The 42,045-nt window shown below is 36.0% G+C and carries 42 protein-coding genes, 1 tRNA gene and 2 riboswitches (1 of these 45 running past the window's edge); of the genes, 32 read left to right on the top strand and 11 right to left on the bottom strand.

What is annotated here, in order from left to right:
- Positions 1–17: 17 nt before the first annotated feature.
- The 8 genes from VK90_RS17265 (at position 18) to VK90_RS17230 (ending at position 8,096) form a co-directional block, all read left to right on the top strand.
- The gene (locus VK90_RS17265) at positions 18–650 is read left to right on the top strand and encodes a helix-turn-helix transcriptional regulator (RefSeq protein WP_000583755.1); all 633 of its coding nucleotides are present in this window, start codon (positions 18–20) and stop codon (positions 648–650) included.
- Positions 651–679: 29 nt separating this feature from the next.
- Positions 680–1,492 (top strand): pyruvate, water dikinase regulatory protein, encoded by an 813-nt coding sequence (locus VK90_RS17260; protein ID WP_048374211.1) that lies wholly within the window; start codon positions 680–682, stop codon positions 1,490–1,492.
- Between the two features lie 391 nt (positions 1,493–1,883).
- Positions 1,884–2,150 carry a DUF188 domain-containing protein gene (locus tag VK90_RS17255; RefSeq protein WP_231595871.1) on the top strand — a complete coding sequence of 89 codons (267 nt, stop codon included), beginning with the start codon at positions 1,884–1,886 and terminating at the stop codon, positions 2,148–2,150.
- A gap of 227 nt (positions 2,151–2,377) precedes the next feature.
- The gene (gene dnaG / locus VK90_RS17250; protein WP_048374210.1) at positions 2,378–4,174 is read left to right on the top strand and encodes a DNA primase; all 1,797 of its coding nucleotides are present in this window, start codon (positions 2,378–2,380) and stop codon (positions 4,172–4,174) included.
- Between the two features lie 59 nt (positions 4,175–4,233).
- Positions 4,234–5,361: an RNA polymerase sigma factor RpoD gene (rpoD, locus tag VK90_RS17245; RefSeq protein ID WP_000764062.1), complete on the top strand. Its 1,128-nt coding sequence runs from the start codon at positions 4,234–4,236 to the stop codon at positions 5,359–5,361.
- Positions 5,362–5,746: 385 nt separating this feature from the next.
- Positions 5,747–6,103: a cytochrome c550 gene (gene cccA, locus VK90_RS17240; protein ID WP_048374209.1), complete on the top strand. Its 357-nt coding sequence runs from the start codon at positions 5,747–5,749 to the stop codon at positions 6,101–6,103.
- Between the two features lie 167 nt (positions 6,104–6,270).
- Positions 6,271–6,978, top strand: a complete 708-nt coding sequence (locus VK90_RS17235; RefSeq protein ID WP_048374208.1) for a tRNA (adenine(22)-N(1))-methyltransferase — start codon at positions 6,271–6,273, stop codon at positions 6,976–6,978.
- A complete protein-coding gene (locus tag VK90_RS17230) occupies positions 6,975–8,096 on the top strand; it encodes a Nif3-like dinuclear metal center hexameric protein (RefSeq protein ID WP_048374207.1) in 1,122 nt (373 codons plus the stop codon). Before VK90_RS17235 ends, VK90_RS17230 begins: the two co-directional genes overlap by 4 nt.
- A 41-nt stretch (positions 8,097–8,137) precedes the next feature.
- Here VK90_RS17230 and VK90_RS17225 read toward each other — a convergent pair whose 3' ends face one another.
- The gene (locus VK90_RS17225; protein WP_025147417.1) at positions 8,138–9,088 is read right to left on the bottom strand and encodes a 4-hydroxy-3-methylbut-2-enyl diphosphate reductase; all 951 of its coding nucleotides are present in this window, start codon (positions 9,086–9,088) and stop codon (positions 8,138–8,140) included.
- 89 nt (positions 9,089–9,177) lie between these two features.
- Complete coding sequence (gene vrrA, locus VK90_RS17220; protein ID WP_048374206.1) at positions 9,178–9,873, bottom strand: VrrA/YqfQ family protein; 696 nt, start codon at positions 9,871–9,873, stop codon at positions 9,178–9,180.
- A gap of 186 nt (positions 9,874–10,059) precedes the next feature.
- On the opposite strand from vrrA, the gene VK90_RS17215 reads away from it, so the two are divergent.
- Both VK90_RS17215 and VK90_RS17210 read left to right on the top strand, forming a co-directional pair.
- The gene (locus tag VK90_RS17215) at positions 10,060–11,370 is read left to right on the top strand and encodes a DEAD/DEAH box helicase (RefSeq protein ID WP_048374205.1); all 1,311 of its coding nucleotides are present in this window, start codon (positions 10,060–10,062) and stop codon (positions 11,368–11,370) included.
- Between the two features lie 251 nt (positions 11,371–11,621).
- Positions 11,622–12,518 carry a deoxyribonuclease IV gene (locus VK90_RS17210; protein WP_048374204.1) on the top strand — a complete coding sequence of 299 codons (897 nt, stop codon included), beginning with the start codon at positions 11,622–11,624 and terminating at the stop codon, positions 12,516–12,518.
- 19 nt (positions 12,519–12,537) lie between these two features.
- On the opposite strand, the gene VK90_RS17205 is transcribed toward VK90_RS17210, so the two are convergent.
- Positions 12,538–12,792: a DUF2624 domain-containing protein gene (locus VK90_RS17205; protein ID WP_048374203.1), complete on the bottom strand. Its 255-nt coding sequence runs from the start codon at positions 12,790–12,792 to the stop codon at positions 12,538–12,540.
- A gap of 150 nt (positions 12,793–12,942) precedes the next feature.
- Between VK90_RS17205 and VK90_RS17200 the strand changes: the two genes are divergently transcribed.
- The 4 genes from VK90_RS17200 to VK90_RS17185 all read left to right on the top strand — a co-directional run bounded on the left by VK90_RS17200 (position 12,943) and on the right by VK90_RS17185 (position 16,026).
- A complete protein-coding gene (locus tag VK90_RS17200; protein ID WP_002173487.1) occupies positions 12,943–13,821 on the top strand; it encodes a YitT family protein in 879 nt (292 codons plus the stop codon).
- Positions 13,822–14,001: 180 nt separating this feature from the next.
- Positions 14,002–14,766, top strand: a complete 765-nt coding sequence (locus tag VK90_RS17195) for a metal ABC transporter ATP-binding protein (RefSeq protein ID WP_048374202.1) — start codon at positions 14,002–14,004, stop codon at positions 14,764–14,766.
- A complete protein-coding gene (locus VK90_RS17190; RefSeq protein ID WP_048374201.1) occupies positions 14,766–15,599 on the top strand; it encodes a metal ABC transporter permease in 834 nt (277 codons plus the stop codon). Before VK90_RS17195 ends, VK90_RS17190 begins: the two co-directional genes overlap by 1 nt.
- Positions 15,600–15,612: 13 nt before the next feature.
- On the top strand, positions 15,613–16,026 hold the full coding sequence (locus tag VK90_RS17185; RefSeq protein WP_025147421.1) for a Fur family transcriptional regulator: 414 nt from the start codon (positions 15,613–15,615) through the stop codon (positions 16,024–16,026).
- 86 nt (positions 16,027–16,112) lie between these two features.
- Here the strand turns inward: VK90_RS17185 and ispG are convergent, their stop codons facing one another.
- From ispG to yqgB, 3 genes are all read right to left on the bottom strand, one after another.
- The gene (ispG, locus tag VK90_RS17180; RefSeq protein ID WP_162861751.1) at positions 16,113–17,216 is read right to left on the bottom strand and encodes a flavodoxin-dependent (E)-4-hydroxy-3-methylbut-2-enyl-diphosphate synthase; all 1,104 of its coding nucleotides are present in this window, start codon (positions 17,214–17,216) and stop codon (positions 16,113–16,115) included.
- 165 nt (positions 17,217–17,381) lie between these two features.
- Positions 17,382–17,747 (bottom strand): hypothetical protein, encoded by a 366-nt coding sequence (locus VK90_RS17175; protein ID WP_002173482.1) that lies wholly within the window; start codon positions 17,745–17,747, stop codon positions 17,382–17,384.
- Between the two features lie 66 nt (positions 17,748–17,813).
- The gene (gene yqgB / locus VK90_RS17170) at positions 17,814–18,581 is read right to left on the bottom strand and encodes a protein YqgB (protein WP_002173481.1); all 768 of its coding nucleotides are present in this window, start codon (positions 18,579–18,581) and stop codon (positions 17,814–17,816) included.
- Between the two features lie 240 nt (positions 18,582–18,821).
- Here yqgB and VK90_RS17165 point away from each other — a divergent pair.
- From VK90_RS17165 to glcK, 14 genes are all read left to right on the top strand, one after another.
- A tRNA-Ile gene (locus tag VK90_RS17165) sits at positions 18,822–18,895 on the top strand.
- Between the two features lie 224 nt (positions 18,896–19,119).
- Positions 19,120–19,731 (top strand): superoxide dismutase [Mn], encoded by a 612-nt coding sequence (gene sodA / locus VK90_RS17160; RefSeq protein ID WP_002173480.1) that lies wholly within the window; start codon positions 19,120–19,122, stop codon positions 19,729–19,731.
- Between the two features lie 121 nt (positions 19,732–19,852).
- A complete protein-coding gene (locus tag VK90_RS17155) occupies positions 19,853–21,130 on the top strand; it encodes an MFS transporter (protein ID WP_002173479.1) in 1,278 nt (425 codons plus the stop codon).
- Between the two features lie 109 nt (positions 21,131–21,239).
- Positions 21,240–23,366, top strand: a complete 2,127-nt coding sequence (locus VK90_RS17150) for a peptidoglycan D,D-transpeptidase FtsI family protein (RefSeq protein WP_048374200.1) — start codon at positions 21,240–21,242, stop codon at positions 23,364–23,366.
- A 439-nt stretch (positions 23,367–23,805) separates the two neighbouring features.
- Positions 23,806–24,723, top strand: coding sequence for a PstS family phosphate ABC transporter substrate-binding protein (locus VK90_RS17145; RefSeq protein WP_048374199.1), 918 nt, complete (start codon positions 23,806–23,808; stop codon positions 24,721–24,723).
- A gap of 27 nt (positions 24,724–24,750) precedes the next feature.
- Entirely contained in the window at positions 24,751–25,701 is a 951-nt protein-coding gene (gene pstC / locus VK90_RS17140) for a phosphate ABC transporter permease subunit PstC (protein WP_048374198.1), read from the top strand.
- A 1-nt stretch (position 25,702) separates the two neighbouring features.
- On the top strand, positions 25,703–26,569 hold the full coding sequence (gene pstA / locus VK90_RS17135) for a phosphate ABC transporter permease PstA (RefSeq protein ID WP_048374197.1): 867 nt from the start codon (positions 25,703–25,705) through the stop codon (positions 26,567–26,569).
- Positions 26,570–26,597: 28 nt separating this feature from the next.
- Positions 26,598–27,413: a phosphate ABC transporter ATP-binding protein gene (pstB, locus tag VK90_RS17130; protein WP_025147430.1), complete on the top strand. Its 816-nt coding sequence runs from the start codon at positions 26,598–26,600 to the stop codon at positions 27,411–27,413.
- Positions 27,414–27,583: 170 nt separating this feature from the next.
- Positions 27,584–28,240, top strand: a complete 657-nt coding sequence (gene phoU / locus VK90_RS17125; protein WP_025147431.1) for a phosphate signaling complex protein PhoU — start codon at positions 27,584–27,586, stop codon at positions 28,238–28,240.
- 364 nt (positions 28,241–28,604) lie between these two features.
- Positions 28,605–30,959, top strand: a complete 2,355-nt coding sequence (locus VK90_RS17120; protein ID WP_048374196.1) for a sugar phosphate nucleotidyltransferase — start codon at positions 28,605–28,607, stop codon at positions 30,957–30,959.
- A gap of 70 nt (positions 30,960–31,029) precedes the next feature.
- Entirely contained in the window at positions 31,030–31,179 is a 150-nt protein-coding gene (gene rpmG / locus VK90_RS17115) for a 50S ribosomal protein L33 (protein ID WP_001265616.1), read from the top strand.
- A 107-nt stretch (positions 31,180–31,286) separates the two neighbouring features.
- Positions 31,287–31,865, top strand: coding sequence for a 5-formyltetrahydrofolate cyclo-ligase (locus VK90_RS17110; protein ID WP_048374195.1), 579 nt, complete (start codon positions 31,287–31,289; stop codon positions 31,863–31,865).
- Positions 31,866–31,968: 103 nt separating this feature from the next.
- Entirely contained in the window at positions 31,969–32,169 is a 201-nt protein-coding gene (locus VK90_RS17105; RefSeq protein WP_002173470.1) for a YqgQ family protein, read from the top strand.
- A 19-nt stretch (positions 32,170–32,188) separates the two neighbouring features.
- A complete protein-coding gene (glcK, locus tag VK90_RS17100; RefSeq protein ID WP_002173469.1) occupies positions 32,189–33,172 on the top strand; it encodes a glucokinase in 984 nt (327 codons plus the stop codon).
- 81 nt (positions 33,173–33,253) lie between these two features.
- Here the strand turns inward: glcK and VK90_RS28830 are convergent, their stop codons facing one another.
- Entirely contained in the window at positions 33,254–33,427 is a 174-nt protein-coding gene (locus tag VK90_RS28830; RefSeq protein ID WP_025147434.1) for a DUF2759 domain-containing protein, read from the bottom strand.
- Between the two features lie 169 nt (positions 33,428–33,596).
- Between VK90_RS28830 and VK90_RS17090 the strand changes: the two genes are divergently transcribed.
- Together VK90_RS17090 and VK90_RS17085 are read left to right on the top strand one after the other, a co-directional pair.
- A complete protein-coding gene (locus tag VK90_RS17090; RefSeq protein WP_048374194.1) occupies positions 33,597–34,226 on the top strand; it encodes an MBL fold metallo-hydrolase in 630 nt (209 codons plus the stop codon).
- A 9-nt stretch (positions 34,227–34,235) separates the two neighbouring features.
- Complete coding sequence (locus VK90_RS17085) at positions 34,236–35,348, top strand: class I SAM-dependent methyltransferase (protein ID WP_048374193.1); 1,113 nt, start codon at positions 34,236–34,238, stop codon at positions 35,346–35,348.
- 145 nt (positions 35,349–35,493) lie between these two features.
- On the opposite strand, the gene VK90_RS17080 is transcribed toward VK90_RS17085, so the two are convergent.
- The 4 genes from VK90_RS17080 to metI form a co-directional block, all read right to left on the bottom strand.
- Positions 35,494–35,784, bottom strand: coding sequence for an ArsR/SmtB family transcription factor (locus tag VK90_RS17080; RefSeq protein WP_000894375.1), 291 nt, complete (start codon positions 35,782–35,784; stop codon positions 35,494–35,496).
- Positions 35,785–36,217: 433 nt separating this feature from the next.
- Positions 36,218–36,730 (bottom strand): cysteine hydrolase family protein, encoded by a 513-nt coding sequence (locus tag VK90_RS17075; RefSeq protein WP_002173465.1) that lies wholly within the window; start codon positions 36,728–36,730, stop codon positions 36,218–36,220.
- 334 nt (positions 36,731–37,064) lie between these two features.
- Entirely contained in the window at positions 37,065–38,228 is a 1,164-nt protein-coding gene (gene metC, locus VK90_RS17070) for a cystathionine beta-lyase (protein WP_002173464.1), read from the bottom strand.
- On the bottom strand, positions 38,225–39,337 hold the full coding sequence (gene metI / locus VK90_RS17065) for a cystathionine gamma-synthase/O-acetylhomoserine thiolyase (protein WP_048374192.1): 1,113 nt from the start codon (positions 39,335–39,337) through the stop codon (positions 38,225–38,227). The genes metC and metI overlap by 4 nt, the downstream gene beginning before the upstream one ends.
- Positions 39,338–39,431: 94 nt before the next feature.
- Positions 39,432–39,545: riboswitch (SAM riboswitch) on the bottom strand.
- A gap of 204 nt (positions 39,546–39,749) precedes the next feature.
- Positions 39,750–39,859: riboswitch (SAM riboswitch) on the top strand.
- A 70-nt stretch (positions 39,860–39,929) separates the two neighbouring features.
- Here metI and VK90_RS17060 point away from each other — a divergent pair.
- A complete protein-coding gene (locus tag VK90_RS17060) occupies positions 39,930–41,771 on the top strand; it encodes a bifunctional homocysteine S-methyltransferase/methylenetetrahydrofolate reductase (protein ID WP_048374191.1) in 1,842 nt (613 codons plus the stop codon).
- On the top strand, positions 41,771–42,045 hold the beginning of the coding sequence (gene metH, locus VK90_RS17055) for a methionine synthase (protein WP_048374190.1). The gene runs 3,124 nt beyond the window's last position; only the first 275 of its 3,399 coding nucleotides appear in the window; its start codon is at positions 41,771–41,773; the stop codon falls past the right edge of the window. The genes VK90_RS17060 and metH overlap by 1 nt, the downstream gene beginning before the upstream one ends.

Here is a 42,045-nt window from a genome sequence, read left to right as displayed (position 1 = left end):
CTTAATCATACGAGGTGGTGATTATCATAGAGCTGAATAAACGGCAAGAACATATCATTCAGATTGTAAAAGATCACGGTCCTATTACAGGGGAGTCAATTGCTGCGCAATTGGGTTTAACACGTGCAACGCTAAGACCAGACTTAGCAATTTTAACGATGGCTGGTTATTTAGAAGCGCGTCCACGCGTAGGTTATTTTTATACGGGTAAAACTGGGGGACAGCTATTATCTGAAGCTGTTAAGAAAATTAAAGTACAAGATTATCAATCTAGACCGGCTGTAATTGATAAAAATGTATCAGTATACGATGCAATCTGTACTATGTTTCTAGAGGATGTTGGTACATTATTTGTTGTAGATCAATCTACTTTATTAGTTGGCGTTGTATCTCGTAAAGATTTATTGCGAGCTAGCTTAGGAAAGCAGGATTTAACCTCTCTTCCGGTTAATATTATCATGACAAGGATGCCAAACATTGCGATGTGTCGCAGGGAGGATTCTTTATATGATATTGCGATGGAATTAATAGAAAGACAGATTGATGCGATGCCAGTTGTAAAGGATACGAAACAAGGTCTAGAAGTGATTGGACGAATTACAAAAACAAATATTACGCGTGCGTTTGTCAATTTAGTAAATAACGAATAAGTGTAATTTGTTTAAAGTGAGGTAATGTAATGGATAATAAAATCGTATATGTCGTATCTGACTCTGTAGGAGAAACGGCTGATTTGGTTGTTAGAGCGGCAATGGGGCAGTTCCCATTCGCTCCTGATATTAGACGTGTACCGTATGTAGAAGATACAGGGACATTAAAAGAAGTGATCTCGATTGCCAAGAGCAATCAAGCGCTTATTTGTTTTACGTTAGTAAAGCCTGATATGCGTCAATATTTATTGACAGAAGCGGCAAAAGAAGGAGTAGAGGCATACGATATTATCGGACCTCTTATCGATCAAATTGAAGAAATTACAGGGCAAGTACCAAGGTATGAGCCAGGTGTCGTTCGGAGATTAGATGAAGAGTACTTTAAAAAAATTGAAGCGATTGAATTTGCAGTTAAGTATGATGATGGCAGAGATGCACGTGGTATTTTAAAAGCTGATATCGTGTTGATTGGAATTTCACGTACATCAAAAACACCACTTTCACAATATTTAGCACATAACAAACGTTTGAAAGTTGCTAATGTACCACTTGTACCGGAAGTGGATCCGCCTGAGGAATTATATCAAGTGGCAAAAGAGAAATGTTTCGGTTTGAAAATTACACCGGATAAGTTAAATCATATTCGAAAAGAACGATTAAAATCACTTGGATTAAGTGATGGAGCAACATATGCAAATATTAATCGTATTAAAGAAGAAATCATTCATTTTGAGAATGTAGTGAGTAAAATAAATTGTCAAGTGATAGATGTATCAAATAAGGCGATTGAGGAAACGGCAAATATTATTGTGAATGCAGTGCAAAACCAAAAAATGTTTTAGCACATTTACCAAAGGTGAATGTGCTTTTTTCGCTCGTGAGAAGTAGGTAGAGGAAAATGCGAAATAGATTATGAACTTTCGGCTTAGTAATAGAATATAGCGGAATGGTTATACTTATATTCTTCCGTTTTTTAATTATGCTAAAGGAACGATTTTGTTATCTTTAAATGTAAGATGAAAATTAAAGGGATATGTAGCGTAGTTGAAGAAAATATATTATAATAAAAAATTGTGATAAAAACCTATATTTTACGTTTAGACTTTAATTTTTCAGAATAAACTAGGGATAGGATTTGCGAAAAAGACATGTAATTACGTTAAATCGACAAAATCTAAACAAGAAAACGCACATTATGGAAGGATTCACAGAAGGGATGTAGAATACAGAAATATGCAAAACATCAGTAAGATATTAGTTGATGCAGATGCATGTCCCGTGAAGGATGAAATTGTGCAAGTTGGAACAAAAAATTTATGTCGAAATTTTGTTTGTCGCATCGCATGCTCATCGTTCAAGAAAACAGCAAGGAATTGGGTCTATGTAGATTCTGAGCAAGATGAAGTTGATTTATATATTTATCAACATGCAAAAGTTACAGGTCTCGTGATCACACAGAATGTGGGTCTTGCTAGTCTTCTTGTGGAAAATGGAGTATAGGTATTGTCTCCAAGAGGTACATTTGTAACAGATGAGCAAATGGATACAATTTTATATAATAGGTATGTATCTGCGAAGTTACGCAGGCGGGGCTTATACGAAAGGCCCAAAATCATTTGCACAACGTGATCGACAGCACTTTCTAATAAATTTAGAAAAATATTGTCGAATTATAAAGGAATCTTTTAATTTATATCGAATACAAAATACGACACGGAGATGGAGTTATGGGGAACAGAATTCCCGAAGAAGTTGTTGAACAGATTCGGACATCATCCGATATTGTAGAAGTTATTGGTGAGTATGTTCAACTTAGAAAGCAGGGGCGTAACTATTTCGGCCTTTGTCCATTTCATGGTGAGAATTCACCTTCATTCTCTGTTTCATCTGATAAGCAAATCTTTCATTGCTTCGGATGTGGAGAAGGTGGAAATGTATTTTCCTTTCTCATGAAAATGGAAGGACTTGCTTTCACCGAGGCTGTTCAAAAGCTTGGTGAAAGAAATGGAATTGCAATTGCAGAATATACATCAGGGCAAGGACAACAAGAAGACATATCTGATGACACTGTCATCATGCAACAGGCTCATGAGCTTTTGAAAAAGTATTATCATCATTTATTAGTAAATACAGAAGAGGGAAATGAAGCACTTTCGTATTTATTAAAACGTGGTATTACAAAAGAGATGATAGAGAAATTTGAAATTGGTTATGCATCACCAGCTTGGGATGCAGCAACGAAAATTTTACAAAAAAGAGGTTTGTCGCTATCTAGTATGGAACAAGCTGGCCTTCTTGTAAGAAGTGAGAAGGATGGCAGTCATTATGACCGCTTCCGAGGAAGGGTTATGTTTCCGATATATACTTTACAAGGTAAGGTGATAGCGTTTAGTGGAAGGGCACTAGGAGATGATACTCCGAAATATTTAAATAGCCCTGAAACACCGATTTTTCACAAAAGTAAGCTGTTGTATAATTTCCACCAAGCAAGGCCGTTTATTAGAAAACGTGGGCAGGTTGTCCTATTTGAAGGTTATGCCGATGTGCTAGCCGCGGTAAAAAGTGGCGTGGAAGAAGCTGTTGCGACAATGGGAACGGCTTTAACTGAAGAACAAGCGAAACTTCTGCGACGTAACGTTGAAACTGTTGTTCTTTGCTATGATGGTGATAAAGCAGGGCGAGAAGCGACGATGAAAGCAGGGCAATTATTATTGCAAGTCGGTTGCCAAGTGAAAGTTACACCATTGCCAGATAAGCTTGACCCTGATGAATATGTGCAACAATATGGAACAACGGCTTTTGAAAATCTTGTGAAATCAAGTATAAGTTTTGTTGGTTTCAAAATAAATTATTTGCGTTTAGGGAAAAATTTGCAAGATGAGTCTGGCAAAGAAGAATATGTGAAAAGTGTTTTAAAAGAGTTATCATTGTTACAGGATGCGATGCAGGCCGAGTCATATTTAAAGTCATTATCGCAAGAATTTTCGTATTCAATGGAAACACTTTTGAATCAATTGCACCAATATCGCAAAGAACAAAAGGTACAGCAAAAACAAATAAAGCAGGTCTCTAAGCCATCTCAAATTGTTCAAACTAAACCGAAATTAACAGGTTTTGAAAGAGCAGAAAGAGAAATCATTTACCATATGTTGCAAAGTGCAGAAGTGGCAGTGCGTATGGAATCTCATATAGAAGATTTTTATACAGAAGAACATAAAGGGATTTTATATGAACTATACGCATATTATGAAAAGGGAAATGAACCTTCAGTCGGAACATTTTTAAGTTGGCTCTCTGATGAAAAGTTGAAAAATATTATCACTGATATTTCGACGGATGAATTTATTAATCCAGAGTACACAGAAGAAGCGTTACAAGGCCATTTGGAGGCGCTCAGACGTCATAAGGAAAAACTTGAAAAGATGGAAATTATCTTTAAAGTAAAACAAATGGAAAAAACAGATCCTGTAGAGGCTGCTAAATATTATGTAGCATATTTACAAAATCAAAAAGCAAGAAAATAGCTTTTTCGATAAAATTTTAGTATAATGAATGTTTGTATCTCGCGTAAGGAGGGGAACAGATGGCTGACAAACCAGCTCGTTCTAAACAAATTGAAACTGAAATGACCCTTGAGCAAGTGAAAGAACAACTCACTGAGCTCGGAAAAAAACGTGGCGTTCTTACATATGAAGAGATTGCAGAACGCATGAATGGATTTGAAATTGAATCCGATCAAATGGATGAATATTATGAATATTTAGGTGAACAAGGAATTGACTTAGTTGGTGACAATGACAACGACGAAGGTCCTAATAATCGCCAAATTACAAAAACGGAAGAAGAATTCGACCTCAATGATTTAAGTGTGCCACCAGGTGTGAAAATCAATGATCCTGTTCGTATGTACTTAAAAGAAATTGGTCGCGTTGACTTACTATCCGCTGAAGAAGAAATTCGACTTGCGACACGTATTGAAGAAGGCGATGAAGAAGCAAAACGCCGTCTTGCGGAAGCAAACTTACGTCTTGTAGTAAGTATTGCAAAGCGCTATGTGGGCCGCGGTATGCTTTTCTTAGACTTAATCCAAGAAGGAAATATGGGTCTAATTAAAGCGGTTGAAAAGTTCGATTATCGTAAAGGGTTTAAATTTAGTACGTATGCAACTTGGTGGATTCGCCAAGCTATTACACGTGCGATTGCAGACCAAGCGCGAACAATTCGTATTCCAGTTCATATGGTTGAAACAATTAATAAGTTAATTCGTGTACAACGTCAATTGTTACAAGATTTAGGACGCGAACCATCTCCTGAAGAGATTGGTGAAGAAATGGATCTTGCTCCAGAAAAAGTACGCGAAATCTTAAAAATTGCACAGGAGCCAGTTTCTCTTGAAACACCAATTGGTGAAGAAGACGACTCCCATTTAGGTGACTTTATTGAAGACCAAGAAGCAACATCGCCTGCGGACCATGCAGCGTATGAATTGCTAAAAGAACAATTAGAAGATGTGCTAGATACACTAACAGATCGTGAAGAAAATGTTCTACGTCTTCGTTTTGGTTTAGATGATGGACGAACTCGTACGCTTGAAGAAGTTGGGAAAGTATTCGGCGTAACGAGAGAACGTATTCGTCAAATTGAAGCAAAAGCACTTCGCAAATTAAGACATCCGAGCCGTAGTAAACGTCTTAAGGATTTCTTAGAATAGGTTATTTTTAAGTTTACTTCACGATTGTGAAGTAAACTTTTTTATTTTGTTAATTTTTGTTAAAATTTAGCTATCAGCAACGATTACAATTTCTTGTAATTTATTTTACAGAATTGTCTTTTGATTTGCAAATGCTCATTTTTCGATTTTTCGATTAATTTTGTTTATTCTATACAAAAAAATATGTAGAAAAGTGAAAAATATGATGAGAAACGTTAATATTTATCGAAATAATATGCGATATAAAAGTGAAAATCAATAAACTGAATTTATGGAATATTTTTAACAAGTAATAGTTTACTCTTTTCTGATAGAGCGTTTTCAAGTACAATGGAAATGACTGAATCATCTAACTATTTAGGGGTATAGAGGGGGGAGAAGAGATATGAAACGTAATCCGCTGATTCCGTTCGCTCTTATTGCAGCATTAGGTATTATCGTTATGTTTGTATTTTCATTTCAAGGGCTACATAAATCTAAAGAGTTAGCTGATGCAAAAAATGGCGGGAAACCAGCACAAACAGTATCAAATCCAGAGGATATTGTGAAGCAAAGCTGTACGAGCTGTCATGGTGATCAGTTACAAGGAGCAGTAGGACCTAATTTACAAAAAATTGGTGGGAAACTTTCGAAAGATGAAATTAAAGAAATTCTTTCAAAAGGAAAAGGGAATATGCCACCAAATGTAGTTCCAGCTGATCAAGCAGCTAAAGTAGCTGATTGGTTATCGAAGAAAAAATAAAGTTTCGTATTACAAGCCTTTTGCTTTTGTGCAAAAGGCTTGTTTTTCTATACTTTCTAAAATACGATTAGTAATAGAGAATTGAAGTGTTGTTATGGACTTGCAACAACTACTATAAATTCATTATCATGGAGACAGACTGACAAGAGAAGGAGTAATGGAAATACATGAATGAAGTAAAGCTTTCAAAACGATTAGAAGAAGTTGTGCGGGAGATTCCAGTAGGATCTACAGTAGCTGATATTGGGTCGGATCATGCGTATTTACCGTGTTATACAATTATAAATAATATTGCTACAAAAGCAGTTGCAGGAGAGGTTGTAGATGGACCATTTCGCTCTGCACAAGCAACTGTAGCTGAAAGTGGCTTGCAAGATAAAGTAGATGTTCGTAAAGGTAATGGGTTAGCTGTAATTACACCAGGAGAAGTAGATGTTATTACGATTGCTGGTATGGGTGGAGCGTTAATTCGTGACATTTTAGAAAGTGGTAAAGAAAAATTAAAAGGTGTAACGCGTTTAATCTTACAGCCTAATATTGCTGCACACCATATTCGTGAATGGTTTATTGAGAATGGCTGGGAGCTTATCCATGAAAAAATCGTAAAAGAAGACGGGAAAATTTATGAGATTTTAGTCGGAGAGCGAGGAGATATCGCAGTACCTTACTCTGAAAATAAACAAGCTGAATTATTTATGGGCCCATTTTTAATAAAAGAAAAAAGTGAGGCTTTTGTTGAAAAGTGGGAAGGAGAATTGAAAAACTTCCAAAATATTTTAAAGCAGTTAGAGCGTGCAGCAGAGTCTGAAGAGACAAAAGTGAAGCGTGCAGAAGTAGAAGCGAAAATGAAAATGATAGGGGAGGTTTTATCATGAGTAAAATTCCGAATGGCCATGAAATTATTTCTTTATTTGAAGGTATGTATCCGAAGCATTTAGCGATGGAAGGGGATAAGATTGGCTTACAGATTGGAGCGCTTAATAAACCTGTTCAGCACGTATTAATAGCGTTAGATGTAACGGAGGAAGTTGTGGACGAGGCGATTCAATTAGGAGCGAATGTCATTATTGCACATCACCCTCTAATTTTTAATCCGTTAAAAGCGATTCATACAGATAAGGCGTACGGAAGAATTATTGAAACGTGTATTAAAAATGATATTGCAGTTTATGCGGCCCATACAAATGTAGACATTGCTACAGGCGGGGTAAATGATTTACTTGCTGATGCATTAGGGTTACAAAATACAGAAGTATTAGTTCCGACATACGCAGAAGAAATGAAAAAAATTGCTGTATTTGTTCCAGTAACTCATGCAGAAGAGGTGCGCAAAGCTCTTGGAGATGCGGGTGCTGGTCATATCGGTAATTATAGCCACTGTACGTTCGGTAGTGAAGGGGTAGGTACGTTTATCCCTCGAGAAGGGACAAATCCTTATATCGGGGAAACTGGGCAGTTAGAGCGTGTGGACGAGGTGCGTATCGAAACGATTATTCCAGCTTCACTACAAAGAAAAATTATTAAAGCGATGTTGGTAGCTCATCCATATGAAGAAGTGGCATATGATATATATCCGCTGGATAATAAAGGTGAAACATTAGGTCTTGGTAAAATAGGATATTTACAAGAAGAAATGACACTTGGGCAGTTTGCTGAACACGTGAAACAATCATTACATGTGAAGGGTGCAAGAGTTGTTGGGAAGTTAGAAGATAAAGTGCGTAAAGTTGCTGTGCTTGGTGGTGACGGTAATAAATACATAAACCAAGCGAAATTTAAAGGGGCAGATGTATATGTAACGGGTGATATGTATTATCATGTTGCTCACGATGCGATGATGCTCGGTTTAAATATAGTTGACCCAGGACATAATGTTGAAAAAGTAATGAAGCAAGGCGTACAAAAACAATTGCAAAACAAAGTAGATGAAAAGAAATTTAATGTGCAAATTCATGCTTCGCAGTTACATACGGATCCGTTCACATTTGTATAAAAATAACGAAAACCGTTGCTCATGTAGGCAACGGTTTTTTATTATTGCTGTTTTTTTACTTTTACACGTGGCAAAATCTTTTGAAGTGGTACATTTCGAGTTCTGTCCCATGTAGCTGGATTCATTGGGTCATATTGCTCTAAGAAAGCTATAACCTCTTTCGTAATTGGCGTTGGAGTAGAAGCGCCTGCTGTAACTGCGACGTTTTCGATACCTTGTAGCCATTCTAATTGAATTTCACTTACATCTGCAACACGGTATGCTTTCGTACCAGCAATTTCTTGTGATACTTGAGCTAAACGGTTGGAGTTGTTACTTTTCGGATCACCGACAACAATTGTTAAATCCGCAACATCAGCTTGTTTAGCGACAGCTTCTTGGCGAACTTGAGTTGCTAAACAAATTTCCTTATGGAATTCTGCTGTTGGGAATTTTTTTTGGATGTCCTCCATTAAATGTTGAACATCCCATTGACTCATTGTTGTTTGATTCGTAACTAAAATTTTATCCGTTGGGATTTCTAATGTTCTTAAATCATCAGCTCTTTCGATAAGATGAACGATATCAGGTGCAATACCAACTGCGCCTTCTGGTTCTGGATGGTTTTTTTTGCCGATATAAATGACATGATATCCTTCAGCTTTCTTTGCTTCAATAAGGTCATGTGTTTTTGTAACGTCTGGACAAGTTGCGTCGATTGTCGTTAAACCTTTTTCTTTTGCACGTTGTTTAACTTCTGGAGAAACACCGTGTGCAGTAAAAATAACAGTACCAGAATCGATTTTATCTAAAATCTCTAATCGACTTGGGCCGTCTAATGTAATGATGCCATCCTCTTCGAAAGCATCTGTTACATGCTTATTGTGAACAATCATACCTAAAATATAAATGGGTCTCGGTAATGATTTATCTAATGCGGCGTTACGTGCAATAACCATCGCGTCAACAACACCGTAGCAATAACCACGAGGGGAAATTTTAACAATCTTCATGTGAGTAATCCTCTCCTTCTAAACAAGGGATACTTTTGTGCATAGTCCATTACATTATAAAGGAGGAGTGGATAGAAAACAAAGGATTGTTACACATATAGTTTTGGTTTTGTTGCTATTTGTTGAACAGGCTCTTCTGGTAATTCTTTTTCTATTATTGGCTCAATCACAATTTTTTTTCTTTTTCTCTTTTTTGGTGGAGGAGGTGGAGTGGCTACTACAACTTCTTCAGGCTGGTCTTCAGCTTGTTTTTCTTCCGTGCCTTTTCCAGAGGTGAGGATTTTAACAATGCTTGGTAGACTACGCATAATTGGACCGTATTGCTCGACGACAGGTCCTACTGATTGAACAACTTGGGATACTTTTTCGATATTATTTATCATATTAGTTGGATTCGAAATTAGATTTGAAAAAAAGCTTCCGATGCCGCTGCTAGATGTCGCCGCAGCTGTAGTTGTTGCAGCACCGCGCGTTTCATTTGATTCATACATTTGAGGTGGTATCATTTGTTGAGGATGTTGCTGCATATATGGTGGATATTGCTGTGAGTATTGTTGTTGGTATTGCTGCGGCGGTTGCTGGTGCATCATCGGTGGTCCTTCCATTTGCCGATAGGGAGGGACCATTTGCATGAAAGGCTCCGTAGGATCGTGTTTTTTAAAGAGTTTAGCAAGAAAACTTTTCTTTTTTTGTGCCATCGGTGGTAGTTGCGGAATTGGGTATGGTGTATAAGGATGTTGTCGTTGATTAGGGTGCATTTGTCCTATAGGGGATTGTGGATACATATGAGAAATCCTCCTTTCTTCAGTTAGGTATATACACATACAATATGCAGTGGAAGGAAAGAAGGTTAGTTTTTATGATGAAAACCTAAACTAAAGAAAAGATGGATTTTACTTGTAGATTTCGATATAATGTAGACTTGACTGATTTGTGCGCGCAGTAGAAATTTTAGAAAGAAGGTGTAACTTATGACACAACAAACTTTTACACAGTATGATTTTAAACCATTTTTAATAGATGCAGTTCGTGAACTACGCTTTTCAGAGCCGACAGGAATTCAACAGAAAATTTTCCCGGTTGTGAAAAAAGGTGTGAGTGTAATTGGACAATCCCAAACAGGTTCTGGGAAAACACATGCATACTTACTTCCTACATTAAACAGAATTGATGCAAGTCGTGAAGAAGTACAACTTGTTATTACAGCGCCTACTCGTGAGTTAGCACAACAAATTTACGAAGAAATCGTGAAATTAACAAAGTTCTGTACAGAAGAGCAAATGATTACAGCACGTTGTTTAATTGGTGGAACTGATAAGCAACGATCAATTGAAAAGTTGAAAAAACAACCTCATATTGTAGTTGGAACGCCAGGACGTATTAAAGACTTAGTAGAAGAAAAGGCGCTATTTGTTCATAAAGCAAATACTATTATTGTCGATGAAGCAGACCTAATGCTTGATATGGGATTCATTCAAGATGTAGATAAAATTGCGGCACGTATGCCTAAAAACTTGCAAATGCTAGTTTTCTCTGCAACGATTCCTCAAAAATTAAAACCGTTTTTGAAGAAATATATGGAGAATCCAGAACATATTCATATTAATCCGAAGCAAGTTGCAGCAGGAAATATTGAGCATTACCTTGTGCCTTCAAGACACCGTAATAAAATTGAATTAGTGAAAAATATGCTACTTCAATTTAAGCCGTATTTAGCAATTGTTTTCACTAATACGAAGAAAATGGCAGACCAAGTTGCTGATGGATTAACAGAGCGTGGCTTAAAGGTTGGACGAATTCACGGAGATTTATCACCGCGTGATCGTAAAAAAATGATGAAACAAATTCGTGATCTTGAATTCCAATATATTGTTGCGACTGATTTAGCAGCACGTGGTATCGATATTGAAGGGATTAGTCATGTTATTAACTATGAGCTTCCATCAGATTTAGATTTCTTCGTTCACCGCGTTGGAAGAACAGCACGTGCAGGTTATTCAGGTATTGCAGTGACGATTTATGATCCAGCAAATGAAGAAGCGTTAGATAGTTTAGAAAAACAACGTCATATCGAGTTTAAGCATGTAGATTTACGCGGAGATGAGTGGGCGGATTTAGGTGAACGTCGTCGTCGTAAGAGTCGTAAAAAACCAAGTGATGGACTGGATGTTATGGCAACGAAAGTTGTTAAAAAGCCGAAAAAAGTAAAACCAAACTATAAACGAAAACTTGCAACAGAACGTGAAAAAGTTAAGAAAAAATATAGCAATAAAAAAAGATAAGGGATTTCCCTTATTTTTTTTTATCTCGCTACTTGTGAGATAACCGATTGATGCGGGCTAATAATTAGTGAGGGATTAGAAACAACGTTGACTAAAGTTTCACTTTATCCGTTTAATTTCAGTGTAGAGTGCGGACTGTTTAAATAGTCATTTTAATTTGTGTAGTGCCTTTTTTATGAACAAACAATTCACTACATATTTCTACAAATTATGCTATCATTATATCTATTGTATATTGAAGAGGTGATTGTATGTTAAAGATTGGATCTCATGTTTCAATGAGTGGTAAGAAGATGTTATTAGCAGCAAGTGAAGAGGCTGTTTCATACGGTGCAACAACGTTTATGATTTATACAGGTGCACCACAAAATACGCGAAGAAAACCAATTGAAGAATTGAATATAGAAGCAGGAAGAAAACATATGGAACTGAACGGTATTGAAGAAATTATCGTCCACGCTCCGTATATTATTAATGTTGGGAATACGACGAAACCTGAGACGTTTCAATTAGGTGTTGACTTCCTTCGTATGGAAATTGAAAGAACGGCAGCATTAGGTGTGGCGAGACAAATTGTTCTTCACCCAGGAGCTCACGTTGGTGCAGGAGCAGAGGCTGGTATTCAACAAATTATTAAAGGGCTTAATGAAGTAATAACGCCAGAACAAACGGTTAATATTGCGCTAGAAACGATGGCAGGAAAAGGAACAGAATGCGGTCGTAGCTTTGAAGAAATTGCGAAAATTATTGATGGCGTAAAATATAATGAAAAGTTATCTGTATGTTTTGATACGTGTCATACGCACGATGCAGGTTATGATATTGTCAATGATTTTGACGGTGTGTTAAACGACTTTGATAAGATTGTTGGGATAGATCGTTTACAAGTACTTCATATTAACGATAGCAAAAATGTCCGCGGAGCTGGAAAAGACCGTCATGAGAATATTGGTTTTGGTCATATTGGCTATAAGGCATTGCATCACATTGTGCATCACCCGCAACTAAAGCACGTACCAAAAATTCTTGAAACACCGTATGTAGGTGAAGATAAAAAAGATAAGAAGCCACCATATAAATTAGAAATCGAAATGCTGAAAAATGGTACTTTTGATGAAGGACTTCTTGAAAAAATTAAAGCGCAATAAGGAGGGGGTTTTCCCCTCCTTATTTTAATAGTTGTTGAAATAAAGTATTTACTTGTTGGGCAGTGGCAGGAGAGGTTACTTTTGCGATTTGTTTTAAGAGCTCTAGTCGCTCGGTATTATCGTAAATGTTAATATTTTTCCCTTTCATAAGTAAAACGATTCTATCAGCTTGTGCAGTTGTAATTGAAACTTCGTATTCTTTACTATATTTCAATAACTCTTTTGTAGAAATATGATTTAATTTTTTGTTCACAATTTGTTTAATGAGATTCATCGTGTTGTCCTCCTTCACCGTTCTTCTATCGAAATATATGTACGCATAGCTTGTATATATTCGTCTAAAGGTGCATTTTTTCCATGGGGAAAAGAAGCGTATGTTATAATATAAGAACAAAACTATAGAGAAAGAGTATAAGGAGGACTTATGGAAAAAAAGCAACATCGGAAAGAAAGTGTTATTCATCTCGTATATCGTTTAGTTATGATTGTCTTTGGGGCAGCATGTGCGGCGGTAGCGATTGAACTATTTTTAATGCCAAATAAAATTATTGATGGTGGAATTATTGGTATTTCTCTTATATTAGATTATCTTACTCCTAATATTTGGTGGTTAAGTTTTTCTACTTTAGTTGTTATCCTCAACATTCCGTTTATGTACTCCGGATATAAGCAAATTGGAAAAACATTCATGTTATCCTCAGCATTTGGGATTGTAGCTTTAGCATTTATTGAATCAACGTTGCATGCTGTTCCGCCATTTACAACAGAGCCAATTTTAGCAACAGTTTTTGGCGGTCTTATTTTAGGTCTTGGTGTAGGACTTGTTATTCGTCATGGTGGATCGTTAGACGGGACAGAGATTATGGGGATTCTATTAACGAAGAAATTACCGTTTTCTGTTGGTGAATTCGTAATGTTTGTGAACTTATTCATTTTTGCATGGGCAGCATTTGTGTTTGGTGTTGAACAAGCAATGTATTCTGTTATGACGTACTATATCGCATTTAAAACAATTGATACGGTAATCCAAGGATTGGACGAAACGAAAGCAGTTTTAATAGTATCGGATCAATATGAGGAAGTATCAAATGCAATTTTACACCGCCTTGGTCGTGGAACAACAAAACTTGTTGCTAAAGGTGGTTATACAGATAAAGAAAAAGAAGTTATTTATGCAGTTGTAACGCGTCTTGAAGTGACAAAGTTAAAATCAATTGTGCACGAAATTGATGAAAATGCATTTGTTACTATTATGAGCACGCAAGAGACAAATGGTGGTAAGTTTAAATCGGCAATTCATTAAAAAATGATTTGTAATATCTTTTAAAAGCAGAGAAAATTTCTCTGCTTTTTGTTATAATAATAAGGTTTCTGGAAATAAAGAATATATTTTGGGCAGATTGGTTTACAACTATAATAAGCTGTACTATAATTCAAATAGAGATAAATCGGAATCATTCTGAATTAAAATAGGTGAGATGCTATGAATAATATATTGGAAATAGAAGGGCTAACGTTTCGATATGAAGATCGAAACGTGTTAGAAGATATTAATTTGCAAGTTCCGAAGGGAGCTTTTTTAGGTTTAGTTGGACCGAATGGTTCAGGGAAATCGACTTTACTTAAATGTTTATTGGGTGTTTTAAAGCCGAAGCAAGGAAATATTCGATTGTTTGGCATTGATAGTAAAAAATTCAAAGAGTGGAATAAAGTTGGTTATGTATCTCAAAAGGCAAACAGCTTTAACTCAGGTTTCCCGGCAACTGTTTTTGAGGTTGTTTCAATGGGACTTGTTTCGAAAAAAGGTCTTTTTCGCTTTTTTACGAAAGACGATAAGGAGAAAGTAGAAAAAGCAATTGCTGATGTAGGTATGAGCGAGTTTCAAGGACGTAATATTGGAGAACTTTCTGGTGGGCAACAACAACGTGTATTTATTGCTCGTGCACTTGTAAGTGATCCAGAATTGCTTATTTTGGACGAGCCTACTGTTGGGATCGATGTGAAAAATGTGGAAAGTTTCTATGAGATACTAGAGGACTTAAACAAAAGATTAGGAATCACGTTAATTCTTGTTACTCATGATATGGGAGCTGTTACTGAAAAAGTAACACATGTTGCATGCTTAAACCAACATTTGCATTTCCATGGGAATGTAGAGAAATTCCGAGAGTTAGAAGATGCAGAAATGTCGATTTTATATGGACATCATGTTCATCGCTTAGAACATGAGCATCACGGGAGGATATAATGATACAGGATTTTTTACAATATGATTTTTTACGTAATTCTTTATACGCGGGTATTTTAATAGGGCTTGTCGCACCGCTTATCGGCGTGTTCGTTGTGATTCGCCGCATGTCGCTTATTGCGGATGCATTAAGTCATGTGACATTATCAGGAATTGCAGCAAGTTTATTACTTGAAAAGACAATCTTTACTGGTGGGTTTTTAAACCCTCTATATATGGGAATGTTTTTTTCAATCGGTGGAGCATTGCTAATTGAAAAATTACGTACTGTATATAAACATTATCAAGAGTTAGCAATTCCCATTATACTTTCAGCTGGGATGGGGATTGGAGTTATCTTCATTTCACTTGCTAATGGATTCAATACGGATTTATTTAGTTATTTATTTGGTAGTGTAAGTGCTGTAACAAGCACGGATTTAATTATTATTGGTATAGTAGCAATTGTTGTTATTGCAACGATTGTTTTATTATACAAAGAGTTGTTTTTACTATCATTTGATGAGGAATACGCTGTATCAACCGGTTTGAGTGCAAAGTGGATTCACTTTATCTTCATTATATTAGTTGCTCTTGTAATTGCCGTATCAATGCGTGTTGTAGGTGTTCTTCTCGTATCATCATTAATGACGTTACCAGTTGCAGCAAGTATTCGTATTGCTAAAGGATTTAAACAAACAATTTTCTTTTCCATTTTATTTGGTGAAATTGCAGTAATTGGTGGAATGTTTGCTTCGTATCAACTTGATCTAGCACCAGGTGGTACAATTGTTATGATAGCAGTTCTTATTTTAATCGGTGCGATTTTATGGAAGAAGAAAAAAACTGCATAAAGTAGGGATAGGTATGAATCTAACAGAAGCTTTACGCCTAATGAAAGAAAAAGGATACAAACATACGGGGAAAAGGGAAGAGATGCTAAGATTATTCGCGGCGCATAATCGTTATTTAACTGCGAAAGATGTTTTAGAACATATGAAGGATGATTATCCAGGGCTTAGTTTTGATACGATTTATCGTAACTTAACGGTTTTTGCTGAAATTGGTGTTTTAGAACAAACGGAATTAAGTGGTGAAAAACATTTTCGTTTTACATGCTCTATTATGGAACATCATCACCATTTCATTTGTTTAGATTGTGGTGGTACGAAAGAAATTACTTCCTGCCCAATGGATTTTATGAATAAAGATTTTAAAGGTTATGAGGTAACAGGGCATAAGTTTGAAATATATGGTCGTTGTCCAAAATGTGCAAAATGAGAGACTCGTCGGTTATATAACTGACGAGTTTTTGATTTAAATGTAAAAAGAAGGTTGCTCACAAAAATTGTGGACAACCTTCTTTTTTATTGTTCTTGTGTTTCTTTTTCTTTATCTCGTTCGGCAGCCATTTCAGCAGCGATTACATCGATTTCTTTTTTCAGTTCTTCTACCATTGTTTCTTCTGGTACTTTACGAACGACTTGCCCTTTACGGAATAATAAACCTTCTCCGCGTGCACCTGCAATACCGATATCAGCTTCACGAGCTTCACCAGGACCGTTTACAGCGCAGCCAAGTACTGCAACCTTAATTGGAACTTGAAGTGTAGAGATGTATTCTTCTACTTCATTAGCGATGCTAATTAAATCAATCTCAATACGACCACAAGTTGGACAAGAAATAAGTGTTGCGGCATTAGATGCAAGACCGAATGACTTTAATAGTTCACGAGCAACTTTTACCTCTTCCACTGGATCAGCACTTAATGAGATACGAAGTGTATTTCCGATACCTTTACTTAAAATTGCTCCAAGACCAGCGGCGCTTTTTACAGTTCCAGCAAACAATGTTCCTGATTCTGTAATACCTAAATGTAATGGATAATCAAAAGCACGAGCAGCTTTTTCGTATGCTTCAATTGCTAAGTTAACATCAGAGGCTTTCATTGATACGATAATATCGTGGAAATCTAAGTCCTCTAAAATTTTAATATGGTGCAGTGCACTCTCAACCATACCGTCAGCAGTTGGGTATCCATATTTCTCTAAAATGTGACGTTCTAATGAACCAGCATTTACACCGATACGGATTGGAATACCGCGCTCTTTCGCAGCGTTTACAACAGCTTCTACTTTATGGCGACGTCCAATGTTACCTGGATTGATACGTACTTTATCAATGCCGCCTTCGATTGCTTTTAAAGCAAGGCGATAATCAAAATGAATATCAGCAACAAGTGGAATGTTGATTTGTTTTTTAATATCAGCAATAGCATTTGCTGCGCGTTCGTCTGGAACAGCAACACGGACGACTTGACAGCCAGCTTCTTCTAAACGTTTAATTTCAGCAACTGTAGCCTCAACATCATGTGTTTTTGTTGTCGTCATACTTTGTATAATTAATTCATTGTTACCGCCAATTGTTAAATTACCGACTTTAACTGGACGTGTTTTTGTACGATGAGTCATTTCATTCACGAATAGATCGCTCTCCTTATAAAAGAAGTTTCTTATTTTAGTCCCTTACATCAATGATAGTATGTGTGAGAAAGGGCTATAGAAACCAAAGTACTCGGTTTCACTTTTACTATTGTATCAGCGCCTTTATATAATTGACAAGGATTAAGTGATTACTTATTGATATAAGGGGAATTTATAAGACTTTCCAACTTGAATTTTTGTGGCAGATGTATTTTTATTTAATTGTTTAAAATCATCAATTACCTTTTCAATAGAAGGAATTTTTTTCTTATTAATTGCTTCTGTAATAGAAAGAACCGTATCACCAGTTTTTACTTCAATTGCTTTATACGCTGCATCTGCTTCTTTTTCTGTTTCTTTCTCTTTATTTTGTTTTGTATCTGTATTTTCTTTATTTATTGTTTGGGCAGCAGTTGTTTTTTTGTATGAACTTAACATCGGTAAAGTACCGATTTTTATATCGTAATAAAATATATAACCGAGAACAAGCACGAATAAGAGTATACCTAATCTCTTCATATCCTTCACTCCTTTGCTAGGAATATATGCTTGTCCAAAAAAAAAATGCCTATTTAGGCATTTTTTTTATAATTCTTGTTTTTCTTTCGGTTTTGGAACTTCTTTAATCGTTAAGTATAGAACGATTAAAACAACTGCAATGTAAATAAACGTTGCACCAGGTACGTTTATTTTGAATAAATCCATAATCATAAAGAAGATTGTTGGAATTGTGTAGCTGTAAGCAGTTAATGTCCAAACTTGTTTATAAGATAATTTGCGCTGACCACTCATGGCAGAACCGATGAAGGCAAGTAACGTAACTCCTACAAAGGTAATAAATAATTGGAACAAATACAGTAAAAACCCAATAACGAATAATAAGATTGGATAAATACTGTCAAATAAAGAAATGAAATCTTGTAAATCTTTCTTCTCAAGAGATGCACCTAATAAGTCATTATAGGAGTATGTTTGTGTTTGGCCATTTCCCATGGAGACTACTTTATCTTTTAAAACAAATAAACCTGTTTTATTTTGATATTTTTCTAGGTCTGTTGAATTTGGATCAAATACGAAAAGTGCATTTCCATCTTCTTTTTCGATAGGTTGATCGATATCAGCTTTGAGCTCACCATTTTCAATTTTAAAATCAGGTAAATCTTTTTCGATTACTTGATTTACCATGTTAACGCCATCTTGAATAACGCTACCGTACAAGAAAGTTCTTGGAATAGTAGTGATTAGGCAAAGGAGCATAATATACAAAATGGTTTTACCGATTTTTTGAAATCGGAAAAGCGCCATATCTTTAGGCGAATATACGCTTTTTGCTATTTGGGTAAATATGGACATAGATTCACTTCCTTTATGTATGTATAAAATCATTGTAACGTACGAATCTAGAGAAGCTCAAGATATATTATATTTACATATAGTAGAGAGGACTAAATTTCTTCTTATTAATTTTCTACTTTTGAAGAAGAAAAATGCAATTGACACTTTTCTTTTGTATATGGTAAATTTATCTTACATTTCTCAAACAAAATATCCGATAGGAATTTAGTTGTTTTTCAATGTCATATACATAATTGTGGACCCTTAGCTCAGCTGGTTAGAGCAGACGGCTCATAACCGTCCGGTCGTAGGTTCGAGTCCTACAGGGTCCATATCCATTTCACATGTTTATTATGTCAGCAGGAAGCTTCCTTGTAGAAGGGAGCTTTTTTTACGGAATATATGAGCATTTTAATTGAAAAGAAGTGGGAATTTTGCTACTTTAATGATAGCAAGACAAAGCGATTTAGTTGTTTGCACCCTATGGCAATTAGGGTAGAATGAAGTTGTATGTCACATATGTAGTGACAATACATAAACCGGGAGGAATATAACAATGGCAAAACACGAATTACCAAATTTACCTTATGCGTATGATGCTTTAGAACCTCACTTTGATAAAGAAACAATGAACATCCATCATACAAAACATCACAACACGTATATTACAAACTTAAACGCTGCTTTAGAAGGTCATGCAGAATTAGCTGACAAAAGCGTTGAAGAATTAGTTGCAAACTTAAACGAAGTACCAGAAGCAATCCGTACAGCAGTACGTAACAATGGTGGCGGACATGCTAACCACACATTCTTCTGGACAATCCTATCTCCAAACGGTGGCGGACAACCAGTAGGCGAACTTGCAACTGCGATTGAAGCGAAATTCGGTAGCTTCGATGCATTCAAAGAAGAATTCGCAAAAGCTGGCGCAACTCGCTTCGGTTCTGGTTGGGCATGGTTAGTAGTAAACAATGGTGAGCTAGAAGTAACAAGCACTCCAAACCAAGATTCTCCTCTAACTGAAGGTAAAACTCCAGTTATCGGTTTAGATGTTTGGGAGCATGCATACTACTTAAATTACCAAAACCGTCGTCCTGACTACATCGGTGCATTCTGGAACGTTGTAGATTGGAACGCTGCTGAAAAACTTTACCAAGAAGCAAAATAATTAAAGTTAATACAGATAGAAAAAAGCTAGGAGTTTTCTCCTAGCTTTTTTCTATGCTCTCTTTTTACATAATTGGGCTTGTCTTTGGAAGACTAGAACATGAAGTAAAGGAGAGTTGTGTATGAAGTGGAAACATGTAATTGGTGATGTTGAAGTGAATCGAGATTTAGTATTATTGCTCGTTATAGGAGGTTTATACACGCTCGCAATTTCTTTATCGAATACGTTTGTAAACATTTATTTATGGAAGCAAACACAAAATTATGTGAATCTGGGCTTGTATAATTTGGCCAGCGTTGTATTGCAACCTCTAACATTTCTTGTGGGCGGGAAATTAGCGAAGCGTATTGATCGCTCGATTTTATTGCGAATAGGCGTAGGCACGTTAGCTGTTTTTTTTATCGTTGTTTTAGTAGCGGGAAAAAGTGCATCTCACTATATTTTACTAATGGGAGCCCTTTTAGGAGTTGGTTACGGTTTTTATTGGCTCGCTTTTAACTTGTTGACATTTGAGATTACAGAACCAGAAACAAGAGATTTTTTTAACGGTTTTCTCGGACTTCTTACATCTTTCTCTGGAATGATTGGGCCGATAGCAGCAGGATATACAATTTCACGTATGGAAAAATGGAGTGGTTATACTGTCGTTTTCTTCCTCTCGTTAATGCTATTTGCGATTGCAGTCGTTCTAAGCTTTTTTTTATCAAAGAGGGAATGTGAAGGGCGCTATGAAATTGTGCAAGTATTGAAAGAGCGGCAAGTTGATAAAAACTGGGGAGGAATTACACGCGCTCACTTCTTCCAAGGTTTGAGAGAAGGAACGTTTATTTTCGTTATTTCGGTATACGTCTATTTAGCATCTGGTAGTGAGTTCGCATTAGGGAAATATAGTTTAGTTAATTCAGCTGTATCATTTGTATGCTATTATTTAGTCGCCCGTATGTTAAAGAAAGAATGGCGAAAAAAAGCAATTTTAATTGGGGGCATTATTTTATATGCGGTTGTATTTTTAGTTATTTTCAATGTTACATACACGAAATTACTTATTTATGCAGCATGTATCGCGATTGCATATCCTATTTTACTCGTTCCGTACGGATCCATGACATACGATGTAATTGGTAGAGCAAAACAGGCGAGAGAATGGCGTGTAGAATATGTAGTTGTCAGGGAATTATGGTTAAATGCCGGAAGAATTTGTTCCATTTTAAGTTTTTTATGTGCTGTAATATTCTTTCCTCCTGAAAAAAGTTTACCGTTCTTACTATGTATTTTAGGAGCTGGACATTTTCTTATTTATTTTGCGGTTAAAAATGTCAAATATGATGAGGGAAATGCGGATAAAACAAGTGTTGTAGCGCAAGGAGCCACGCAGAATCAAACTGAACCAGAAGGTTAACTTCTCGCTTGTTTTATGCTAGAATAGAAAAAGATGTAAGACAGCAGTGAGGACACCTGTATGAAGGTGTCCCTTTCACATTACATAGCTGTTGGTAGAGGGGGTTTGTATGAGCAAGAAACAGAAGCAAACAAAGAAAAAGACCCACGTTCCTTTTCGATTAAACGTGTTGTTTTTTTGCGTGTTTTTAATGTTCTCCGCGGTTATTGTAAGGCTTGGATACGTACAAATTGTTCGTGGTGAGGAATATAAAAATGAAGTTGAGAAAAAAGAAAATTCAACGATTAGTAATCCTGTACCGCGCGGGAAAATATTTGATCGTAATGGACAACCTGTCGTAGATAATGAGCCTATTCGTACCATTACATTTACAAAAATGAAGGGATCAACTGCACCGGATCGCTTAGAAACGGCGAAAAAGTTAGCAGATTTAATTGAAGTCCCAACAGATAAGTTAACAGATCGCGATAAAAAAGATTACTGGCTTTCTTTACATAAAAAAGAAGCAGAGGGAAAAATCACAAAAAAAGATCGTGAAGAGTTAAAAGCGAATAAAATTGACGATAAAGAATTTGATGAGCGTCAACGAAATCGTGTGACAGAAGAAGAGATTAATCAATTATCAGCAAAAGATTTAGAAATACTTGCAATTAAAAGTAAGATGGAAAGCGGATATGCAATGACGCCGCAAATCGTTAAAAAAGGTGCAACAGAAGAAGAGTACGCGATTATTAGTGAGAATTTAGCGAAGCTACCAGGTGTAGATACAAATGTTGACTGGGAGCGAAAATATAAGTATGATGATATGTTCCGAAGTGTACTTGGTGGTGTAACTTCTTCTGATGAGGGGTTACCGAGAGAGAGATTAGATTACTATCTTGTTCGCGATTATAATCGTAACGATCGCGTAGGAAAAAGTTACCTTGAGCAACAGTACGAAGATAGCTTACACGGTACAAAATCCGAAGTGAAAAATGTTACAGATAAAGACGGTAATATTTTAGAAACTATTAATGTGTCACAAGGACAACGAGGTAATGACCTCAATTTAACAATTGATATGGAATTACAGAAGCGTGTAGAAGAGATTATTACGAAAAACTTAATGAAATTTAAAGGGAGCGAACCCCTTTTAGACCGTGCATTCGTTGTAATGATGAATCCAAAAAATGGTGAAGTTTTATCTATGGCGGGGAAACAATTAGTGAATGAAGGCGGCGAAACGAAAGTAAATGACTTTGCGTTAGGTACCATGACAAGTACTTATCCGATGGGTTCAACTGTAAAAGGTGCAACATTACTTACTGGATATCAAACTGGTGCGATTCAGCCAGGGGCAGTACAATTAGATGAACCAATTAAATTAAAAGGTACACCTACGAAGTCATCTTGGAAAACGATGGGGTATATTAATGACCTTACAGCGTTAAAAATGTCTTCTAACGTTTATATGTTTAAAACAGCGATGAATATCGCTGGGGTTCCATATGTGCGAGGCGGTACGTTAGATATTCCGCAAAGCGCATTCGATACTATGCGTTACTATTTTGGTCAGTTTGGACTTGGTGTAAAAACAGGCATTGATTTACCAAATGAAACTGCTGGTCAAATAGGTAAAGGAAATCAACCAGGTTTCTTATTAGATTTAGCAATTGGACAGTATGATGCGTATACACCGCTCCAATTAGCGCAATATATTTCGACGATTGCCAATGGTGGATATCGTATGCAACCGCAAGTTGTAAAGGAAATTCGTCAGCCATCGGCGAAGCCAGAGGAAATTGGAAAAGTTGTTCAATCCATGGAACCGAAAGTGTTAAATCGTGTTGATATGCCTGAATCGCAAATTAAACGTGTTCAAGAAGGATTTAGACAAGTGTTTAACGATTCAGGTGGTACAGCTACAAAATACTTTACAGGTGCACCATATAAGGCAGCTGGGAAAACGGGTACCGCTCAAACTGTATATGGCGGAGATAAAGAGATTGGTAGAAAAGCAAACGGTGAGCGTGTTGAAACCTATAACTTAACATTAGTAGGTTATGCGCCACTTGAAGACCCGGAAGTAGCATTCTCTGTTGTTGTGCCGTGGGTACATGATGATAAAACAGGAATTAATGGATATATTGGTCGTGAAATAATGGACGCTTACTTTGATTTGAAAAAACAAGCATTAACTGGTGAAGCTCCAAAAGATGAAAAAGAGAAAAAAAATAATACGCAAGGTGATGAATAAAAAAGTTGTAAAAAAAGCACACTATCTGAAAAGATAGTGTGCTTTTTTTTATGCTTTATGCATATGGTTTAGTAAATGTGGACAAGCATAAAGTGTTAAAAAACAGCACATAGTTTCAAAAATAACAAGATGAATGCGTACATTCGTGTATTGTCCTGCGTGATAGGAAGATAACAGTTTTATCCCACAAAAGCCCGATTGGTGAGGGCTAATAATCAGTAGGGGATGGAAGGCCCACACTGATTAAAGTTTCACTTTATGGATGATTAGAAAAGCTTCTGCACCTAAATCACAAAACTTTAGATCAAATTTGTATGTATAGTAATTTTTGTGGAACTTTACAAAACTTTTACAAACAATTAAAACCGAATTAATAGTTTAGCAGTATTCTTATATCTGTAATCCTGTTATTTCCGGTTACTTCTAGGAGGAAGAACACGTGAAATGGATGAGCGTTTCGATTAAAGTTTTGACATTATCGACATGTTTCCTTTGTTGTAGCATGTCTACTGCATTTGCTTCAAATGAAATGGGAGAAGTGAGAGTTGATGGATCCTCAACGGTTTTTCCTATTATAGAGGCAGTAGCAGAGGAATATACAAAGGTTCATCCAAACGTGAAAATTTCTATTAGTATTTCTGGGACAGGAGGAGGATTTAATCGTTTCAGTAAAGGAGAAGTAGATATAAACAATGCTTCGAGAGTGATGAAACAGGTAGAAGAAAATGCGATGAAGAAAAACGCTATTCAGTTTACACCGTTTGAGGTTGCTTACGATGGTCTTACGATTGTTGTAAATCGTCAAAATACGTGGGTAAACAATATGACGATAGACGAGTTACGTCTATTATGGAGTGAAGATGGATGCTTAAAACGGTGGTCACAAATTCATTCATCATGGCCGCGTGAACAAGTGAAATTTTATGCGCCAGGCGTAGACTCTGGTACTTATGATTATTTTCAAAATGTCATCTTACAAAAAAATCGCCTTGTAAAAATGGTCTCTTTGTCTGAAGACGATCAAGTTATTTTGCAAGGGGTAATGAATGATAAAAATGCCATTGCTTTTGTAGGATATGCTTATTATATGGCCAATCGAGATAAGGTGAAAGCAATAAAAGTGAATGGTGTATTTCCAACGAAAGAGACCATTCAATCGGGTACGTATAAGCCATTATCTAGGCCGCTCTTTACTTATGTGAATCATGCATCCATCCGAAATAAAAGTAGTGTAGCAAATTATGTTGAGTTTATGATTAAGCATGTTGGAAAGCTTGCTGAAGAGGTCGGATATGTAAAAATACCAGAAGAAAAATATAATGAACAGCTGCGAATGTTAACAGAAATAAAAAGGTAATGTCAGGGTGGAAAGGGGTTTTCATCTTTGGCTCATAATGACAAAAGTCAAATTACATTTTCTGTACAACATTTGATTGAGAGAAATACAAATAGAAGAAGAAAAACGCAGCGAATCAATCGAATTGTTCCGTTAATACTAAAAGCAATTGCTAGCGTGTCCATTGTAACGACACTTGGAATTATTATTACGTTGGCAAATGAAACAATTATGTTTTTTCAAAAGATACCATTGTATTCTTTTTTGACTGAGAAAGAATGGTTACCTTTTTTTGAAGATCCGAAATTCGGTATATTACCACTTATATGTGGAACAATTCTTGTAACAGCAATTGCTATGGTTGTAGCAATTCCTATTGGTTTAGGTTGTGCCGTATTTTTAAGTGAATATGCTTCAAATGGTGCCCGGAAAATACTAAAACCGTTGTTAGAACTATTAGCAGGCATCCCGACAATTGTATATGGCTTTTTCGCATTAACAGTTGTCACACCACTTTTACAACGGATTATACCAGATTTGCAGTTCTTTAATGCTATTAGCCCAGGCATCGTTATAGGTTTTATGATGATACCTACGATTGCGTCTCTCTCTGAAGATGCGATGAGAGCTGTGGCAAAAGGCATTAAAGAAGCCTCGTTAGCACTAGGAGCAACTCGTTTTGAGATGGTCAAACAAGTGGTGTTTCCATCAGCTTTTACGGGTATAATGGCAGCGATTATATTAGCAGCTTCTAGAGCAATTGGTGAAACGATGATTGTTGTTATTGCAGCCGGATCAACACCTAATGTATCGATAGATCCGACCCATTCCATTCAAACATTAACAGCATATATTGTACAAGTGAGTTTAGGGGATGCTCCGCACGGAACAATTACTTATTACAGCATGTATGCTGTAGGTGCGACGCTATTTATGTTTACTTTTTTTATGAATATTATTTCGCAATATATTATGCGCCGTTTTAGGAAGGTGACATAATATGCGGATGCTAAACCATAAAAAAATACAAGAAAATATGGCATCACGTTTTTTGAAAGATCGAATTTACAAGTTGTTTTTTTATATAGCAATTTTGTTTTCTGTAGCAATACTTTTTATATTGCTGGTTCAAATTTTTGAAAAGGGTATAAGTTATCTTTCAATAGATTTCTTTACAAACTTCGCGTCACGTAATCCGAAAGAAGCAGGGATTGCTGCTTCTTTATCAGGGACAGTATTATTTATGAGCATTGTTATACCGGTCTCTTTTATATTTGGAGTCGGAACAGCTCTTTATTTAGAGCATTACGCGAAGGACTCCGTCTTTAAAAAGTTAATAGAACTAAATAACCAAACGTTAGCAGGGGTACCTTCCGTTGTGTTTGGTTTACTCGGATTAACTATTTTTGTATATGCTCTCCACTTAGGAGAGAGCATAGTCGCGGCGGCACTGACAATGAGCTTGCTCGTCTTACCAACTGTTGTTGTAGCGAGTCAAGAAGCGATTCGAGCTGTACCGAGTTCATTATTAGAGGCTTCTTACGGATTAGGTGCTACGAAGTGGCAAACAATGTATCAAATTGTATTGCCGGCAGCTTTGCCAGGGATTGTAACGGGATGTACTTTAGCGGTATCAAGAGCAATTGGTGAAGCAGCACCATTGTTAGTTATTGGGGCACTTGCATTTGCAAATTATGTTCCGTTCAGTATGCTTGATAGATTTACGGTTTTACCAATTCAAATTTTTAATTGGATGAGTAGACCACAAGAAGAATTTCAGTATGTAGCAGCAGCTGGGATGATTGTTTTGCTAGGATTGCTGCTCTTTATAAATATATTTGTCTTATGGTTACGAAATCGAAAATAAGTTGGAAGTGGATGAAAGGGGAATTCAAATGGTAGCAACAGTAGTAAATGTACAGGTGAAAAATGAAGAGAAAATCGAGACAGCACCAAAGAAAGTAGTATTTGATACGAAAAATTTAAACTTATGGTACGGAGAAGATCACGCTTTAAAAGATATCAATTTAAGTATTCATGAGAATGAAGTTACAGCAATTATCGGTCCAAGTGGTTGCGGTAAATCAACGTACTTAAAAACGCTAAATCGAATGGTAGAGTTAGTGCCTATAGTTCGAACTACAGGTGTTATCGAATATAGGGAACGAAACATATTTGATAAGTCATATCCGGTTGAAGAATTGCGTACGCATGTGGGAATGGTGTTCCAAAAGCCAAATCCATTCCCAAAATCTATTTATGAAAATGTAGCATATGGTCCGAAAATTCATGGTATTCGTGATAAAAAAACACTTGATGAAATCGTTGAAAAAAGCTTGCGCGGGGCAGCGATTTGGGATGAGTTAAAAGACCGTTTGCATGATAACGCCTACGGTTTATCTGGTGGACAGCAACAACGTCTATGTATTGCACGCTGCTTAGCGATTGAGCCAGACGTTATTTTAATGGATGAGCCAACATCGGCGCTAGATCCAATTTCAACATTAAAAGTAGAAGAACTAATTCAGGAGTTAAAGAAAGATTTTAGTATTGTTATCGTAACGCACAACATGCAACAAGCAGCACGTATTTCAGATAAAACTGCTTTCTTCTTAAGTGGGGAAGTTGTGGAATATACAGAGACAAACAAACTATTTACAACACCTGCAGATAAGCGTACAGAAGACTACATTACAGGACGATTTGGTTGATATCGTTGTAAGGCTAAGAGTAAATGCCCTCTTAACAGAGGGCGTTTCTTATTTTTACCTCATTTTAAAGGGAAGTAATATTTCTTTTATCTCAAAGCCTTAATAAATATATTAGAGGCTAGATAGGGGATTAATATATAATGACACATAATATTGAGGGGGAAGAAACAATGGTAAGAGAACAGTTTCAAGGTGACTTAAAAACGTTACAGCAAAAGGTGATTGAACTTGGTGAGTTAGCAAGAGAAGCTTTATTAATTGCTATGGAAGGTCTTCACAACAGGGATGTAGAGAAAGCGTTAGAAGTCATTGATGGGGATTATCGCATGGATAATTTAGAAGAGGAAATAAATGACCTTGCGCTTATGCTTATTACAAAACAGCAGCCTGTAGCAAGTGATTTAAGAAGAATTTTCATTTCAATTAAAACAGCGACAGACTTAGAACGTATTGCAGACCATGCTGTTAATATTGCGAAATCAACAATTCGTCTTGGAGAAAAAGAAGTGGTTGTTAGCTTGCATAATCTTGAGGAAATGTTTGAGATTGCTCATAAAATGTTAAATTTAGCATTAGAAGCATACGAGCAAGAAAATTTAACTTTGGCTAAACAAATTGCTGAAATGGATGACTCAGTTGATGAAATATATGGAAAGGCGATTCGTGAATTTATATCTTCTATCCCTGGGCAACCAGAAGCGATTACACAAATTACACAACTATCCTTTGTTGCAAGATATATTGAGCGTGTAGCAGATCATATTACAAATATTGCTGAGAATGTATTTTATTTAGTAAAAGGAAAGCATTATTTATTGAATGAGTAGGGAAAAAAGTAGGTGATGAGAAATCACCTGCTTTTTTTAGTCAAAACATGACAAAAAAAGCTCGTTGTTTCCTTTAGTTTATGATGATAAGATGTATCATAATTAATGGAAAAATAAGTACATAATTGTTAATAATGTCTTATTAATAATTTTACCAAGTTAATAGTAAGCGCTTTCTTTTGGCTGGAATTTAAAAGATACATTCATGTATAAAGTGAAACTTAAATGAGTGGTTTTTATTTTTATCTCACACTGATTATTAGTCCGCACCAATCGGGCATTAACTGCCAGTTAATGCGGGGGAAATGATATACATATGGTATACGGAGTTATTGAAACATTATATAAGTGGAGGCTGAAGTATATGAAGGGGGTTATTTTAGCTGGAGGAAAAGGGAGACGCCTTAGACCATTAACGTGTAATACTCCAAAACCGATGTTACCGTTGTTAGAAAAACCAGTTCTTGAATACAATATTGAATTATTACGTCAGCATGGTATTCGTGAAATTGCAATTACAGTTCAATATATGAGTACTGCCATTAAGCAATACTTTGGTGATGGTAGTAAATGGGGAGTTGACTTGTATTATTTTGAAGACTCTCCTCCGCTTGGAACAGCAGGAAGCATTAAGCAAGCGGAAAGTTTTTTAGATGAAACATTTGTTGTTATTAGTGGGGATGCACTAACTGACTTTCAATTGTCAGAAGGAATTGCATTTCATGAACAGAAGAAGAGAATGGTAACGATGTTTGCGAAAGAAGTAGAAAATCCACTCTCCTTTGGGTTAGTTGTAATGAATAAAGAACAAGAAGTTATACGATATATAGAGAAACCGAGTTGGAATGAGGTTGTTTCTAATGTTGTGAATACAGGTATTTATATAATGGAGCCGGAAATTTTTTCTTACATACCATCCATGGAATTTTTTGATTTCAGTCATGATGTGTTTCCGTTATTGGCAAATAAAAACGCGTTATTTGCATATTTATCAGAAGATTATTGGCTAGATATTGGTACATTTGATCAATATCGGCAAGCACAATTCGATTTGTTGACGAAAAAATTGAAAGTACCTATTCCATATACAGAAGTATTACCGATGGTGTGGATGGGGGAAGGTGTAACAATTGGGAAAGGGACGAAAATTCATGGTCCTTCTTTTATTGGAGAAGGAGCAATGATTGGTGCGGGGGCTGTAATTGAACCGTACTCTATTATCGGAAAAAATAGTATCGTTTCAAGTTATTCTCATCTTCAAAAAAGTATTGTTTTTGCGAATGCTCATATAGGAAAAAATTGTGAGTTATTAGAAACAACAATAGGAGAGCATACAATGGTCGAAGATGACGTTACACTCTTTCAAAAAAGTATTGTAGCGGACCATTGTCATATCGGGAAAAGTACAGTAATTAAGCAAAAAGGAAAACTATGGCCATATAAGGAGATAGATAGTCATTCAGTAGTAGGTTCTGCCGGTGTTCAAGAGAGTGAAAAGAGTGCAGGATGGCTACAAAAAAGCCGGATTGTAGGAAGAGGTAATGTTGAAATTACCCCTCAATTTATTGTGAAAGCTGCAATGGCTTATGGATCTCTTTTGACAAAGGGGGAGAGTATATTAATCGGAAGTCAGGAAAATATAGAAACAACTTCCTTTAAAAATTTATTCCTCCATGCCATTCATGGTATCGGGATTCATACGATGGAATGTAAAGAAATGAATGAGTCACTTTTTCAGTATGCCATTCATAATTTGCAATGTGCAGGTGGAGTTTTCATTCAAGTGGAAAGCGAAAGAGGCATTGTAATACAGCTGTATGGTAAGGATGGCACGTTGTTGACGTATAAGCAGCAAAAAGCGATAGAACAAGTATATATGTCTGAGTCGTTTTATTACGTCTGTGAGAAAGAAATGGGCCGAAATAAACAGGTTCACGTTTCTTTAGATAATTATGTAGAAGCTGTATTAGAGCGCATTGATATTGAAACGATACAAAAACAGAGGTTTCATCTTCTTATTAATAAGAGAAATGATATGTTACAACATTTACTTATGCTCTTTCTACAAAGGCTTGGGTGCACAGTTACATGGATTTATGCGAGTGAACAAAAAGATCATGTGAAAGCTTTGATGAAATCGAGTAAAGCAAATATGGCGCTTATGTTCTCTGAGCACGGAAATCACTTCGAATTATATGATAATCATAGTAATATTTACCAAGGGACTGATTTTGAAGAAGTAGGTATTCCAGATTTATTACTCGAATCTGCAGGTAATATTTACCCAATGTCTTTGAAGTTAGGAGAATGTTATCTTCTCTTTTATATGCATGATGGAAAAAAACCTTTTCAAATAAGATGGAAGAGAGATATTTTATATCGAATTGGAAAATTATTTGAATTAATAGCGTTGCAAGGAAAAACGTTAGTTAGCATAGTAGAGAAATCACCTCCACTTTATCTACTTTATGATGAAGTTGTATGTTCGTGGAAAGAAAAAGGGGAAGTAATGAGGAAATTATTGGACGATATGGAAAGAAAAGAAGAAGGGATATTAGAAGGAATACAGTTCAAATATACAGAAAAAGAGTGGTCTTATATCGTTTCTGATACAAAACAACCAAAATTTTTGGTGTATTCACATGCTAGAAACCCATTAATAGCAAGGGAAAACATGAAAAATCTTATAGAAAAAATTAGACAATATCAAAAGGTGTAGAATTTTTATTTTAAAAGTGGTATTATAGTATAGTCTGATTTAAGTTATTAGTGACTGGAGGGAAATAAGAATGCGTGTGAATATTACTCTAGCATGTACAGAATGCGGAGATCGTAACTATATCTCAAAGAAAAATAAACGTAACAACGCTGAGCGTATTGAGCTTAAAAAGTATTGCAAGCGTGACAAGAAGTCTACGTTACACCGTGAAACAAAGTAAGCAGTAGGAATATTTTCCTACTGTTTCTTTTTTTTTATGCGATTCCTACGTTAAAAGTGATACACTATCTTCGTAGAGTAAAGTGTCACTGCAAGGGGGAAAAGTGTGTGAAGGAAGAGAAAATACGTTTGCGTAAACAAATAATAGAACACATGAATTCTTTATCAGAAGAACAGTATATAACTTTATCGGAACAAATTGCAGTTTCGTTGTATGTGCAAAAAGAGTGGGTTGAAGCTAAAACAATCGGAATAACTCTCTCAATGGAACATGAAGTGGATACATATCCTATTATTGAAAAAGCGTGGAAAGAAGGAAAGAAAGTAGTTGTCCCGAAGTGTAATAGAGGGACAAGGACGATGTCTTTCCGGCAAATTAGTAATTTTGAACAATTAGAAACGGTATATATGAATTTGCGTGAACCGATCCCTATGCTTACAGAAGAAGTGGATACGGATAAAATTAATCTTCAAATCGTGCCAGGCGTAGCTTATACGCAGCGAGGAGAACGGATTGGATATGGTGGGGGCTATTATGATCGTTACCTCGTGCATTATAAAGGGAAAACGCTATCATTAGCTTATGATTTTCAAATAGTAAAACATATTCCGGTAGAGCCATTTGATAAAAATGTAGAAAAAATTATTACAGAAAAAGGAACAATGGTTATAAATGGGCTTGTATAGACAAATAAAAATTGACGAGACTTTTTCTTCTTGATTATAATAAAATATGTGAACGTTTTCTTATTATAATTTTTTATAGTAAGTGAGCATAGAGGGTGATAAAATGATATCCATTTATGATATTCAGCAATTGCTAAAGAAATTTGGCACGATTATTTATACGGGTGATCGGATCGCTGATTTACAATTAATGCAAGATGAGCTACGTGAATTAAATCAATCACAGCTAATCGATCCACAAGACTATCAAACAGCTTTATTTTTGTTGAAGCAAGAAATTCAAAAAGAGATAAATAAGAATTAGATAAAGGTAGGTAAGCAGCATGGAAGAGAAATGGTTGGTTGGTGTTGACCTTGGTGGTACAACGATTAAATTAGCATTTATTAATGTGTACGGTGAAATTTTACATAAGTGGGAAATCCCTACGAATACAAATGAGCAAGGAAAACATATTACACTTGATGTAGCGAAAGCTATCGATAAAAAGTTAGAAGAGTTAGGTGAATTAAAAAGCAAGTTGATTGGTATTGGTATGGGAGCTCCTGGTCCTGTACATGTGGCATCTGGAATGATCTATGAAGCGGTTAATTTAGGATGGAAAAACTATCCGTTAAAAGATTTACTAGAAGTAGAAACAGGGTTACCTGTTGTTATTGATAATGATGCAAACTTAGCGGCGCTTGGTGAAATGTGGAAAGGTGCTGGTGAAGGAGCAAAAGATTTAATTTGTATGACACTTGGCACTGGTGTTGGTGGCGGTGTAATCGCCAATGGTGAGATTGTACACGGTGTAAGCGGTGCTGCCGGTGAGATTGGACATATTACAGTAGTAACAGAGAATGCTTTCCCATGTAATTGCGGGAAGTCTGGTTGCTTAGAAACAGTAGCATCTGCAACGGGTATTGTGCGTGTTGCTATGCAAAAAATACAAGAGACTGATAAAGAGAGTATGTTACGTTCTATGTTAGCAGAAGAGGGGCGTATTACATCAAAAGATGTATTTGAAGCACATGGACAAGGTGATGAACTAGCAGGCGAAGTAGTAGAAAAAGTAGCTTCTTATTTAGGATTAGCTGTAGCAAACCTTTCTAGTACGTTGAACCCTGAGAAAATTGTAATTGGTGGTGGCGTATCTAAAGCTGGTGACGCACTATTAGAGCCAATTCAACGCTACTTTGAGCAATATGCTTTCTCACGCGCTGTAAAGAGCACGAAGTTAGCCATTGCAACACTTGGCAATGATGCTGGTGTTATTGGAGGAGCGTGGCTTGTAAAAAAGCACAAATACGAGGCAAAGATGATATAAGTAGTGAAATATGAGAAGAGGAAGGGGCAGCCCTTCCTCTTTTTATGCGAAATCTTGATGAAGAATAAAACTGCAAATGAATTAAGCTGTTGGTGGGTACCCACTATAGAGAACAGTCATGATTGTAAACCATCCGAAAACGAGTACAGTTGCAATAGCAAAGCCGCTCGCGAATAAGTTTTTTTCACGAAGTGTTCTAAGTGTAGCAAATACAGCTAACAGAGTGACTAGCGCAAAAATAATAACAAGGCCCATACAATATCCTCCTCTGTCTACCCATTATTATAATGAGTTTTTGGAATATTTACTCTTTTATATTGTACATGTTTTAAAAATGATTGTCGAGATAGCATCCTTTCTTTTCCTAAGAGAAAGAAATGTTGTATCATTAAAAGTAAGTTTAATAACTGGAGGAGATTTTTATATGAAATGGACACAAATGCCGTTAGGCCCATTACAAACAAATGCTTATATTTTAATGAACGATCAAAATGAGTGTATTATCTTTGATCCTGGTCATGAAGGAGCGAAACTTGTTACATATTTACAAGAAGAACAAATAAAACCGCTGGCGGTTTTATTAACACATGCTCATTTTGATCATATTGGTGCTGTTGATGCGGTAAGAGACGCTTTTCATATTCCTGTATACGTACATAAAGAAGAAGCGGATTGGTTAGGGGATGCAACTGTGAATGGATCACAAATTTTTATGATGAACCGCAGTATTACAGCAAAACCAGCAGATCATATTATTGATGCAGAGGGCGCATTAACAATTGGTTCATTTAATTTTGAAATTTTTGAGACGCCAGGACATTCTCCAGGGAGCATTTCTTATTATTGTAAAGAGGCAAATGCTGTATTTTCTGGTGATGTATTATTCCAAATGAGCATCGGAAGAACAGATTTACCTGGCGGAAGCTTTGCCGAATTAATTGGAAGCATTGAAGAGAAATTATTTGTATTACCAGATGAAACAGCGGTGCTATGTGGACATGGTCCAGAAACAAGCATTGGTTTTGAAAAAGAAAATAATCCATTTTTACAATAAGGAGTCATTATGGGGATGGAGCTCATTTTAAGAGAATGGATGGGGAAAGAGAAGGATTATTCAATTTCATATAGTACGTATATGAACCTCGTATTGTATACAGAAGAACATGGCTATTATATGAAGGAACGTGACAAGATTGGAAGGCAAGGGGATTTTTTTACAAGTAGCAACGTATCCTCTGTTTTTGCAAAAACTTTTGCTAAGTTTTTTATTCGTCTTGTTGAAAATGGTGAAGTTTCTCCAAATATTTGTGAGATTGGTGGGGGAACAGGAAAATTTGCCTATGATGTTTTACAAGAATGGAAACAATTATCTCCGGAAACTTTTATTAATGTAAACTATTCAATTATTGAAGTGAGCCCTTTTCATAGAAAATTACAGCAGGAGAGTCTTTGCTCATTTAATAATGTGTCGTATTATACATCTTATATTGAAATAGGAGAGTCTTTCGAAGGGATTATTTTTTCGAATGAATTATTTGATGCGTTTCCTGTTGAAGTAGTTGAGAAAAGAAATGGAATTTTGTATGAAGTACGTATCACGTATACAGATGATGGGAACCTTGCAGAAGTATTTAGACCGATAGAGAAAAAAATCGGTCGTTACTTATTGAAATATAACATTCATATTGCGGAAGGACAGCGTTTTGAAGTGCCTATTGCAATGGAAGAGTATATAGAAGAGATTGCGAAATGGTTTCAGAGAGGTATATGTATTACAGTTGATTATGGATACACAAAAGAAGAATGGATGCATCCTGCACATCACGAAGGAAGTTTACGAGGGTATTACCAACATAAACTAATACGTAATCCTCTAGCACATCCAGGTGAAATGGATCTTACTACTCATATTCATTGGGATGAGCTGAAGGAGATTTTTAGCCTTCAAGGAATGAGTGTAGTATGGCATAAGAAGCAATCTGAGTTTTTGTTAGCTGCAGGAATATTAGAGCAGCTTACGAGTCATCAAGATACGAATCCTTTTTCTGAAACTCAAAAACAAAATCGAGCAGTTCGTTCTATGATTTTGAACGGAGGGCTAGGGAGTGCCTTTGATGTTGTTATACATACAAAAGATATGCAAAAATTACATTTGAATCGGTATTTAACAATATGAAAAAAACAAGACACAGCCTATTTCTGTGTCTTGTTTTTTAATACGACTTATGTAGTATTATATATTTCCTCTCATGATATATATTTATATTAAAGATATGAGATGAAAAATATAGAATACGTTCTTTTTCTCTGTCTATTGGTCCCTAACCTAATAATACGCGAACGAGTTGAATAATTGTTTCGTTTTCTACTTTGTAGTAAATTTCTAATCCTTTTCTTTCACTAGAAACGATTTTAGCACTTTTTAACTTTGCTAAATGCTGTGAAATTGTAGATTGTGGCATGTTTAAGCCTGTGTACATTGTAGAAACGTTGCTTGGGCCACGTTCAATTAATCCCTTTACAATACATAAGCGAACAGGATGAGCAAGCACTTTCAATAATTCTGCATTGCTTTCATATAGTTCTATTTCTTTTTGAAAGGTTTCTAACATGTTCTTTTCCACCTCCGTGTGAGCTGTTATACCATACTATACATACCAAAAAATTAGAGAAAAGAAAACAGTTGTTGCAGAAAAAAAGTCCTAAAGTAAAGAAATTGTAAGAAAAGAGACCCTGATGTAAATAAAATAGATAAATTTGTACAGTTTTGTAAAATGATATTTTTGGGTGAAAATTTTGATGCGTTTTAAAAATTGAAAGATATAGATATATTTGTAACACAATTTTATCATGATTTTCTTATTCTTTCAAATGAATATACAAAATTTTTAAAATAATGCAAAAAAGGAATTATAATGTTATATATAGAATATAAAACAGGTTAAAATAAAAGAAGCCGAATGTAATCAGCTTCTTTATGGTGATAATGAAATACTTGAGTGTAGCTGATAAATCTTAGCATGATCAAGTCATTAATCATTTATTCTAGAGTTCATTTCTTATCAACTTTAAAAATCTGTTGTTCCATATATTCTCATAAAAATCAATCGTCTCTTGTGCAGACATAAATGAATTATTCAGAGTAGAGGTTGCTTTCTGTACCATGAAGTTTTCGTATCCTAATCCATGAGAAAATTTAATTGTAGCATCCATACAGTATTCTGTTTGGGCACCGCAAAATTCAATGCGATGTACAGATAATTTGTCTAAAATCTCTTTTAAGTTTGTTTTATAAAATGAATTTGCATGTGTTTTTCTTACAAAAAAATCTTGTTCTTGAACATCTAGATTGGCATGAATAGCCCAAAGTTCTTCTTCAGGTACTAATTCTTCATCGCAGTGTTGAACAAAAATGATTGGTTTATGTAATTCTCGATATAAGGCGATTCTATTATTTACTTTAGTGAGTAAATTTTGTAAATCAAATAAATGGTCTCCGTTGTAACATACGCCATTTTGTAAATCGATAACGATTAAAACATCTGCACAAGTCTCCATTATTTTTACCTCTTTCACTTTACAATATATTAATAATTCTATCATTTGAGGATGTATTATGCACTCTTGTTTTGTAATGAATTATAGAAAGATACGAAGAAATCAAAAAAGAATTGGATATATTAGACAAGATAAAAAGATGATATGAGAACCAAATTTCATATCATCTTTTTAAATAACTATTTTATCCCGCTATTTGTGGGAGTCGGGCTGCCCGTAAAAGCCCAATTGGTGAGGGCTAATAATCAGTGGGGGATGAACAAAACCCCCACTGATTAAAGTTTCACTTTATTTGTTGAAGAATTTTATTATTCGTACACAGCTTCGTTTCTTTTTATGCATTTATAGGTTCTTCTACATAAGAAAGAGCATTCTCGAAATCAGATATTAAATCGTTAACATTTTCAAGACCAACCGATAAACGAAGTAATGAGTTGGAAATCCCTCTTTCATCACGTGCTTCCTGTGATAAAGCTGCATGTGACATTTTTGCTGGATATGAAAGAATAGATTCAACAGCTCCTAGACTAACCGCAAAAACGGGTAATTTAACTTTCGATAAAAATTGGCGCAGTGCATCTTCGGATTGTAAGGTGAAAGATAAAACAGCCCCAGCCGATGTTGCTTGAGATTGTTGAATACTATAGCCAAGATGTGATTGTAATCCAGGATAATAGACATTTTGAACTTTAGAGTGCTCTTGTAAAAAATGTGCAATTTTATTGGCATTGGTAGCTGAATGTTCGAGACGTACATGCAATGTTTTCAGACCGCGAAGCACGAGAGAACAATCTTGAGGTCCTAAAATAGCACCAAAAGCATTTTGTAGAAAGCCGAGCTTTTGAGCGAGCTCTTCATCTTTTACGACAGCTAATCCGGCGGTGACATCGCTATGACCAGCAATAAATTTTGTTGCACTATGAAGTACGACATCGGCCCCAAGATCAAGCGGCTTTTGAAATAGTGGTGTCAAAAATGTATTATCTACAAATGTAAGAGCATTGATTGATTTCGCTAATTCACAAACGGCACGAATATTCGTTACTTTTAATAGCGGATTAGAAGGTGTTTCGATGTAAAAGAGTTTTGTATTCGATTTAATATTTTGTCTCACTTCTTCTAAATTGGTCATATCAACAAATGTGTGTGAAACACCATAACGGGAGAGAACTTCAGTAACAATTCGATAAGTGCCGCCATATACATCTTCTGAAATAAGAACATGGTCACCTTGCGAAAGAAGGAGAAATGCAGTAGAAATTGCTGCAATGCCTGATGCAAAGGCGAATCCTTTTGTTCCACCTTCTAATAAAGCAATGATATCTTCAAGAGCTTCACGTGTTGGATTACCAGATCGACTATAGTCATACTTTCCGAAAGTATCTACATCAAACTGGTGAAATGTTGATGTGTTATAGATGGGAACGTTAACAGCTCCTGTTTGTGAGTCATGCTTATATTGATTATGCAGTAAAAGCGTATCTACGGAATAACTCATATTCTTACACCTTCTTTTACAAGTTTAATGGCTTGTTTTAAGTCTTGAATTAAATCGTTACTATTTTCAATGCCAACGGAGAATCGAAGAAGACGATTGCATACACCGTTTGCCGTTCTGATTTCTTCAGGAATATCAGCATGCGTTTGTGTAGCTGGATAAGTCATTAAACTTTCCACACCGCCAAGACTTTCAGCAAATGTAATTAAGGATAAAGATTGTAAGAAAGGATTAATCCAAGTTTCATCTTGAAGACGAAACGAAATCATACCGCCTCTTCCTGGATAAAATACATCCGTCACACCATCTTCATCATTTAAAAATGCAACAATTGCATGAGCATTTTCTTCATGTTGTCTCATGCGAAGCGCTAAAGTTTTCATACCACGAATTAATAGCCATGAGTCAAATGGACTTAGGACAGCACCAGAGGCATTATGATAATGAGCGATTTCTTCACAAAGTTCCTTGCCTTTTGCAATGACAAGTCCGCTTAGTACATCGTTATGCCCACCTAAATATTTCGTTGCACTATGAAGTACGATATCGGCACCTTCTGTTAATGGTTGCTGTATATAAGGCGTGTAGAATGTATTGTCTACAATAAGAAGTAGTCCATGCCTTTTTGCTACACTTGCGACAGCTGCGATATCAGTAACTTGCATTAGTGGATTAGTCGGGGTTTCTATAAAAATAGCTTTTGTTTCAGTTGTGATAGCTTGCTCAATTTGTTTAATAGATTGTGTATTTACGTATCTACATCGAACATTCCACTTTTTTTCATGCTCAGAAAATAATCGATACGTTCCCCCATATAAATCTTCAGATACAATAAGTTCGTCTCCAGAACGGAATAACGAAAGGACAAGGAGAACAGCTGCCATTCCTGAGCTACAGGCATAACCTTGATCGCCATTTTCTAGGTCTGCGATTGCTTGTTCTAAAAGACCTCGAGTTGGATTTCCAGTCCTTGAATAGTCAAATCCTGTGGATCTACCAATCCCTTCATGCCGATAAGCAGTTGAGAAATAAACTGGTGGATTAACAGTTCCTGTTGTAGTTTCGCTACGATTCCCGATTTGTGCTAGTTTTGTTTCGATTGTTGACATGTGAAAATTCCCCCTTTGTAAAGTGAACGACTATGTGAATGTAAAATAAAAAAAGCCTTCTAAGAAGAAGGCTTTCGGTTTGAATAGAGTCTTCTTCTCATCTGTCAAATCTTTCACAATTTGCTGGAATTAGCACCTTATTAACGAATGAACGTTAATGGTTGCTGAGGCGTCATAGGGCCAGTCCCTCTACCTCTCTAGATAAGAATGTTCATATGAAATTTTTATTATGTTTTTTACTTTACAACAAAAGATTATTGAATTGCAACTTTATTTTAAATAATTTTTATTTTTACGCAAGTGTCATTGACTTTTATTTTTGTGCATGCTAAATTTATTAAAAAATTAACAAACATTGTTAAAAGGGGAGCGCATTTCCTTTTAGCTACATAAATAAAATAATAAAGACAAACTCTTATTGAGAGCGGTGGAGGGAAAGGCCCTGTGAAACCCGGCAACCTTCAAACGAAAAGTTTGAAACGGTGCTAATACCTGCAAAACAAATGTTTTGCATAATAAGAGGAGGAACAATTATGTCCCCCTCTTCAAAGTGAAGAGGGGGTTTTTATATTGATAGAAATGAGGGAGATACGTGAATTTACTAGATTTATTATCAAAAGGAATTGTAATAGGTGACGGTGCGGTTGGAACGTTATTACATTCGCATGGTTTACAAAGTAGTTTTGAAGAATTGAATTTGTCTGATCCGGACTTAATTATATCAATCCATAAACAATATGTAGCTGCTGGAGCGGATATTATTCAAACGAATACGTATGGGGCAAATGAAGCGAAATTACGTATGTATGGCTTGGAAAATCAAGTTGTCCAAATTAATAAAGCGGCGGTGAAGCTTGCGAAAGCATCAGTAACAGAGCGGAATGCAATTTTAGGGACAATTGGCGGTATGAAACATATTGGAGCTGTTACAACGACTGATATAGAGCGAGAATTTATGCTACTTGAGCAGGCAGGTGCTTTACTAGAAGAACAGGTTGATGGATTACTATTAGAAACTTTTTATGATGAATTTGAATTATTGCATGCCGTTAAAGTATTGCGTAAACAAACGAATATTCCGATTGTAGCTCAGTTAGCGTTACATGAGGCAGGTACGACTCAAAATGGGAATGATGTAAATGAAATATTAAAACAGCTTTTAGATTACGGTGCAAATGTCGTTGGATTGAACTGTCAACTAGGACCACTTCATATGACGGAAGCTTTCAAAATGATATCGATCCCTCAAAATGGCTATTTATCAGCATATCCGAATGCAGGTCTCCCAAATTATGTGGAGGGGCGTTACGTGTATGAGGGAAGTCCAGCATATTTTGAAGAGATGACACCAAAATTTATTGAACAAGGTATTCGTTTATTAGGCGGTTGTTGTGGTACCACCCCGAAACATATTGCAGGAATGAAACGTGCTATTGCAAATATTGCCCCCGTAATAGCAAAGGAGACGATTCCAAGGCCTAAAGTGGTCCATACACACGAGAAGCGTTCGAGAGCTCATGTTACTCTCGCGGAGAAGGCAAAGAAACAAACGACAGTTGTAGTGGAATTAGATCCACCGAAAACGTTAGATACGCAGCGATTCTTTGAAGGGGCAAGAGCACTGAAAAGGGCTGGAGCGGATGCTATTACTCTAGCAGATAATTCATTAGCATCTCCTCGCGTTTCTAATATGGCTATGGGTGCATTATTAACGAAGCATGATATTCCAGTATTGACGCATTTAACGTGTAGAGATCATAACGTCATTGGATTGCAGTCTCATTTGCTTGGATTATCAGCATTAGGTATGGAGGAAGTGTTAGCTTTAACTGGTGATCCAGCGCGTGTTGGTGATTTCCCAGGTGCAACTTCTGTATATGATTTGTCATCTATCGAGCTAATTAAAATGATTAAAGAGATGAACGACGGTCGTTCTATTTTAGGGAAATCAATCGGCCCGGCAACAAGATTTTCTGTCGGAGGTGCATTCAATCCTCATGTAAGACATTTAAAAGCAGCGGTAAAACGAATGGAAAGAAAAATAGATGCTGGAGCAGAGTACTTCTTAACTCAGCCGATTTATGATGTAGCTTTAATTAAAGAAGTATATGAAGCGACAAAGCATTTGGAACAACCTATCTTTATTGGAATTATGCCGTTAGTAAGTAAGAGGAATGCCGATTTTCTTCATTTTGAAGTGCCGGGTATTACTCTTCCAGAAGAGATAAGGCAAAGAATGGATGGACATGAAACGAAAGAGGCAGCTATCGAAGAAGGAATTCGTATTTCACAACAATTAATTGATGCAGCGATGAAATATTTTAACGGTATTTATCTTATTACGCCGTTTTTAAAATATGAAATTACAGAACATCTCGTGAAATATGTGAGAGAAAAGCAAGAAGTGAAAGAAGTGAAAGAAGGTATTAATTGATGAAACGAATAGAAGAGAGATTACAACATGAAATTTTAATATTAGATGGTGCAATGGGAACGATGATCCAACAAGAAGACTTAACAGCGGAAGATTTTGGAGGAGAAGAATACGAAGGTTGTAATGAATATTTAGTAAAAACAAGACCCGATGTTATTTTAAAGATTCATAAAGCTTATATTGAAGCTGGTGCAGATATTATTGAAACAAATACGTTTGGTGCAACTAATATTGTACTAAGTGATTATGCATTGTCTCATTTAGATGAAGAGTT

This window comes from Bacillus sp. LK2, assembly GCF_001043575.1.
Classification (GTDB): Bacteria; Bacillota; Bacilli; order Bacillales; family Bacillaceae_G; genus Bacillus_A; species Bacillus_A paramycoides.
This window is presented reverse-complemented; position numbering and strand designations above follow the sequence as displayed.

What these genes read in the sequence shown, in the direction of transcription:
- VK90_RS17260 (WP_048374211.1), top strand. Translation starts at nt 680, where the DNA reads ATGGATAATAAAATCGTATATGTCGTATCTGACTCTGTAGGAGAAACG.
- VK90_RS17255 (WP_231595871.1), top strand. Translation starts at nt 1,884, where the DNA reads ATGCAAAACATCAGTAAGATATTAGTTGATGCAGATGCATGTCCCGTG.
- dnaG (WP_048374210.1), top strand. Translation starts at nt 2,378, where the DNA reads ATGGGGAACAGAATTCCCGAAGAAGTTGTTGAACAGATTCGGACATCA.
- rpoD (WP_000764062.1), top strand. Translation starts at nt 4,234, where the DNA reads ATGGCTGACAAACCAGCTCGTTCTAAACAAATTGAAACTGAAATGACC.
- cccA (WP_048374209.1), top strand. Translation starts at nt 5,747, where the DNA reads ATGAAACGTAATCCGCTGATTCCGTTCGCTCTTATTGCAGCATTAGGT.
- VK90_RS17235 (WP_048374208.1), top strand. Translation starts at nt 6,271, where the DNA reads ATGAATGAAGTAAAGCTTTCAAAACGATTAGAAGAAGTTGTGCGGGAG.
- VK90_RS17230 (WP_048374207.1), top strand. Translation starts at nt 6,975, where the DNA reads ATGAGTAAAATTCCGAATGGCCATGAAATTATTTCTTTATTTGAAGGT.
- VK90_RS17225 (WP_025147417.1), bottom strand. Translation starts at nt 9,088, where the DNA reads ATGAAGATTGTTAAAATTTCCCCTCGTGGTTATTGCTACGGTGTTGTT.
- vrrA (WP_048374206.1), bottom strand. Translation starts at nt 9,873, where the DNA reads ATGTATCCACAATCCCCTATAGGACAAATGCACCCTAATCAACGACAA.
- VK90_RS17215 (WP_048374205.1), top strand. Translation starts at nt 10,060, where the DNA reads ATGACACAACAAACTTTTACACAGTATGATTTTAAACCATTTTTAATA.
- VK90_RS17210 (WP_048374204.1), top strand. Translation starts at nt 11,622, where the DNA reads ATGTTAAAGATTGGATCTCATGTTTCAATGAGTGGTAAGAAGATGTTA.
- VK90_RS17205 (WP_048374203.1), bottom strand. Translation starts at nt 12,792, where the DNA reads ATGAATCTCATTAAACAAATTGTGAACAAAAAATTAAATCATATTTCT.
- VK90_RS17200 (WP_002173487.1), top strand. Translation starts at nt 12,943, where the DNA reads ATGGAAAAAAAGCAACATCGGAAAGAAAGTGTTATTCATCTCGTATAT.
- VK90_RS17195 (WP_048374202.1), top strand. Translation starts at nt 14,002, where the DNA reads ATGAATAATATATTGGAAATAGAAGGGCTAACGTTTCGATATGAAGAT.
- VK90_RS17190 (WP_048374201.1), top strand. Translation starts at nt 14,766, where the DNA reads ATGATACAGGATTTTTTACAATATGATTTTTTACGTAATTCTTTATAC.
- VK90_RS17185 (WP_025147421.1), top strand. Translation starts at nt 15,613, where the DNA reads ATGAATCTAACAGAAGCTTTACGCCTAATGAAAGAAAAAGGATACAAA.
- ispG (WP_162861751.1), bottom strand. Translation starts at nt 17,216, where the DNA reads ATGACTCATCGTACAAAAACACGTCCAGTTAAAGTCGGTAATTTAACA.
- VK90_RS17175 (WP_002173482.1), bottom strand. Translation starts at nt 17,747, where the DNA reads ATGAAGAGATTAGGTATACTCTTATTCGTGCTTGTTCTCGGTTATATA.
- yqgB (WP_002173481.1), bottom strand. Translation starts at nt 18,581, where the DNA reads ATGTCCATATTTACCCAAATAGCAAAAAGCGTATATTCGCCTAAAGAT.
- sodA (WP_002173480.1), top strand. Translation starts at nt 19,120, where the DNA reads ATGGCAAAACACGAATTACCAAATTTACCTTATGCGTATGATGCTTTA.
- VK90_RS17155 (WP_002173479.1), top strand. Translation starts at nt 19,853, where the DNA reads ATGAAGTGGAAACATGTAATTGGTGATGTTGAAGTGAATCGAGATTTA.
- VK90_RS17150 (WP_048374200.1), top strand. Translation starts at nt 21,240, where the DNA reads ATGAGCAAGAAACAGAAGCAAACAAAGAAAAAGACCCACGTTCCTTTT.
- pstA (WP_048374197.1), top strand. Translation starts at nt 25,703, where the DNA reads ATGCGGATGCTAAACCATAAAAAAATACAAGAAAATATGGCATCACGT.
- pstB (WP_025147430.1), top strand. Translation starts at nt 26,598, where the DNA reads ATGGTAGCAACAGTAGTAAATGTACAGGTGAAAAATGAAGAGAAAATC.
- phoU (WP_025147431.1), top strand. Translation starts at nt 27,584, where the DNA reads ATGGTAAGAGAACAGTTTCAAGGTGACTTAAAAACGTTACAGCAAAAG.
- VK90_RS17120 (WP_048374196.1), top strand. Translation starts at nt 28,605, where the DNA reads ATGAAGGGGGTTATTTTAGCTGGAGGAAAAGGGAGACGCCTTAGACCA.
- rpmG (WP_001265616.1), top strand. Translation starts at nt 31,030, where the DNA reads ATGCGTGTGAATATTACTCTAGCATGTACAGAATGCGGAGATCGTAAC.
- VK90_RS17105 (WP_002173470.1), top strand. Translation starts at nt 31,969, where the DNA reads ATGATATCCATTTATGATATTCAGCAATTGCTAAAGAAATTTGGCACG.
- glcK (WP_002173469.1), top strand. Translation starts at nt 32,189, where the DNA reads ATGGAAGAGAAATGGTTGGTTGGTGTTGACCTTGGTGGTACAACGATT.
- VK90_RS28830 (WP_025147434.1), bottom strand. Translation starts at nt 33,427, where the DNA reads ATGGGCCTTGTTATTATTTTTGCGCTAGTCACTCTGTTAGCTGTATTT.
- VK90_RS17090 (WP_048374194.1), top strand. Translation starts at nt 33,597, where the DNA reads ATGAAATGGACACAAATGCCGTTAGGCCCATTACAAACAAATGCTTAT.
- VK90_RS17085 (WP_048374193.1), top strand. Translation starts at nt 34,236, where the DNA reads ATGGGGATGGAGCTCATTTTAAGAGAATGGATGGGGAAAGAGAAGGAT.
- VK90_RS17080 (WP_000894375.1), bottom strand. Translation starts at nt 35,784, where the DNA reads ATGTTAGAAACCTTTCAAAAAGAAATAGAACTATATGAAAGCAATGCA.
- VK90_RS17075 (WP_002173465.1), bottom strand. Translation starts at nt 36,730, where the DNA reads ATGGAGACTTGTGCAGATGTTTTAATCGTTATCGATTTACAAAATGGC.
- metC (WP_002173464.1), bottom strand. Translation starts at nt 38,228, where the DNA reads ATGAGTTATTCCGTAGATACGCTTTTACTGCATAATCAATATAAGCAT.
- metI (WP_048374192.1), bottom strand. Translation starts at nt 39,337, where the DNA reads ATGTCAACAATCGAAACAAAACTAGCACAAATCGGGAATCGTAGCGAA.